Here is a 44807-nt window from a genome sequence, read left to right as displayed (position 1 = left end):
CTGCGTATGTATTGTACGCATAGTATCTCCGAGCAAAGAAAGAAATAAACAAAAAAAGATCGACTTTCCGAATGAGAAAGTCGATCCATCTCTTTCCGTCTATGCTGATGTTTTTCTTTCATACTCCACGACAGTTCCATCATGTAAAATGAGAAGCGGAGCTTTTTCACCGCGTACCGTTTGTGCCGTAATGACACACTTTTTCACATCTTCACGAGACGGTAATTCAAACATAACATCAAGCATGATGCCTTCAATAATTGAACGCAATCCGCGTGCCCCTGTTTTCCGTTCAATCGCGCGTTTGGCAATTTCACGAAGCGCTTCTTCTTCAAATTCAAGCTCAACATCGTCAAGCTCAAGCATTTTTTCATACTGCTTCACGAGCGCATTTTTCGGCTTCACTAAAATGTCGACAAGCGCGTCTTCATCGAGCGGCTGCAAGCTTGTAATCACCGGAAGACGACCAACAAACTCTGGAATTAACCCGAACTTTAATAAGTCTTCTGGCAACACTTTGGACAATAAATCTTTTTCTTCGACTTCAGCTTGTACATCAGAGCTAAAACCGATTACTTTTTTACCGAGTCGCCGCTTAATAATTGGCTCTAAACCGTCAAACGCTCCCCCGCAAATGAACAAAATGTTTGTCGTGTCAATTTGGATAAACTCTTGATGCGGATGCTTGCGCCCCCCTTGTGGCGGCACGCTCGCGATAGTACCTTCTAAAATTTTTAATAATGCTTGTTGTACACCTTCACCGGATACGTCACGCGTAATGGAAGGGTTTTCTGATTTTCGTGCAATTTTGTCAATTTCATCAATGTAAATAATTCCTTTTTCTGCTCGTTCAATATCATAATCTGCAGCTTGAATGAGCTTTAATAAAATATTTTCGACGTCTTCACCTACATATCCAGCTTCCGTAAGCGATGTTGCATCAGCGATCGCAAACGGCACATTTAAAATGCGTGCAAGCGTTTGAGCGAGCAACGTCTTTCCGCTTCCTGTCGGTCCAATCATTAAAATATTACTTTTTGCTAATTCGACGTCATCGATTTTGCTGTTTGAATTAATGCGTTTGTAATGGTTATACACCGCCACCGAGAGCGCCTTTTTCGCCTCATCTTGTCCGATAACGTACTCATCTAAAATTTCGCGAATTTCCTTCGGCTTCGGCACATCTTTAAACTCAACTTCTTCTTCCGATCCGAGCTCTTCTTGCACGATTTCTGTGCACAATTCAATGCATTCATCACATATGTATACACCTGGGCCAGCGACGAGCTTACGTACTTGTTCTTGCGTTTTACCGCAAAATGAGCATTTTAACTGCCCTTTTTCATCATTAAATTTAAACATGTTTTCACCCCTTATTCCTCTACGATCATATGTACATAAAAATGAAAAAACGTTATGTATTCGTCATTTTATCATAAATCTTTAAAAGTATGCCAATAAAAATGCAAATGTGCACGAAAAGTTAGAAAACTTTCATTACTGCAACTATATGTGGAAAGAACAAGGCACATGATGCACCTTGTTCTTTCTCTTCTCATTATGCAACAACTTTGCTGTTTTCAACAAGGAAATCGATTGCTTTGCGCATTTTTAAATCTTCTTTTAGGCCGTCTACTGTACCCAAAAGTTCTTTTAACTTATCTACTGATAGGTTATATAAGTTAGCCATTTCTTGCAATTCTTTTTCTACTTCTTCTTCTGTGACGTCAATGTTTTCCGCTTTTACGATCGCTTCAAGCGTCAACGTTACACGAACACGTTTTTCTGCTTCTTCTTTCATTTGCTCGCGAAGTGCCGCTTCATTTTGTCCAGAGAATTGATAGTATAAGTCAAGGTTTAACCCTTGCATTTGTAAACGTTGCTCAAACTCACGAATCATACGGTCTGTTTCGTTTTTCACCATCACTTCTGGGATGTCCATTTGCGCGTTTTCTGTTGCTTTTTGAACAACCGCATCACGAAGCGCCGCTTCGGCTTCCTCTTTTTTCTCTTTTGTTAAGCGGTCTTTAATTTTTTCTTTTAGGGCATCTAATGTTTCTACTTCTTCATCTGCATCTTTCGCAAATTCATCGTCAAGCGCTGGAAGTTGTTTTGTTTTCACTTCATGCAATTTGATTTTAAATACTGCTGGTTTGCCCGCCAATTGTCCCGCATGATATTCCTCTGGGAACGTCACTTCAATGTCTTTTTCTTCTCCAGCAGCCATGCCGATTAATTGTTCTTCAAATCCAGGAATGAATGTACCTGATCCGACGACGAGCGAATAGTTTTCTGCTTTTCCACCTTCAAACGGTTCACCATCAACGAATCCTTCGAAATCGATGACGACTGTATCCCCGTTTTCTACTGTTCCTTCTTCTTTCACAACAAGCTCAGCGTGGCGTTCTTGTAAACGTTTTAATTCTTGCTCCACATCTTCATCAGTTACCGTGTCGTCTAACTTTTCCACTTCAAGCCCTTTGTATTGACCAAGTGTTACTTCTGGCTTCACTGTCACTTTTGCAGTAAAAATTAAGCTTTTTCCTTTTTCCATTTGCTCGATGTCGATTTCTGGACGATCGACTGGCTCGATGCCTGTTTCTTCAACAGCTTTTGCGTATGCCTCTGGCAATAAAATATCTAACGCATCTGCGTATAATGATTCAACACCGAAACGCTTTTCAAATAAAGAGCGAGGAATTTTACCTTTACGGAATCCTGGAATTTGTACTTTTTTCACTACTTTTTTAAACGCTTCGTCTAATCCTTCGTTCACTTTTTCAGCGTCTACTTCAACTGTAAGAACGCCTTGGTTGCCTTCGAGTTTTTCCCATTTCGCCGACATGCTCATTTCCCTCCAACTTCAAAAATTCATGTAAATGAACTACATATATGTAGGCATACACGGTTTTATGTGTAATACAACCACTATATTATACCATACAATCATATACTTTCAACAGAAAGCCACAATTTTTCTACCTCATAAAGTTTGGCAACAAGCGGATGTGTACATATCATTTCGCCATTTTCGCATTGTTGAACATATATATGTAGGGCATCTGCCCATTGTTGTACCGGCTGCTCTGGTAGAAATGGATATATCATAAACATGTAGCGAATCCATATTTGCTTGCTCCACTCGTACATCGTCGGATTTTGCTTTGCCCACGTTTGATCGACGATGTGAAGCACTTGCTCTGAAAATTGTTCTTGTTTTCGCTCATCGAGATAAGCGGGAACAACGGTCATCGTTTGGCCAAATTTTTTAACGGTCATTTGCTCCGTCACTTGTTCTTTCCTTAATAAGTGTAATATCGTCGTTTTTACAGTCGGATGTTTCATTTCATCACACAAGTAGCGGGCAAATATTGGCACGAGATGCGGCACAACGTTTGCCTTAAGCTGCTGAAGGACGCGAAGCTGGGACGTCCATTGATCGCTTTGCAAAATCGCTTCATATTGTTTTTTCTGTTGTTCCCAATGCGAATGAATCATTTTTTCACTAAACTGCAAAAGCGGTAACAATGAGGTGCAGTCGATCCCTTTTTGTTGCAACGTCTGAATTGCTACGACAACTTCATCGTATTGTTGCAGATGGACAAGCATAGAAATGTATACTGTCCAATCCCCTACACCACGCGCTAACAGCTGTTCACATTTTTCTTTCGCCTCTTCTGCTCGCCCCATTTCAAACAAGCAAACAACAAGCGCCATTTCTACATCATCATCGTTCCGATTGAATTGTTGCAATTGTGTAAAATATGTATATGCTTCCTTGTACCGTTTTCCTTTTAACGCATTCATTCCTTCAGCCAACAACCGCTCTTTAATATATGGGTGCGGAATGACTTTTCGATTTTTCACTTGTACCCACCTTCATGTACATTTATTTTTCAGTTTAACAACGTTTGCCTATAAACTCAATAAAAAACGCCCTCGACGATTTGTCAAGAGCGTGATTGTTCATAAGCAACGATATGCGGCTCATACACGAACGTTAAGTCGATTTCATCCCAGCCTTTTAAAAGAAGTTGTTTCCGATACGGATCAATGTCAAACGTGCTTGTAAACCCTTCATCATCGAAGACGACTTGCTGTTCAAGCGAAATGGTGAGCTCATAGTCTGACCGTTGCGCCTGTTTCAATAAATACGCAACGTCTTCTTTCGATAGCTTAATAGGAAGTAAGCTATTTTTTAAACAGTTGTTGTAAAAAATATCTGCAAATGAAGGAGCAATAACAGCACGAAAGCCGTAATCAGCAAGCGCCCATGGGGCATGCTCACGAGATGAACCACAACCGAAATTTTCATTAGCGACTAAAATTGTCGCTCCTTCGTTTTCAGGACGATTTAATTCGAACTGTGGATTTGGCGTGCCATCTGGAAGATAACGCCAATCGTAAAAAAGAAATTTGCCAAATCCCGTTCGTTCAATTCGTTTTAAAAATTGCTTCGGGATGATTTGATCCGTATCGACATTGGCACGATCTAACCCCGCTACTTTTCCTTTATGAACGACGAATGGTTCCACTTTTCCTCCTCCTATCGTACCGTTTCTTTATATAGCGTACGCACATCGACAAAATGCCCGTAAATGGCAGCGGCCGCCGCCATCGCTGGACTTACTAAATGCGTACGCGCACCTTTTCCTTGCCGGCCCTCAAAATTTCGGTTTGACGTTGAAGCGCAATGCTCGCCTGCTGGTACAGTATCTGGATTCATTCCGAGACACATGCTACAGCCGGAATCACGCCATTCGAAGCCAGCATCAATAAAAATTTGAGCAATTCCTTCTTCCTCCGCCTGCTTTTTCACTTGCTGAGAACCTGGAACGACGAGTGCTCGAACACCTGGGGCAACTCTTTTTCCTTTTACAATTTGCGCCGCTTCCCGTAAATCGCTTAAGCGAGAGTTCGTACATGATCCGATAAATACATGCTGTACAGCAATATCTGTCATTTTTGTCCCCGGCTTTAATCCCATATATTGCAACGCTAACTGCACTGCTTTTTGCTCCGTTTCTGTCGCAAACTGTTCAGGATAAGGAACCGTCCCATCGATCGGAGCGCTCATCGCTGGTGTTGTGCCCCATGTGACCGTTGGGGCAATTTCACTTCCATCTATATGAATGACGCGGTCATACACCGCCCCTTCATCTGTACATAACTGTTTCCATCGTTCAACCGCTTGTTCAAACGCTTCCCCTTTTGGTGCGTATTTTCTTCCTCGCAAATAAGCAAACGTCACATCATCTGGCGCAATTAATCCCGCTCGTGCTCCCGCTTCGATCGACATATTGCAAATGGTCATTCGCTCTTCCATTGATAGACGACGAATGACGTCACCTGTAAATTCGAGTACATATCCTGTACCGAAATCAACACCGAACTTACCAATAATAGCTAAAATGACATCTTTCGCCGATACACCTGGTGCTAGCGTACCTGTAACATGAACTTGCATCGTTTTCGGACGGTGTTGCCATAGCGTTTGTGTCGCTAACACGTGCTCCACTTCGCTCGTTCCGATGCCAAACGCTAACGCCCCGAAGGCGCCATGTGTCGACGTATGACTGTCCCCACATACAATCGTTTTTCCCGGTTGTGTTAATCCAAGTTCCGGGCCAATGACGTGCACAATCCCTTGCTCCGGGCTGTTTAAATCGGCAAGCGGAATGCCGAACTCACGACAATTCCGCTCTAGTGCTGTCATTTGATTTTTCGCCACTTCATCTTCAACAACAAACCGGTTCACCGTCGGCACGTTATGATCCATCGTTGCAAATGTTAAATCTGGGCGGCGCACTTTTCTCCCTTTTTGCCGCAATCCTTCGAACGCTTGTGGGGACGTGACTTCATGAACGAGATGTAAGTCAATATATAATAAGTCCGGTTTTCCTTCTTCACGATACACAACGTGTTCATCCCAAATTTTTTCAATAATCGTCTTTGACGCCACCACAATCTCCTCCTACACATATACTTGCATAATTCGTTCGATCGCTACGTCGTCTAAAATCGCATCTTTTACTTTTTCAACCATTTCCGTCGTTGATAATACACAATCGCCGTGTTGAGCGATGTCTGCTGTTCGATACCCTGCGTCTAGCACTTGCTTGACCGCCTGTTCAATGATATGCGCCTCTTCTGTCAATCCAAAAGATAAACGAAGCATCATTGCCGCTGACAAAATAGTTGCGAGCGGGTTCGCTTTATTTTGTCCTGCAATATCTGGAGCAGAACCGTGAATCGGTTCGTATAATGCTGGCCCATCAACAGATAAGCTCGCTGAAGGAAGCATACCGAGAGAGCCTGTTAACATGGACGCTTCATCACTTAAAATATCACCAAACATATTTTCTGTTACGATCACGTCAAATTGTTTTGGAGAGCGAACGAGTTGCATCGCTGCATTATCCACGAGCATATGTTCAAGTTGAACATCTGGGAAACGTTTAGCCACTTGTTCAGCCACCTCTCGCCACATTCGGCTTGACTCTAGCACGTTCGCTTTATCAACGGACGTTACTTTCTTTTTCCGCTTTTGTGCCAGTGCAAAAGCAAACGTAATGATCCGTTCGATTTCTTCCCTTTTATAAAACAATGTATCAACGACCGCTTCCTTCCCTTTTTCGATCCGTCGTTCACTTGGCTTTCCAAAATATAAGCCCCCTGTTAATTCACGAACGATAACAAAATCCGCCCCTTCAATCACATGTGGTTTAAGCGGAGAAGCGCCAGATAAACTGTCATAAAACGTAACTGGTCGAACGTTTGCAAATAAATTCATTTCTTTTCGAATTTGCAACAATCCTTTTTCTGGACGGAGGTGTGGTGGATTTTTGTCCCATTTCGGTCCCCCGACCGCACCAAGCAATACCGCATCGCTCTGTTTACACATGTGAAGCGTTTGTTCTGGGAGAGGCGTTCCTTCACGGTCAATCGCTTCCCCGCCAATCAAGCCATATGAAAAATGAAACGTATGCCCAAAACGATCACCAATTGCTTGTAAAACATTGACCGCTCCCTTTGTCACTTCTTTTCCGATACCGTCTCCCGGCAAAACAGCGATACGATACATAAAACGCCCCCCTTTGTTATTGCGCCGCAAGCGCTTGTTCTTCTCGCATTTTTTCGATGACGAACATGCGATTTACCGCATGAATATATGCTTTTGCCGATGCTTCTAGCACATCTTGTGCTGTTCCGCGTCCGCTTGCTTCTTTCCCATCGAGCGACACTTTCACATATACTTGTGCTAAAGCATCCCTTCCGCTTCCTACAGATTCAATGCGATAATCAAGCAACGTAACAGGTAATTGCAGCGCTTTTTCTAATGCGTTATATAACGCCTCGACGCTGCCCGCCCCTGTCGCCGCTTCTTGAATGTCGCTTCCTTCTCCATCTTTTAATACGACCACTGCTGTCGGAATTTGATTGGTTCCGTATTGTACTTGAATGGAACATAATTGATAAAAGTTTTTATACGTATCTAACTTTTCATCTAAAATGAGTGCAATTAAATCATCATCCGTAATATCTTTCTTTTTATCTGCTAAATCTTTAAAACGGCCAAACAAACGATTGACCTCTTCATCTGTTAATGAATACCCAAGCTCTTGAATGCGTGTTCGAAACGCATGACGACCCGAATGCTTCCCAAGCACCATCGCATTCGATTGCACCCCAACAAGTTGCGGAGATATAATTTCGTACGTCGTTTTTTCTTTTAACACACCATCTTGATGAATACCAGATTCATGAGCAAAAGCGTTTTTACCGACGATCGCTTTATTTGGTGGGACAATCATTCCTGTCAACTTGCTTACTAAGTTGCTCGTACGTTTAATTTCTTGTAAGTTCAAGCGCGTCTCTGCTTGATAGTAATCTTTACGAATATAAAGCGCCACCGCAACTTCTTCAATCGCAGCGTTTCCGGCACGCTCACCGATCCCGTTCACCGTCCCTTCAATTTGCGTCGCCCCCGCCTCAATGGCCGCGAGCGAGTTAGCAACAGCCATTCCTAAATCATCGTGACAATGCGCAGATAAGCTAATTTTTTCAATATTCCGAACATTTTCTTTTAAAAAAGAGAATATGTCGCCATATTGTTTCGGAGTAATATAACCGACTGTATCTGGAATGTTAATGACGTTCGCCCCCGCTTCAATGACGCGTTCAACAATCGTCGCAAGGAACGGAAGATCGCTTCGACATGCGTCTTCTGCTGACCATTGTACAATCGGAAAATATTTTTTCGCGTAACGAACAGATTCCACAGCTGTTTCGATGACTTGCTCGGGTGTCATTCGCAACTTATATTGCATATGAATGGGCGACGTTGCGATAAATACGTGTAATCGCGGTTCTGCCCCGTCTTTTAAAGCCTCCCATGCCGCGTCAATGTCCGATTGAACAGAACGAGAAAGACCTGTTACTGAACAGTTGCGGACGGTTTGGGCGATCGCTTGAACGGCTTGGAAATCACCTTTCGATGCGGCAGGAAAGCCCGCCTCGATGATATCTACACCGAGGCGTTCTAACTGTCGAGCAATTTCGAGCTTTTCATGCAAGTTTAAATTGACGCCTGCAGACTGCTCGCCATCACGCAACGTCGTATCAAAAATATTAATTTTTCGCACCAACCGTCACCACGTCTTTCTGTTTAGCGTTGACAAACGGCATCATTTTACGTAACTCACGACCAACTACTTCAATTAAATGCTCATTTTCACGGCGATTGATCGCGTTAAACTCTGGGCGATTCGCTTCGTTTTCTAAAATCCACCCTTTCGCAAACTTACCCGTTTGAATGTCTTCAAGCACTTTTTTCATTTCGGCTTTCACTGCATCATTAATGATGCGTGGCCCTGTCACAAAGTCCCCCCATTGCGCTGTGTCAGAAATCGAATAGCGCATACCTGCTAAACCGCCTTCGTACATTAAATCAACGATAAGCTTTAATTCATGTAAACATTCAAAGTATGCAATTTCCGGCTGGTATCCAGCTTCTACAAGCGTCTCAAATCCAGCTTTGACAAGCGCTGTTAATCCCCCGCAAAGAACGGCCTGTTCACCGAATAAATCTGTCTCAGTTTCTTCTTTAAACGTCGTTTCAATCACGCCCGCTCGAGCTGAACCGATCGCTTTCGCATAAGCGAGCGCCGTTTCTTTCGCTTCACCGCTCACATCTTGATATACAGCGATCAATGCAGGTACACCTGCTCCTTCCGTATATGTGCGACGCACTAAATGACCAGGCCCTTTCGGTGCGACTAAAAACACATCCACATCGCTCGGTGGAACAATTTGATTGAAGTGAATGTTAAATCCGTGCGCAAACACGAGCGCGTTACCCGGCTGCAAGTTTGGCGCAATTTCTTCCTTATACACTTTCGGTTGACGTTCGTCTGGAAGTAAAACCATCACGATGTCGGCCTGTTTTGTTGCTTCTCCTACTGGCAAGACGACAAAGCCATCTTGCTCTGCTTTTTCCCACGACTTCCCCGGACGCAGTCCGATCGTTACATCGACGCCGCTATCGCGAAGGTTTTGTGCATGGGCATGACCTTGAGAACCGTATCCGATAATTGCTACTTTTTTCCCTTGAATATAAGCTTCGTTTGCATCGCCATTGTAATATACTTTTACCATAATAAAATCCTCTCCTTTAAATAATAAATAGTGATTTATTTGTTGATGATGCGCGTTGTGAGCCGCGCGGAAACGCTGTTGTTCCTGTTCTTGCAACTTCTTTTAGTCCATACGGCTTTAATAAGTCGATAAGTGCGTCAATTTTTTCTGGCTCGCCCGTTACTTGGACGACGAGACTATCGCGTGCTACATCGACGATGGACGCCCGAAACGGTTCGATGAGCGTATAAATTTCACCACGTGTCGCTGGTGTGACGGCTACCTTAATTAATGCTAACTCTCGAACGATAATCGCTTGATCTGTAATGTCTACAACTTTTAATACATCAATTTGCTTGTTTAATTGTTTCGTAATTTGTTCAGCAATGCGTTCATCTTCTACATTGACGACGAACGTCATGCGTGAAACACCTTCTGATTCGGTATGACCAACTGTAATGCTTTCAATGTTGTAATGCCGCTTTGTAAACAAACCTGTAATACGGTTTAATACGCCTGGACGATTGTTCACCGTCATTGTAATAATTCGTTTCACCATTTCACCCCCACCATTTCATGTAATCCTTTTCCTGGGGCAACCATCGGATATACGTTTTCACCTGGATGCACATGAAAATCAAGTAAAACTGGCGCATTCGTCGCAAACGCTTCTTTCAATACGTATTCCGCCTCTTCCTCCGTTGTCGCACGCATCGCTTTCATGCCGTATGCCTCGGCTAAACGCACGAAATCAGGCTGATTTGGAATAAGCGAATGAGAGTATCGTTTCTCGTAAAAAATTTCTTGCCATTGGCGAACCATGCCGAGCGCTTGATTGTTGACGATGACAATTTTAATCGGCAAATTCAACTCTTGAATGACTGACAACTCTTGTAATGTCATTTGAAATCCGCCGTCTCCAACGATCGCTACAACCGTTGCTTCCGGTTGCGCTAGTTGAGCGCCGATTGCCGCCGGCAAGCCGAATCCCATCGTACCTAGCCCGCCTGATGTAACCCAACGGTGCGGTCGTTTGAATTTATAATATTGAGCAACCCACATTTGATGTTGCCCTACATCTGTCGTTACAACCGCTTCGCCATTTGTATATTCATGAATGAGTTCAATAAGCCGTTGTGGTTTTAATACACCTGGTTCATGTTTGTACATAAGCGGATATTCTCGTTTCCATTCATTCAACTGTTTGAGCCATTCGGATACGTCTGGGCGCTTTCCGTTTTGCTCAATTAGTTGCATGAGCGCTTCTTTTGCATCACCGACAATCGGTATTTTTGTTGGTACATTTTTTCCGATTTCCGCTGGGTCGATATCGATATGAGCAACTGTCGCTTTCGGTGCAAAGTGCGCCAAATTTCCGGTCACCCGGTCATCAAATCGTGCACCTATATTGATGAGAAGGTCGCATTCATACAACGCCATGTTCGCTGTGTACGTTCCATGCATACCTGCCATTCCAAGAAATAGCGGGTGGTCGGCCGGAAAACCACCAAGTCCTAAAAGCGTATGGATAACCGGAATGTTTTGTTGTTCGGCATATTGTTTTAGCTGCTCATGCGCATTCGCGTGAAGAACACCAGCACCAGCTAAAATAACTGGGCGCTTCGCTTGGCTTACCGCCTCAACGAGCTTGCGAATTTGTAAATGATTTGGCTTTGTTGTCGGCTGATACCCTGGCAGCTGTACATCTTGTTCGTAATCAAACTCCGCTTCTGCGACAGACATATCTTTCGGAATATCAATTAACACAGGACCTGGTCGCCCAGTCGTTGCAATATGAAACGCTTCTTTAATAATTTTTGGCAGCTCTTGTACGTCGCGTACTTGGTAACTATGTTTTGTAATTGGCATTGTAATACCTAATACATCTGCTTCTTGAAAGGCATCAGATCCAATGACGCTAGAAGCTACTTGCCCTGTAAAAACGACGAGAGGGATAGAGTCCATCATCGCATCCGTTAAACCTGTTACAATATTCGTCGCACCCGGTCCCGATGTAGCGATGACGACGCCAGGCTTTCCTGAAATGCGAGCGTATCCTTCTGCCGCATGGATAGCCCCCTGTTCGTGACGTGTCAATACGTGAAATACTCCTGATTCGTACAACTTGTCATAAATCGGTAATACAGCACCTCCTGGATACCCGAAAATGACTTTCACGTTTTCTGCTTTGAGCGCTTCAATTAACATGAGCGCCCCACATAACGTTTGCTTTTTTGCTACTCTTTCTTTCACTTTCATATTCGCTGCCATTTTTTCACCCCTAAAAAAATGTGAAATAAGAAAAGCCTTCTCGCCCCTCCATCGGTCCATGTAGACCAAAGGGGCGAAAAGGCTTGCATCCTTTCCGCGGTACCACCCTTCTTCGTGGCAAAAGCCACCTCAGGAGCACGCGACTAACATCGCAGCGCTCGTTTTAATAACGAGTGACATGCACCCGTCCGCCCCTACTGAAATGAATTGTTCAGGACGGCGCTCCGAGGGGAGTTCACAAACGGAGACACCACCGGTTTTCAGCTTCCCCGGCTCTCTGTAGATGCCGAACCCGTTTGCTACTTATCCTCTTCAACGCTTTTTCTTTATTTAGTTATCATCCTGCGTTTACATTTTGGGGAGCATATACTTTTACCCCTTCAGCAACTACTCGTTTACGAAACTCTTCCAACAATCGCTTCGTATGTTCCCCTGGTACACCTTCGCCAATCACGCGGCCATCGACTTTCACCACCGCAATGACTTCCGCAGCTGTTCCTGTTAAAAACACTTCATCTGCCGTATATACGTCATGGCGCGTAAACGGCTCCTCTTTTACAACATAGCCGAGGTCTTTAGCGATGTCGATAATCGCATCGCGCGTAATGCCTTCAAGCGCCCCGACATATCCTGGCGGCGTATATAGCACGCCGTTTTTGACGATAAACACGTTGTCGGCTGAGCCTTCTGCCACGTATCCTTGATCGTTGAGCATAAGCGCTTCGCTCACGTTTGCTAAATGTGCTTCAATTCGCACTAATACGTTATTTAAATAATTTAATGATTTGACTTTCGGGCTTAATACATCTGGACGATTTCGTCTCGTCGCTACCGTAACGACTTCGATGCCCGTTTCATATAAATGTTTTGGAAAGATTGCTAACGGCTCAACGATGACAACAACTTGCGGCTTTTTGCATTTATATGGATCAAGGCCAAGGTCGCCGACGCCGCGTGACACAACAACACGAATATAAGCATCTTCAAATCCGTTTTTTTGCACCGTCTGGACGATAATATTTGTTAATTCTTCTTTTGTGTACGGAATGTTTAATAAAATGGATTTTGCTGAATTGTATAAACGGTCAATATGTTCTTTCATTCGAAACACGTTGCCGCTATACACGCGAATGCCTTCAAACACCCCATCCCCATAAAGAAAGCCGTGATCGTATACAGAGATTTTCGCATTTTCTTTCGTTACAAATTCATCGTTTAGAAAAATCCACTGTTCACTCAATGTTTTTCCCCTCTTCCCCTGTTCGCCGTCTCTTGCTTCTTATGTTTGTTACGACTTTTGTTAGATTTATTTGAAAATTATCATACGCTCATTTACTGAAACAGTCAATACCATTTCATCGAATTTTTTGATTATTTCGATTAGTTAAAATGTTTTGTATCCGCTTACATAATTGATATATCAAGGAAAAGAGTGAAAATAAAAAATTTGAACATTTTTTGACTAACTAAAAAAATCCCCTTGCCTGTGCAAGAGGATCGTTAACGTCCCAGGAGAGATTCGAACTCCCGACCGACGGCTTAGAAGGCTTTGTCGTCCCGCACTCCGTTTCGTTTACTCAAGATGCGGTTCGTGCGGTACGCTGATGTGTATTCAATGAGGTGCGCTCAAACGTGCTCTATCCAGCTGAGCCATGACATATAAAAAACGAAAATCCCCTTGCCTGTGCAAGAGGATCGTTAACGTCCCAGGAGAGATTCGAACTCCCGACCGACGGCTTAGAAGGCCGTTGCTCTATCCAGCTGAGCTACTGGGACATATCGTGGTTTGGACAATTGTTATTGTAATGATGTTTATGAAAAATGTCAATAGGGGCGGTGGAATTTTCTTGCCCCTATTGTATTTTATATGTGGTTGTTAAGTCATCTAGCAGTTGTCCGTCTATATTGTAAAAATATACAGTTGTCGTGTTGTTGTTGATATGAAGCATGGCGTATGTTTTTTCGCGACGCATGCGCGGTAAGAAAATGCTTCCTGGATTAATGAAAAGAACGTCATCGATTTGTTCGCACCCTGCAATATGAGAATGGCCGAAGCAAACGATGTGCGCCCCGACTTCTTTCGCTTTATAATACGCATTCATCATCGTCATTTTAACGTTATACAAGTGCCCATGTGTAATGAAAAAACGAACACCGTTTCGTTCTTCCACGAGATCGGTTGGGAAACGGCGTTCGTAATCGCAGTTTCCTCGCACAACAAGCATGCCTTGCAACGCCTCATGGTCGCTTGGTAACTCGGAATCACCGCAGTGAATAACAGCATCGACATGTTGTTTATGTCGCGAAACAATCGTTTGCAACTCGTTCGTTAATCCGTGACTGTCGCTTATGACCAATACGTTCACGGCTCATTCCCCCTCTTCAAACAGCTTGTCCCAAACAGTTAAAAGATGTCGTAACGCTTTAGCACGATGGCTTATTTCGTTTTTCTCCTCTTTTGTCAATTGAGCCATTGTACATTGTTTTTCAGGAACGAAAAAAATAGGATCGTATCCGAAACCGTTTTTACCGATCGGCTCTTCTGTAATATATCCTTCACATACGCCATCGACCGTCGTTGTTTCACCGTTCGGCTTTGCGACTGCTAGCGTACAATGAAAGCGCGCTGTGCGTTGTTCAAAAGGCACACCTTGTAACTTGTTCAGCACTTTTTCCATGTTTGCTTCGTCATTTTTTCCATCGCCAGCATAGCGAGCCGAGTATACACCCGGCTCGCCATGCAACGCATCAACGATTAACCCAGAATCGTCCGCAATGACCGGTTCTTGAAACATCTTCGCTATTGTCGTCGCTTTCAATATAGCGTTTTCTGCAAACGTCTTTCCTGTTTCCTCAACATCTGGCACGTCATCATAGTCAAGAAGCGAACGAATTTCGACTCCCTTTTTGGCAAACAGTTGCTGAAACTCAGCGATTTTCCCTTTGTTTTTTGTGGCGATAATCATTCGTTTCACTTCGTTTCTTCTCCTTCCGAACGGTTTTGCACAATTTGTTCAGCGAGCGAGCCGAGCGCTTCTTTTTGCAAGGCGATAAGTTCATAAATGCCCTTTTCAGCAACAGTTAGTAAATCGAGCAATTGTTCATATGAAAATGTTGCTTCTTCCCCTGTTCCTTGAATTTCAACAAAGCGACCCGATCCAGTCATGACAATATTCATATCGACATGCGCTTTCGAATCTTCCGTGTAGTTTAAATCTAAAATAATGCCATGTTCTTCATCAATGCCAACAGATGTGGCACCTAAAAAGTCTGTAATAGGGAGCATCGGCAACTTTTTGTCTTCGACCATTTTTCCGAGCGCTAACGCCATTGCAACGAATGCACCGGTTATTGAAGCGGTACGCGTTCCACCATCCGCTTGAATGACATCACAATCAATCCAAATCGTTTTTTCACCTAATTTTTGCAAATCGACAACCGAGCGAAGCACGCGACCAATTAATCGTTGAATTTCCATCGTTCTCCCAGATAGCTTTCCTTTACTTGCTTCGCGAATGTTTCGCTGTTCTGTCGCACGTGGAATCATCGCATACTCCGCAGTAATCCACCCTTTCCCGCCTCCGCGCATAAACGGCGGAACTTTATCTTCAATACTTGCTGTACAAATGACTTTCGTATCACCAATCGAAATAAGCACAGACCCTTCCGGATGTTTTAAATAGTTCGGTTCAATATGTACGGGACGAAGTTCGTCATTTGTTCTGCCATCTACTCTCACACAAAATCCTCCTCAATATATGATCACGAAAATAAGAGGCAGGAACACTGCCTCTCGACGATGAATCTTTATATAGTATAGCAAAAAATTGGTTTCAAAAACTACCTGTGTTCACATTTTGCGGTCTTGTTACCGGTTCTGATAACGGTTTTCCACTTTCATCAACTAATTCCGCTTTTCCGTTTACTGTAATCGCTACACTTTCTACCCCTGGTTGTTCAGTTAATGATAATACTAAACAATTGAGCACATGAGTCGACACAACATTTTTCTCCACGCTACCGTAAATCGCCTCGTTAAAGTTTAACGTCACTTTCCCGTTTTCATATTTTGGTGCTTCTAATAACTTCACATCCGCTTGCAAATCACTTAATAACCCAGAGCCGTAACTCGGCCCTTTAATTAGCTCATTCACAACAGCTGCTAACTCATCTTGCTCGCTATTTGGTACGCGGCGTGTAACGGGCACATAATACGTTTGTTTGCCGTCTTGCGCTAAAAAGTAGACGATGACCGGGTGCGTATTTGTAATATCAACAACACCGTTCGTTTCAATGTTAATTCCATCGTCTCTGCTCAGTTCGTCGCTAATTGGTGTTCCGTTGACCGGCATGACATGTTGATCATGGCCGTTCATGCGAATTTTTACACGTTTTACATTATCAAATTGTGTTACTGTCCACGTGATAGCCTGTAGAATGCGTTTTTCATCTTCTGGACGGTAATTCGCAAATTCTTTTGAAAAATCGACAACAAGCGTGCCATCTTGTTTTAAATTGACGCTTAATACTTGTGTGTCAGCTGGTAACACTGCACGAAATCCATTTGGAAGCAACTGTGAAATTGGACCGTTTTCTACTAAATATTCGAGCACTTGTTTAGCTGCGGCATTTGTTTTTGGCAAGGCAAATGTTTGTGGAACGACAAAACCATTTTTATCAATCAAGTATAATTCGCGCTGCACCGTCTCGGTCGCTTTTTCTTTTTCTGCTGTTTCTTGCTCTTGCAATGATTTCTCATCTTCTACGTATGTTACATCTTTTGGCGGATCAATTTCCTTTGTTGCTTTTTCACCTCCAAATAGCCCACATCCTGATAACATAAAGATAAACATTGTTACAATGACCCACGCACGGCGCATGGACTCCCCTCCTCACACGGTTTGTACTACTATGTATACGAGCCATCCAAAAAAATAGAACAAAAAAACCCTTCGCCATATGCGAAGGATTTTACGATAATTGAATCGTTTCGACATGTTCAATCGGATGACCAAACCATTTCGTTGCAATGTGTTGAAACGTTTCTTTCGGTCCGGTTGTTAAAAATATATGCTTTCGACGTTTATTTCCGGTATACAGCAAACCGCTATGATGCAAAATTGTGCTCACTTCACGTGCCGTTTCATCGCCAGAACAAATGAGTTTCACGTCATCTCCCATATATTGTTGAATAATTGGGCTGAGTAAAGGATAATGTGTACACCCCAAAATAAGTGTGTCGATTGGCCGATTTTTTAATGGTTCAAGCGATTGAGCAACAATTTGTTTTGCTTCCTCGCCTTCAAATTGTCCACTCTCAACTAAAGGAACAAATTTCGGGCACGCTAAACTCTCCACGTTTACATCGCTATTAATTGACTTTAATGCCTGTTCGTATGCTCCGCTCTGTACTGTCCCGATCGTACCAATGACACCGATATGATAGTTCTTCGTCATTTTTAACGCGGTGCGGGCCCCGGGATGAACAACGCCAATGACCGGGATATGAAGCGCGTCCCGAATTTCTTCAAGCACAACCGCTGTTGCTGTATTACAGGCGATCACAAGCATTTTAATGTCATAGCGAAGCAAATAATTTGTCATTTCCCACGTAAACTGTCGAATTTCTTCCCGCGGTCTTGGACCGTACGGACAACGTGCCGTATCTCCTAAATATACAATTTGTTCTTTTGGTAGCTGGCGCATGATTTCCCGTGCAACCGTTAATCCACCAACACCCGAATCAATCACTCCAATTGGTCTTTCCAATGTATTCGCCTCATTCTTTGTTGATGTATGACAAAACATCTTTCATTATAGCACACATCAAAGCAATAGAAAACCGGCTGCCTAAGACGAAAAGGCAAGCCGGTTCTCGTTATAGTTCAAGCTCCCCCATTCGAAGCAATTCGACAACAGCTTGCGAGCGCCCCTTTACTCCAAGCTTTTGCATCGCATTCGAAATGTGGTTGCGAACTGTTTTTTCGCTAATGAATAGTTCACTAGCAATTTCTTTCGTTGTTTTGTCTTGCAGCAACAGTTCAAATACTTCCCGTTCCCTTTTTGTGAGCAGCGGCTTCTGATTCAATTGGATAACCCTCCTTGCTTTTACCAGACCTAAACGGATGGGTATATATTTAGTCAACATATCGTATGCAAGAAAGGGTTGAACGGTTACATGTTTTCTATTAATCGCGCACGGGCGCTTTCGTCCCAAGGCACCCCTTTACCTGTCGTTTTTGACATTTGAACCATCGTCCCACGACCTGTAAATGCGATTGCTCCATTTTGTTTTTTCCCAACATAATGTAAATCAACAGAAGAATTCCCAATATGAGCAACCTTCACCCCAATTTTTAGCTGCTCACCAAAGTATACTTGTTGTAAAAAATCACATTGTAAGTTGGCGACGACTGGAATGGCATCTTGTTCTTTTCCAACCCAGTCCCCCATAAAACCGAGATGCTCAAAAAACGCGATGCGCGCTTCTTCAAAATATACGAAAGGCACTGTATTGTTTAAATGTCCAAACATATCCGTCTCAGAAAAACGGACGCGCACCGGATGAAAAAAGGAAAAGCGCTGCTCCCATGCTTTCATGTCATCGATATAAGATATTTTCAAATTTCTCCCCCCTATATATGAAACGTAAGGCCGACTCTGTAAGAGCCGACCTTGTATTTACACTTCATCGCTGCCGAAGAAATTGCGGAACATTTGAATCGTTGCCGCCCGGTTTAATGCCGCAATAGATGTTGTAAGCGGAATACCTTTCGGACAAGATTGCACACAGTTTTGTGAATTTCCGCAGTTCGCTAATCCACCATCTCCCATAATGGCTTCAAGACGCTCCGCTTTATGCATCGCTCCTGTCGGATGTGCGTTAAATAAGCGCACTTGCGAAAGCGGTGCTGGACCGATAAAGTTTGATTTGCTGTTGACGTTTGGACAAGCTTCTAAACATACTCCGCACGTCATACATTTGGACAATTCGTATGCCCATTGGCGTTTACGCTCTGGCATGCGCGGCCCTGGTCCTAAATCGTACGTTCCGTCAATCGGAATCCACGCTTTCACTTTTTTCAACGAATCAAACATGCGGCTGCGATCCACTTGCAAGTCGCGAATGACTGGGAACGTGCGCATCGGTTCTAAACGAATCGGCTGCTCAAGCTGATCAATAAGCGCTGTACACGACTGTCGCGGCTTCCCGTTAATCACCATCGAACACGCACCGCAAACCTCTTCTAAACAGTTCATTTCCCAAGCAACAGGTGTCGTTTTTTCACCTTTTGCATTGACCGAATTACGGCGAATTTCCATGAGCGCCGAAATGATGTTCATATTCGGACGATACGGAATAACAAATTCTTCTTCATAAGGGGCGGTATCCGGACGGTCTTGTCTTGTGACAATGATCCGAATCGTTTTATTTTCGCTCATGATTTCACTTCCCCTTTCTTTTTCGTATAATCGCGCTTGCGTGGTTTAATGAGTGACGTATCCACATCGCGATAATGGAACGATGGACCATCCGGCGTGAAACTTGCCATCGTTGTTTTTAACCATTCTTCGTCATTTCGCTCAGGAAACTCCGGCTTATAGTGCGCCCCGCGGCTTTCGTTGCGGTTGTACGCTCCAAGCGTAATGACGCGAGCTAGCTGCAACATGTTATAAAGCTGGCGCGTAAATGACGCCCCTTGGTTGCTCCATTTGGCTGTGTCGTTAATGTTAATGTTTTTATACCGCTCAAGCAGCTCTTGAATTTTCTCATCTGTTTTTAATAGCTTGTCGTTGTAACGAACGACCGTTACGTTATCTGTCATCCATTCGCCAAGTTCTTTATGCAAGACGTAGGCGTTTTCTGTTCCATCCATCGCCATAATTTGAGCCCATTTTTCTTCTTCTTGTTTTAAGTAACGATCGTATAAAGAAGAAGGCATCGCATCCGCTGACTTTTCAAGCCCCTTCATATATTCAACCGCTTTTGGCCCTGCGACCATACCGCCATAAATAGCGGAGAGCAACGAGTTGGCACCTAGACGGTTTGCTCCGTGCATGGAGAAGTCGCATTCACCCGCGGCAAATAGTCCTTTAATATTCGTCATTTGATCATAGTCAACCCATAATCCACCCATCGAATAGTGGACGGCAGGGAAAATTTTCATTGGAACTTTTCTTGGATCTTCACCCATAAACTTTTCATAAATTTCAATAATGCCGCCTAACTTAATATCGAGTTCTTTCGGATCTTTGTGCGACAAGTCTAAATAAACCATGTTTTCGCCATTAATACCGAGCTTTAAGTCGACGCACACATGGAAAATTTCACGCGTTGCAATATCGCGCGGTACGAGATTTCCGTAAGCCGGATATTTTTCTTCTAAGAAATACCAAGGTTTTCCGTCTTTATACGTCCAAACTCGTCCGCCTTCTCCACGTGCCGATTCACTCATTAAGCGGAGCTTATCATCGCCCGGAATCGCTGTCGGGTGAATTTGAATAAATTCCCCGTTTGCATAATACGCACCTTGTTGATAAACAATCGAAGCGGCTGATCCTGTATTAATGATCGAGTTTGTCGACTTTCCAAAAATGATCCCCGGACCACCTGTTGCCATAATGACTGCATCGGCAGGGAACGCTTTAATCTCCATCGTCGTCAAGTTTTGTGCGACGATACCGCGACAAACTTGTTCATCATCTAAAACTGCGCCTAAAAACTCCCAACCCTCATATTTTGTCACAAGCCCAGCGACTTCGTGACGACGCACTTGCTCATCGAGCGCATAAAGAAGCTGCTGTCCTGTCGTCGCCCCTGCATACGCCGTTCGGTGATGTTGCGTTCCGCCGAAGCGACGGAAATCAAGCAATCCTTCTGGCGTGCGGTTGAACATAACACCCATGCGATCAAGCAAATGGATAATGCCCGGTGCAGCTTCACACATCGCTTTCACCGGAGGCTGATCAGCTAAAAAGTCTCCCCCATACACCGTATCGTCAAAATGTTCCCACGGCGAGTCGCCTTCCCCTTTTGTGTTGACCGCACCGTTAATGCCACCTTGCGCACAAACAGAGTGAGATCGTTTAACGGGAACTAATGAAAACAAATCTACTTTCACGCCTGCTTCGGCAATTTTAATCGTTGCCATTAAGCCGGCAAGACCTCCACCAACAACAATAATTTTTCCTTTACTCATGTCTCCTCACTCCTCCAATGTTGTGGATTAAACGAATGCTAAAATCGCTCGTATACCGACGATCGAAAGCGCGACAAAAATCCCCATTGTCACGTATGTAGAGATTTGCTGTGAACGAGGAGTCACTGTAATGCCCCAGCTAACGAAAAACGACCATAGCCCGTTCGCAAAGTGAAATACTGCAGAAACAATTCCAACGATATAAAATGCAAGCATAAACGGGTTGGCAACGATGTTCGCCATCATGTCATAGTTTACTTCTGCACCAAATGCAGCTTGGACGCGCGTTTCCCATACGTGCCATACAACGAAAATAAGCGTAATAATCCCCGTTAAGCGTTGCAACATAAACATCCAGTTACGGAAATATCCGTAGCGACTTACATTGTTTTGTGCTGTAAATGCGATGTACAGCCCGTAGATGGCATGGAACAATAACGGAAGAAAAATAATGAAAATTTCCAAAAAATAACGAAACGGTAATTGCTCCATAAATGCTGCCGCTTTGTTGAACGCTTCTGCTCCTCTTGTTGCAAAATGGTTAACTACTAAATGCTGCGTTAAAAATAGCCCGACTGGAATGACCCCAAGCAACGAATGAAGTCGACGGTAAAAAAACTCTCGATTTTGTGCCATACATAACCCCCCTTAAAATGATCATCTTTCTTTTCTACGCGCTCCCATCCGCATTTACTAGACAATGATCAATAGAGGTGTAAACACTTCCATTTCCATTGATTATTGTCACATTCATTGTACTCCCACAATGTAGGAGCGTCAAGAAAAGGTGTTCACGAAATGTTCAATCATTTCAAATTTTAAAACAACTATAATTCTAGTGAAATTCGAAATGAAAAAAAGTCAATACTGTTTTTCACGTCATCATTCGATATAATGAAAGATAGAGAGGAGAATGATCGTGAGCGGATATGAACAATGGAAACAAACGAGCATTTCTGCTTTTAGCGACTTTTTATTTCGTCAACAATTACTGCCAAATTTATTTGGAAAAGAAACCCCATTTATTTTGTATTGGGCTGGAAAAGATTTAGCAAGGAAGTATCCGCTAGCTACAATGGATGACGTCATCGCCTTTTTTGAACATGCCGGTTGGGGAAACCTATCGCTGCTTGAGGAGAAAAAGGATAGCTGTGAGTTTCAATTAGATGGGTCGCTTGTCGCCATGCGTTTCGACTACGGTGGAGAATGCACGTTTCAACTCGAGGCTGGCTTTCTTGCTCAACAGTTTGAACAACAAAAAGGATGTGTGACAGAAGCATTCGAACAACAAAAGCGGCGCACAAAAACCGTTTTGTTTACTGTAAAATGGGATCGAAAAGATAAAAGCTGACCGATGATGGTCAGCTTTCATACGTTTGAAGCGTTTCGTAAATTTTTTGAGCAACATGTTTCGGAATGTTTGCTTCTTGCAATTGCTCCACCGTTGCTTCTTTCATTTTTTTGATCGATCCAAAATGTTGCAGCAACGCTTGTTTTCTTTTTGTTCCGACACCCGGAATTTGATCGAGAATCGAATAAAAGGCAGATTTCGATCGCACTTGACGATGAAATGTAATAGCGAAACGATGTACCTCTTCTTGAATACGTTGCAATAAATAAAATTCTTGGCTATTTTTCTCTAGCGAAACAACGCCCGGCGGATCGCCAAATAACAAATGAGATGTTCGATGTTTCTCATCTTTCACTAAACCAGCAACAGGGATCGATAGTCCGAGTTCACACTCGAGCACTTCTTTTGCCGCTTGTATTTGCCCTTTCCCGCCATCGACAATGATTAATTGAGGAAGTGGCAACTGCTCGCGCAACACGCGGATGTACCGTCGGCGAATGACTTCGCGCATTGACTCATAATCATCAGCACCTTGCACGGTTTTTATTTTATATTTCCGATATTCTTTTTTTTCTGGCTTTCCGTCAATAAATGTGACCATGGCCGCTACAGCGTCTGTTCCTTGAATATTTGAGTTGTCAAACGCCTCGATTCGTTGCGGTGTTTGAATGCCTAGCACCTCACCTAAACGCTCAACCGCTCGAATCGTTCGTTGTTCATCCCGCTCAATTAAAAAGAACTTCTCTTGTAGCGCCATTTGTGCATTTTTACATGCTAAATCGACAAGCTCTTTCTTTTTTCCACTCTTCGGTTGCACGACATGCACATGAAGCAAATTCATCGCCATCTCGCCATCAATTTCCCGCGGCAACACAACTTCACGCGGTTTTAAATGGTAATCTTTACTGTAAAACTGTCCTAAAAACGTTAAAAATTCTTCCTCAGCCTCTTGGTATAACGGAAACATCGAAACATTTCGCTCAATCAGCTTTCCTTGGCGCACGAAAAATACTTGTACACACATCCATCCTTTATCGTACGCATATCCAAAAATATCGCGGTCAACAAAATCGTGTAAAATCATTTTTTGTTTTTCCATTAACGATTCAATATACGCAATTTGATCGCGGTATTCTTTTGCTCGTTCGAACTGTAGCTGTTCTGCTGCCTCCATCATCTTTTCCGTCAATTGCTCTTTCACTTCTTTATATCCGCCATTTAAAAAGCGAGTGATCTGCTCGACGATTCGTTTATTTTCTTCGTCTGACACTTCATACTCACATGGCCCTAAACATTGCCCCATGTGATAATATAAACAAACTTTTTTCGGTATTTTTTCGCATTTTCGCAACGGATATAAACGATCGAGCAGTTTTTTCGTTTCGTGTGCCGCATGGGCGTTCGGATACGGACCAAAATATTTTCCTTTATCTTTTTTCACCGTACGCGTAATGATGAGGCGCGGATGTTTCTCCCCTGTAATTTTAATAAACGGGTAGCTTTTGTCATCTTTTAACATGACGTTATATTTCGGATCGTATTTTTTAATTAAATTCATTTCTAAAATGAGCGCCTCTAAATCGGAGGACGTCACGATATATTCGAAATCAGCAATTTCGTTCACTAAACGGAGCGTCTTTCCGTCATGCGTACCGGTAAAATACGAGCGAACACGGTTTTTCAACACTTTTGCCTTCCCGACATAAATAACCGTTCCGTGAACATCTTTCATTAAATAACATCCTGGTTGATCAGGTAAAATCGCTAACTTTTCTTTCAAACGCTCATTCACGTTTTTCCTCCTCTCTCCATTCATATACAGTAATGCGCCCGTACACCGGATCAGATAATATGCTTGATTGATACGTTCGAACTGGACGAATGTATGGACGAACGTCTATTCCTTGCGCTTGAAACCCCTTGACGACATGATTAGTTACATACACTTTCGCATGCGGAAACATCGCTTTCTCCCTTTGGAAAACGTCGAATGAAAAGACGCGTTCATGCGGAAAGGACACACGTAAATATTCGAGCACGCGCGTTTCTTCCCACGTAAACAAAATGAAACGCTCTTCTTTCTGCTCAAAATCATACGCTAACTGATACGTCGCTGGCAACTGCGTCGCTTGGCTCTTGACAGCTTGCACACCTATCACCGTTTGGGAAAAAAGCAAAATGAGCATCATTGTAAGCCTCAAACGGGATAAGGATTGAAGCGTACTCACAAACAAAAAAAATGACATGATGACGACAAGCGGTAATATATGTCTCGGCTTTTCAATATTTTGCGCAAACAGTGCCCAAAGAAAATAAATAAATAAAAGCAAGCGATACAAAGGTGGAACAACTATGCCCTTCCACGTCATAAAAAAGAAAACAATAAAACAGCCTAGTAACCATAACGACTGTTTAGCCATCCCTGTCCATATGATGTTATAAAAAATAAGCGTCATCACTCGCCGCCAAAGCGGCGCTTCGTCCGTTGAGACCGTTCCCCCCCATTGTGTAAAATGACCTGTCGTAAACGAAAGAGCGAGCTGCCAAAATCCAGCTCCTTCCGTTACAGCAACGGCAACGATCCAAACGAATTGAAACATCAATGCCGCCAAACTATATAGCAAGATTTGTTTAAATCGATACTTACGCTTCCACCAAACATACAATATGCCGACAGCAAACGGAATGTATGATAGACGCATGCCGAGCATGACGCTAAATAACAATAGCGGCAAAAGTTGTACACGAATGTGATCCGAGCGAAGTGCGCGTTCTAAACTCCAAACGTACCACCATAAAACAGCGAGCGCACTTCCTTCAGACATCGGTTGCGACACCATGAGCATCACATAACTGAGCGAATGGACAAGGGCAGTAACAACGAGCGCATATGCTTCTTTTCCGTATGTTTTAGCAAGCAAGTAAATCGGAATGGTCGCACTCATCATGAGCAACCCGTTCCAAATCGCAAGTGCTTGGGCGGCATTATCAACGAACAAATGAATAAGCATGCCGCCGAAAATAAAGTACGGATATCCCGGAAAATGCGGTTGCATCGCAAACAAGTCGTATCGATCAAGCGCCAGCGCAAAGTCGACCTCGTCCCATGTTGCAGCAAACGGACTAGCATATACAATATACGTCATATACACAGCAAACAACATCCCCATTGAAACGATTCGCACAATCAGCCCCCCCCCTAAGCAAAAAAGTACAAGGCTCTCCCCTTGTACTTTACATCACTTGTTGTTCAAGCACCTTCTCATTTTTTTCGTTTTTTTCTTCTTTTGTGCCATAACGCGTTTTCACAAGTAAGTAAATAACAACAAAATACCCGATGTATGCTAACACTTCTTCTAACGAAGGCATAGAGGAATAACCAAATAGCGCTTTAAGGAAAATGCCAACATCACCAGAAAGAATAGGTTCTTGACCTGTATCACGCACGAAATGCTCATGGTCGATCGGATGCTCTGGCATAAACCATGTAATATCATAAACGTGCGGCATGACGCTGCCAATAATTTTTAAATCTTGCAACATGGAAATGCCTTGCACAAGCAACCCAGCAGCAATCAAAATAATAAATGCGCCTGTGACTTTGAAAAATGTTTTCAACGGTACGCGCATCGTTCCTTTAAAGAACATATAGCTCACAATTGCGGCTATCGTTAAGCCCGTCACTGCTCCCCATCCCTGAACGACAGCTCCGATGTTACCACCTGTGATAGCAGCGAAGAAAAAGACAGTCTCAACCCCTTCGCGCAACACAACTAAAAACGAATGCATGACCATGCCAAACACGTCGCCTTTTGACACGTATTTGCTCATTTTTCCTTCCATGCTGCTTTTTATATCTTTACTATGCTCCGCCATCCAAAACACCATTTGCGTTAGCAAGATGGAAGAGATGAAAATAATGCCCACTTTTAAATACATTTCACTAGCCATCGTTGAGAAACCGGTAAGCACGACTTGAAACAATAAAGCAACGAGCGCGCTAGCAAAAACGGCTAACCCAGCGCCCAACCAAACATATTTCACATAGCGCGATTGATCAATACGCTTTAAATACGATGTAATAATCCCAACAATTAATAAAGCTTCTAACGCCTCGCGAAACGTAATGAGCAGTGCTTGAACTTCCAACGCGTCCGTCCCCTTTCTTTACTTCCGTTTTCTCATAGCATACAGCACAACAGCTACAATGAAGCCGGCAATAACAAGAAGTGGAATCCAGTTTTTCACATCAGACAAATCCGTCCATTCTCTCTTTTTTGCCGCAGCTAATCGATCTAAGTCTTCTTCCGTAAAATGCCCTGTCTCTACGCTCTCTAATTCAAACTGATCTTGAAGAGCCTGTAAAATCGTTTGCTTACTTTCTTTAAATTGATCGATATTAGACTCCTTTTTCCCGACTCCAAACAACCCCGGATTTCCGAGTGATTGAAGGGCGAGATCAAACTGTTGTTTTAATTTTTCGTCCAGTTGTGCATCTTTTTGTTGTACAATTGGAGAAAGTGCTTTATATGTAGCAAAAGCTTTCGCCAACAAACGTTTGCTTGTATCGTAGTTATCAAAGTTTTTTTCGACGTTTTGTAAACGGCGGGCAACGTTTAACACAAGCACTTTTTGCATTGCCGAAACAATGGTGTCAGCATCTTCGTTCTCGATCGCTTCTAAAATGAGCGCTGACGGCTCTGGTCCCATGTGCATATCAATTTCTTTTTGGACCGTTTCATAAATCGCTTTCACTTCATCAAACTTGTTCTCTTGCACTTTCGCTACCATCTCTTTATACGCTTCCGCTACTGCTTCTTCGTTCGGGTCACCGTACGAATAAGCGAATGAGGATGTAGGTGCTAAAGTAAAAATGAATACGATGCATAAACAGAAAAGTAATATTTTTTTCAATCCGATCTCCTCCTCCGATGATAATGATAATAATTATCATATTGATTGTCAAGAAAAAATGCTAGAGATCGTTCTCTAGCGGTGTTGAGCGGAACGAATGTACTTTCGTTTCACAGGCCGGCGCATTTCTTTTACGATCGCAGGGAGAACGTGTTTCATATACGCCGTAAATTTAATAAACGATTGTCCTGTCGTCCTCACTTGATATACAATGGGCACTTCTTTTAATCGAAATCCTTTGCGAACTAAATTTAACGTTAACACTTGCGCATAATTATAATCGTGAATAATTTCTGCTTCCTCCATCGCTTGTCGAGAAAATGCTCGCATTCCTGATTGTCCGTCATAAATCCATGTTTTTAATAATAGCGATTGGATGAGCGTAAACATATAATTTCCCATTCGGCGATGCCATTTCATTCCATGAATCGTCCCTAAAAAGCGCGATCCCATCGTATAATCAGCTTCCCCACGTAAAATAGGCATGACAAGATCCGGTATTTGCTCTGGTGGATATTCATTATCTGCATCAATCATCACGCCAATATCCGCCCCAAGTTCAACGCATTGTTGCAAGCCGGTGCGTACAGCTGCACCTAACCCTCGGTTTCGCTCATGTCGATAGATGAAATCCGCCCCAGCTTCCTTTGCGACGTAAGCTGTACGATCGGTTGATCCGTCATCAACAACAAGTACGTATACGTCGATATTCGGCTCAATATGCCTCGGGATGCGACGGATAACTTCTCCGACCGCTTCCTCCTCATTGTGTGCTGGCAAAAATACAATTACCTTCATTTTCTCCCTTCTTTCTTTATCGCTTCGGTTAATACTGGTCCGCGGCTATGACTTGGATATGGCGCTCCTAACAAATAAGCGATCGTCGGCGCAAGGGAAACGAGGCTATGTTTATCATCAATCCGTTTTCCTTTTTCAATAACCGGGCCATACATGAAAAACGGCACGTATCGTTCCCCTTCATCTAAGTGGCCGTGGCCACCAATTCCGTCTGCTTGTCCATGATCAGCGCAAACGATGAGCGTCGTATTCTCCATTTTCCCTTGTTTTTGTAGCCACTCAACGTATTCCCGAATAAGCGCATCAGCTTCCTCGATTTTTTGTACGTATTCATCGTAATGCACACCACGGCTATGTCCTGTTTGATCTGTTCCAATGAGCTGAATGACAAATAAGTGTAAATCTTGTTCGGTCATGATTTGTTTTGCCCGCTCTATAATGTTGCGATCTGCCACATCATTATGCATGACAGCTGTTACTGTTTCGACATCATTTCCTAGGGAATCGACAAGATGAGCGATGCCGAGTACTTTTCCTTTTTTCCCGACCTTTCGAAGTGAGTCAAAAATACTTTCAACGCGTATACCTAGCTTCCATACCATATTTGAGCGAATGCCGTGCTCAAACGGATACGTTCCTGTGAGCATCGACGTGAAGCAGACGACCGTTCGGGCTGGGTATACTGTTTCCATCTGTGTAAAATCTGTTCCGCTTGCACGCATTGACTTTAAAAATGGAGCGTTCGCTTGTTCAAAACGATCTTTTCTCATCCCATCAATAACGATAACAATGACACGATCACTTAACGGTTCGTGATTTGGCGGCACATTGTTCGTATAGTGATCGATGACTTTCGGTTTCCAATCAAATAAATATCGGTGCAACAGAAATGACCATGCGAAAACAAACATATAAAACACACTAAGTGACGGTACATGTACGCTATGCTGCACGCCATATTCCCATACAGAAAGAAGCAACAACACTTTCGGCAACTGCTCTTGCGCATTTCCGCTCGTCGAATCGCTGTTTTTTAACACTAATTTCCAGAAACGAGTAAAATTCAACCATGTCGTTCCAATTCGTAAATGGTAATACAACGTTCCCCAAAAGAAAACGGTGAAAAAGAAATAAAGACTAACCGCAAGCAAAAGTAAGCTTGTCGGAACGAACGACCAAACGACTAAAAAAAGCACATAAGGAACCCATAAATAATTACGTAAAAATAACGGATAGTCATATACGTAGTATAGTACAAAAAGAGGAACAGTAAGTAAAAAACTACTGAACCATCGCTTCGTTTCCCCTAACGTGACGCCGTCAGACAAATGGAAAATAAGCATCGTTCCTACGACAAAAATCGGAGTAAACGGTTTCCCTTCATTCAACAAATTCCAACATCTTGCGGCGATCTTTTCAATTTTCGACGCTTTTTTCACGCTTCCCTCTCCTTTCGAACGAATGACCATAACGTCGGGATACGCCACCACACATATACCCCAACGACGTAAGAAAATAAAAATTTAAACAAATGGGTTACTAACGCAAGTGCATAAGCTTGTTCCCAATTGGAGTGAATGCGCGTTAACGCAAATGCCATCACCGCTTCATACGTTGCTAATCCCCCTGGTGTCATTTGAAATACTTGTCCACCAACCGCCATGCTATTAACCCACAGCGCTTCCGCAAACGAAAGAGGAAAAGCAACCATTTTGGCCATTTCAAACAGCACAACAGCTTCACATACCCAACTCAATACGACAGAAACGAAAATAGGTACGAAGCGTCGGCTATGATATACCATGTTCCAATGTTGCTTATGTTCTTGAAGCCATGACGGGAACATGCGTATAAGCACAACGAACACGACGGACGCACCGCCAACGATAAGGGGAAAAATAAGAAACGAGCTTGTCATCGTATGCATATAAACAATTGCTCCAAATGAAGCAAACAAAAACAAAACGAGCAAATCAAGGAGACGCAACACAACGACAGATTGAGCGACAATAGGGAATGGCATGCGCTCTTTTGTTGCACACACCCCTATGCGCGCAACGTCCCCAATTTTTATCGGGGAAATGTGATTCATAAATAAACTTGCAAATAAGCCGTCTAGGCACGTTTGAAAACGAGCATAGGGCAAATACCAACGCCATGCTAGCGCTCGAAAAACGAAAGCAAGTCCATACATCGTTACCATATAACCCGTACGCCACGGCTGCGCAACAAGCTTGTGCATAAGACTAAACAACAGTTCGGTATCAAAATGTTGAATAGTCATCCATATAAATGCCGCAATAAATAAAAGACTAATGAGCCGTATCACTATTTTCAGTTTTTTATTTTTCATATTGCTTCGCCCATTCGATCGTTTTCGCTAATCCTTCACGGAACGATGTGCGCGGCATATATCCAATTTCTTCTTTTGCCTTTGTGATGTCCGCCCACGTTGCTACGACATCACCAAGCCGCGGCGTTTCATAATGAACACGCATATACGGAAAATGTGTACATAGCTCAGCAAGCAGTTGTTTCATCGTGATCGGTTGGCCAGCACCGAGATTAAACACATCGCTGTTTCCTTTTCGTTCTAACGCCCGAATCATTCCGTCTACAATGTCATCAATAAACGTATAATCGCGGGCTGTATGATCGCCATATACTGTAATCGGTTCATCTCGCAACAATTTCCGAATAAATGTGCTAATCGCCATATCCGGTCGTCCCCATGGGCCGTATACAGTGAAGTAGCGAAAAATCGTCACCATATAGCCGTATATATGTGCATAGGCATAGCAAAACGACTCTGCGCTATATTTCGCCGCGGCATAAGGGGAAATGACGTGCCCGTTTGCCATATTTTCTTTTAGCGGCTGACATGATTGATTGCCATATACAGAAGAAGAAGAAGCAAACAATACGTGCTGTACCCCCACTTCTCCAGCTGCTTGCAATACGTTTACCGTTCCTTTTACATCGTAATCAATATATGTGAGCGGATCCGTTAACGATGGCTGTACGCCGGGTAGCGCAGCCAAATGAAAGACAACATCCGGTTGGTGCTCGAAAAAAATGTGTTTCAACGCATCAAGCTGAAGAATATCTACGTTATAAAAATGAAAAAAACCGACATCTTTCATTTGTTGAAGCTGTCGTTGTTTCCGACACGTTGAATAGTATGGATGAAAATTGTCGATGACGATCAGCTCATGTCCAAGCTCAAGCAATCTCTTCCCTAAATGACTACCGATGAATCCTGCTCCACCTGTAATACATGTTTTTTTCATTTATTTAACTCCCTTATCGTTTATGCGCTACTATTGTATCACAACAAAAAAGCCGCGTGTTATGCGCGGCCTTTTTACTTTATTGAACAATAGCACTTACAGCGTCAAGCACAGCTTTACTATGCTGAGCAGCTTCGTCCTTTTTGTTTTCTGCGATCGCGTTATACCATTTTTCTGCTGTCGCAAACACTTCCGCTGCCTTCTGCTCACCTAATTTTGCTTTGACATCTAACTCGATCGCCTTTAAAAACATATTTCCTTCTAATGCTTTCACTTTCGCTTCCACAATATTGTTTTCATCTAATTGCGCTGGTGCTTTCTCATGATAGCCTTTCATTTTGCCAAACAATGCTTTCGCATATAATGCACTTACTTCACTTGCTTGAATATTTTTGTAGTCGTTATTTAATGACAAAATTTCATCTAAACGTGCTGCAGCGGCTTCATCCCCTTCAGATAAAGAGCCTTTGATCGCTTGGAAAAAGCCCCACGCTTCTGCCTGCTGACCTTTTAGTTCATCTTCCGGCTTGCCTTCTTTTACACCCGCTTCAATTTTCTCAGCGTATGATTTAGATGCCAAGTAGTAACTACGATAAATTGATTTGTCCGTCAACTGAATGTACACTTTAAAATCGTCTACGTTGTTTGCTTTTAATGCTTCTTCTTGAGCTGCTAAACCAGCGTTAATGCTTTGCTCAAGGCTAGATTCTCCCGTCAATTGATAATATTCATCACGCTTCATTGCTGTTGGAACGAAAACTTCTGCCGCGAGCAACTTAATTTGTTCAAACAACGTTGTTGCTTTTTGCTGATCGCCAGCTTCAAGTGCAGCGACAACGTCTTTTTGTAGTTTCTTTTGTAATTGGTAAAAATATGATTGCGTCACTTTATCTACAATTTGACGTGCTGGATGAACGTTTAACTCCCCGCTTTTTCCGCCTTGAATGGCTGCTTCAACCGTTTGAGCAAACGTCCCATCTAGTTCGTTCATCGGTTTTTGCAACTGCTCTGTATATGTTTTTTCTACAATGCTCCAGTCGACAGGCTGTCCTTCCTTCGCCTTGTCTGTTTCTGTTTTCATTGCTTTGTAAGCATCAAGGAGAGCTTGAACGTTTACTTGCTCTTCCGCTTGCTCCGCTTCAGCAGGCTGTTGCTCCTCTTTTTGCTCTTCTACTTTCGTTTCTTCTTTCTTCTCCGTCGTCTCTGTCTTCTCCTGACCGCAACCAGCAAGCACACCTCCTGCTAATAAAAACATAGCAAATACAGCTTTTAGTTGACGTTTTTTCATTGCGTATGTATCCCCCTTTTTGATAACGATTATCATTAACCGTTATCATTATAGAGGAGAACGATTTTCAATGTCAATGATTTTTTTAAAAAAAAGACCTCGGCATATGATCCGAGGTCGATAAATTATAAATGTTTGCTTAGAAGACCGACAAGCGATTCTTTCGGTTGGAAACCGACTGTTTTATCAACGACTTCACCGTTTTTAAAAACAAATAGTGTTGGAATGCTCATCACACCGTATTTTCCTGCAGTTTCAGGGTTATCATCAACGTTTACTTTTACAATTTTTACTTTGTCACCGAGCTCACGATCTACTTCTTCTAATACAGGTGCAATCATTTTGCAAGGTCCGCACCATGGAGCCCAAAAATCTACGAGCACAACACCATCTTTTACCTCATTTACAAAAGTTGAGTCTGTTGCATTTACAATTGCCATTTGTTCATTCCTCCTCACATATTTCAATGCCATGCACATAGTATACCATTGAACGTATTCATCACGCCAATGATTTGCTTCGCTTCTACTATTTCCATCCCACGAAAAAATATGCCGCAAAGAAAAGGCAAAGCATGATGCTCTGCCTTATGCATGTACTTTTATTTTTTTAAATTCTTCAATTAAAAGCGGAACGACTTCGAATAAATCACCGACAATTCCGTAGTCTGCCACTTTAAAAATGTTAGCTTCTGGGTCTTTATTAATCGCTACAATGACTTTTGAGTTCGACATTCCTGCTAAATGTTGAATAGCTCCTGAAATGCCGCATGCGATATATAAATCTGGCGTAACGACTTTTCCTGTTTGACCAATTTGAAGCGAATAATCACAATATCCTGCATCACAAGCCCCACGTGATGCTCCGACTGCACCACCAAGCACACGCGCTAACTCTTTTAACGGTTCAAATCCTTCGGCACTTTTCACGCCTCGACCGCCTGCAACAATGACTTTCGCTTCAGATAAATCGACGCCTTCAGCTGTTTTACGTACAACTTCACGGACGATCGTACGCAAATCTTTAATTTCTACATGAACAGCGCCGACATCACCTGTACGACTTTCGTCTTTTTCAAGCGGAGCGATGTTGTTCGGACGAACGGTAACAAACATTAAACCGTCTGTAACAATTTTCTTTTCAAATGCTTTACCAGAATAAATAGGTCTTGTAAAGACGATATTCCCCCCTGTTTCTTCGACAGCGACGACATCAGAAACGAGCCCAGATTGCCATTTAGCCGCAAGTTTCGGAGATAAATCTTTGCCGAGTGCAGTATGTCCAAATACAATTCCTTCTGGCTTCTCTTGCTCGACAACAGCTTGCAGCGCCTGGGCATAGCCATCTGGCGTATATGTCGCTAACTTTTCATGTTCAACGACAACAACACGATCTGCGCCGTAAGCAATGAGTTCGTTAGCTAACGAGCGAACGCTCGCTCCGACAACGACAGCAACAACTTCTCCACCTTCAGCGATCGTCTTTGCAGCTGCAATCGCTTCAAATGATACGTTACGCAACGCTCCATCGCGCACTTCTGCTAATGTTAATACTTTTCTTGCCATAATCCTCATCCCCCTATTAAATGACTTTCGCTTCTGTATGAAGCAGTGAAACGAGTTCTTTTACTTGGTCGGCCATATCTCCTTGCAAAATTTTTCCCGCTTCTTTTTTCGGTGGTAAAAAGATTTCAATCGTTTTCGTTTTCGCCTCTACATCGTCTTCTTCCAAATCTAAATCATCGAGCTCTAACTCTTCAAGCGGCTTCTTTTTCGCCTTCATAATGCCCGGTAATGACGGATAACGCGGCTCATTTAAACCTTGTTGTGCCGTCACTAATAGCGGTAACGATGCTTCAATAACTTCCTCGTCCCCTTCAACATCGCGCACGACCTTTACATTCGTTCCATCAATTTCTAACTTCGTAATGGTCGTCACATATGGGATGCCTAACAATTCAGCAACACGCGGACCAACTTGACCAGAGCCACCGTCAATCGCTACATTCCCGGCTAAAATTAAATCAGCTTCTTTATCTTTTAAATATTGTGCAAGCACTTTTGCTGTTGTATATTGATCACGATGTTCTACGTCGTCTTCAATGTTAATGAGCACTGCCTTATCTGCCCCCATCGCAAGCGCAGTACGAAGCTCTTTTTCCGCATCTTCGTTGCCAATTGTGACAACTGTTACTTCTCCACCGTGTTGGTCACGTACTTGAATGGCTTCTTCAATCGCATATTCATCGTACGGATTAATAATAAACTCCGCTCCTTCTTCATTTACTTTTCCGTTTTGAATGACAATTTTCTCTTCCGTATCAAACGTACGTTTCATTAATACGAAAATGTTCATGCTTCTCTCCCCCTTTTATTTTCCTCGAAACTGTGGTGTTCGTTTTTCGATAAATGCTGTAACGCCTTCTTTTGCATCATCAGTCACAAACACTTGCCCAAAGAGTTGCGCCTCTTTTTCCACACATTCATGGAACGACTTTGTTCGCGCTTCATTCACAAGTTGCAACACCGCTTGGACGGAAATCGGGCTCTTTTGGGCAATTTTTTGTGCGATTTGTTTCGCTGTATCGAGCAACTGTTCTTCTGGCACTGCTTTGTTCGCTAATCCCCATTGTACAGCTTCAACCCCTGTGATCGGCTCGCTTGTCCACATCATTTCGAGCGCCTTCGCCATACCGACGTGACGCAATAAGCGTTGCGTTCCAGCAAATCCCGGTATAATACCAAGCTGCAACTCTGGCAAACCGAGTTTGGCGTTTTCCGCTACAATACGTAGATGGCAACTCATAACCAACTCGAGTCCTCCACCGAGGGCAGCACCGTGAATCGCTGCAATAATTGGTTTCGGAAATTGTTCAACTTTTTCCATTACTTGTTGGCCGGCACGAGCAAGTTCCGCTGCTTGTTCACTCGCTTCAATCGCTGTAAACTCTTTAATATCCGCACCAGCTGAGAAAAATCTTCCTTCCCCATGAAGAATAATGACACGTACTTGATCGTCTTCTTTTAGAGTATCAAGTCGTTCTGAAAGCTCTTTCAAAACAGAAGATGCCAATGCATTCGCTGGCGGTCGGTGAAGTGTCAACACCGCGACATGCCCCTCTTGTTGAACGGAAAACATGATTCCCCCTCCTTCATGTATGTCGGAAGGTTGTTGCGCTTTATGCACAACAACCTTTCGTTAACAGTTGATGAACCGGCTTCGCTAAGGCGACGAGATCGTATTTTTGCTCATTCATTACCCATGTCGTCACCATTTCGTCAATCGTCCCAAAAATCATTTGGCGTGCAAGCCTCACATTTAGATCTGAACGAAATTCCCCTTTATCAATGCCCTCTTGCACGATGTAATCAACGACTTTTAAATACCGTTTCAAAATTTCATTAATTTTCAGACGTAGTGATTTATTCGACTGGCGAAGCTCTAGTTGAGTAACAATGGCTAGATGTGGATCTGCCGCTAGCATTTCAAAATGCTTTTGAATCAACAAGAACAATTTCTCCGATGGGCTCGAAATTCCTTCTATTTCTTCTTCAATTTTTTCAATAAAGTAGCCCATTTTTTCTTGGAACAATGAGATTAAAATATCTTCTTTATTTTTAAAATACAAGTAAATTGTACCATCAGCTACACCTGCTTGCTTTGCGATTTTCGATACTTGCGCTTGATGGTAGCCGTTTTCAGCAATGACAATCACAGCTGCATCAATAATTTGTTTAAACTTTGGTTTGTCACGTTTCAACTTTGCATTCTCCCTTTCAAAAATATGAATGAACAATCATTCATATTTTTATTTTAAAGAGAGGTAAAAAGCGTGTCAAGAAAAAACGTCCGAACGTTATTTTTGCTTTTCTTTTTCTTCTTCGACGAGCGCACGTCGCAATATTTTTCCTACAGCTGTTTTTGGCAGCTCTTTTCTAAACTCATAAATGCGCGGCACTTTATACGCTGCCAATTTACTTCTCATAAATTGGTCAAGCTCTTCTTCGGTGCATGTCTCTCCTTCCTTGAGCACAACAAACGCTTTTACCGTCTCGCCACGATAAGCATCTGGCACACCGATGACGACAGCTTCTTGCACTTTTGGATGCTCATATAATACTTCTTCTACTTCACGCGGATATACGTTGTAGCCACTGGCAATAATCATATCTTTTTTTCGATCTACAACAAAGAAATACCCTTCTTCGTTCATATAACCTAGGTCTCCTGTATATAACCAACCGTCACGAAGCGTAGCGGCAGTTTCTTCCGGACGATTCCAATACCCTTTCATGATTTGTGGTCCGCGAACGACAATTTCACCAATTTCATTCACATTGGCTCGTTCTCCTGTCTCTAATGACACGATCATCGCCTCTGTATCTGGCCAAGGCACCCCAATACTTCCTTTAATTCGTTTTCCATCCCAAATGAAATTAGAATGCGTCACGGGAGAGGCTTCAGTTAGACCGTATCCTTCAATAATTTTTCCACCTGTCACGGCTTCAAATTGCTCTTGTACCTCAACCGGAAGAGGGGCTGAACCGCTAATGCATATTTTAATGGACGATAAATTATATTTCTTTAAATTTGGATGATTCAATAGCGCGATATAGATGGTCGGCGCCCCAGGGAATAATGTCGGTTTTTGCTTTTCGATCGTTTTTAACGTCGTTTCCACATCAAACTTCGGCAATAAAATCATTTTATATCCTTCCATAATGGATAAGTTCATGACAGCTGTCATCCCATATACGTGGAAAAATGGGAGCACACCGAGAATCGATTCGTTACCACGCTCGCATTTGTACATCCATTTCGTACACATAAACGTGTTTGCTGTTAAGTTGTAATGTGTTAACATAGCAGCTTTCGGAAAACCGGTCGTTCCGCCAGTATATTGGAGGAGGGCAACATCTTCCACCGGGTTCACGTCTGTCTCTATCACTTCACCAGTTGCAAGAGACAATGCCTTCGTAAATAAGTGGCAGCCCCCTTCATGTTTGACGCGTACAATCATCCCTGTTTGCTTCTTTTGAACGAGTGGATACAATACATTTTTCGGAAAAGGTAAATAATCTTTTATGCTCGTTATGATCATATGTTTCATTTTTGTATGCGCTTTCACTTTCATGATGCGCGGATAGAGCAAATCGAGAGCAATAATGATTTTTGCACCACTGTCATTTAACTGATATTCTAACTCTCGCTCCGTGTATAACGGGTTCGTTTGAACAACGATGCCACCAGCAAACAAAACAGCATAATAGCTGATGACCGCCTGCGGGCAATTCGGCAACATAATGGACACGCGATCCCCTTTTTGTAACCCGAGCTGTTGCAAATATGAGGCTAGCTTGATCGCCTGCTCATATATTTCTTTATATGTCAGCTCCTTCCCTAAAAAGTGAATAGCCGTTTTGTGCGGAAACTGTTCCGCCGCTTCCCTCAAAAATTGTTGCAACGGCTTGCGCGGATAATCAATGGAATGAGGAACTTGTTGAGGATATAACGCTAGCCATGGCTTCTCCATATCGTTTCCCCCTTTGTTATAAGATTATTTATATTTTATAATATTTTCAGAAATTTTTGTATCAAAAAATAAGGAAAGGATGTCTCTTGACACCCTTTTATGCGAAAAACATCAAGTATATGATACCAACAAGCAAAAATACACCGCACAATACGAGCAATACTTTCGCTAGTGTTTCCATTTTTTTCTCCTCTCAACGTATACTTGCCCCGATTACAAACGATAAACCGATCGAGATGATCATAGAAATAAATCCTACCGCTCGGTTGTCGTTAGCAATTTCATCATCAATGTTAAACTTCGGCGTTAAAAATTCGTAAATGAAATAGCCAATAAGTAGTAAAACAAAACCATAAACTCCCCATCCGATCATCGTTAAAAGCGAATCGTGATGGTCAATCGCGTAACGGAAAATGTTTGCAATGCCAAATATTTTCCCCCCGGTCGCCATCGCTACTGCCATATTTCCTTTTTTAATTTCTTCCCAATTTTTATATTTCGTCACAAGTTCAAAAATAGCTAAAAATAAAACTAAACATAAAATAACAACGCTAAAATTCGCAGCAATATGAATCATTTCATTTTCCCAAAAAGCGCCCATAGTTCCTCCTGTTATTTTAATTCGACGATGGTGACGCCTGTTCCCCCTTCAGTCGCCTCACCAAAACGAATGCTTTTTACTGAGCGATGGTTTTGTAAATATTGTTGTACCCCTTTCCGAAGCGCGCCTGTTCCCTTTCCGTGAATAATAGAGACGCGTGGATACCCAGCAAGAACCGCATCATCAATATACTTTTCGACACGTAAGAGCGCATCTTCATACCGCTCGCCTCGCAAATCCAACTCCAACGGAACGTAATGATCTCGTCCTTTAATTGTCGCCACCGGCTTCGTTTCGATCGGCGTCGGACTGCTTACGTACTGCAAGTTCTCTTCGTCCACTTTCATTTTTAAAATGCCGATTTGAACGATCCATTCTTTATCCGATACTTTTTCAATAAGCTGTCCTTTTTGATTTAGGTGAATGACTTTCACTTCATCACCTGGATGTAAAGGATGGTTAAGTTTTTGTACAGTTTTTTTCTTTTTTGTGTTCAGTTGTGGAATCGCTTCTTCTAACTTTTTACGTGCATGAATAAGTTCGTGTTCTTTTAAGACAGCCGCTTGTTGTTTTTGCATATCGCGCAAATGTTGAATGACTTCGTCCGCTGTTTTCATCGCTTTTTTTACAATTTCTTCAGCTTGCTCTTTCGCTTTTTCCAACAAGCGATCGCGCTGTTCATTCAGCTCGTTCCACTGCCTTTCTAGCTCGTTTCTCAATTGCTCTGCTTCGTGACGGAGCCGTTCAGCCTTCTCCCATTCTTCCTCAGCCCGCTTCTTGCTCTGTTCTAGGGAAGCAATCATATTTTCAACTTCATTGCTTTCCGCGCTAATGTACGTGCGGGCACGCGCAATAATATGCTCATCTAATCCGAGGCGACGAGAAATGTCGAGCGCATTGCTTCGTCCTGGAATGCCGATCAATAGTTTATACGTTGGACTTAACGTTTCGATGTCAAATTCGACACTTGCATTCATCACACCTCGGCGATTGTAACCGTATGCTTTTAATTCCGGATAGTGCGTTGTCGCTACGACGCGCGCTCCCAAGTTGTGCACTTCGTCTAAAATGGCAATCGCTAACGCAGCACCTTCTTGCGGATCTGTTCCTGCTCCGAGCTCGTCAAACAAAACGAGGCTATGCTCGTCCACTTGTTTTAAAATGTCAACGATATTGACCATATGTGACGAAAACGTACTTAAACTTTGTTCAATCGACTGTTCGTCTCCAATGTCAGCATATACGGCACGGAATACAGATAGTTCTGACCCGTCCAGCGCCGGAACTTGTAGACCTGCTTGCGCCATAATCGTAAATAAGCCAATCGTTTTTAAAGTGACCGTTTTTCCCCCTGTATTCGGTCCTGTAATGACCATCGTCGTGTAATCGCTTCCTAATTCAATATCATTTGGGACAACTTGATCGGGCGCAATGAGCGGATGGCGTGCTTGAATGAGACGAATATATCCACGCTCGTTCATTATCGGTTTTGTTGCTTTAATCGCCTTTGCATATTTTGCTTTCGCAAACAAAAAGTCAAGCTGCGCAAGCACTTCAACGTTTTCCATAATTGTTGACGCCGACTCGCCAACAAAAGCAGACAATTCGCTTAAAATGCGCTCCATTTCTTGCTTTTCTTTCATGCGCAATTGTTGCAGTTCATTGTTTAATTCAACAACGGACTGCGGTTCAATGAACAACGTTGCGCCAGATGATGATTGATCATGTACAATGCCGCCGTACGTATGGCGATATTCTTGCTTTACTGGAATGACGTAGCGATCGTTGCGAATAGTGATAATCGCATCCGATAATGTTTTTTGCGCAGATGATGAGCGAATAATGCTCTCTAGCTTATCGCGCACTCTCCCTTCAATCGCACGCAACTGTTGGCGCAACGAACGAAGGCGGTCGCTTGCCTCGTCAAGTATTTCTCCGCCTTCATCAATACAGCGGTATATATGTTGCTCAAGTTCAATTAGAGGAACGATTTGCTCGGCATATGCCATCATATACGTAAGTTCTGCCTCTGTTCCTTCTAAAAACTTTTTTAATTGTCTTGCCGCCCGCATCGTGCTTGCAACATCAAGCAGTTCATGTGGGCTTAGCACCCCTCCGATACGTGCGCGCTTCGTTTGCGGCCGCACATCAAATATGCCGCCGAGCGGCACGTGACCACGTAAACGGAGAACGGTCGCCGCTTCGTCCGTTTCTTCTTGCCACCGCACTACTTCTTCAAAGCGTGATGATGGCTTAAGCGCTTCGACTTTCTCCTTTCCTAATAAGGATGATACATATGAAGCAAGCTGTGCTTTCACTTTATCAAACTCAACAATGTGTAACGTTTTTAAATGCACTGTCAACCCTCCAGCTGTTCATTTTCGCAAAAAAGACTTCAACTGTTCAATATCCCACGTATTAATAACTGTTTCTTTTCGAATCCAACCTTTGCGCGCAAATGCAACCCCGAGCTTCATATCATCGAGCATACGAACGTTGTGCGCATCCGTATTAATGGCGATTTTCACACCAAGCTGTTGCGCCTTTTGTAAATAGGCATACGTTAAATCGAGACGGCGTGGATTCGCATTCAGTTCTAGCACCGTATTTGTTTCTTTCGCAAGCTGAAGCAATTCGTCTATATTTACATCGTATCCGCTTCGTTCACCAATTAATCGTCCAGTCGGATGAGCAATCATATGCACATACGGATTCAAAAGCGCTTCTTTTAATCGTTTCATGATCGTTTCTTGCGGCTGCGAAAAAGCAGAATGAATGGATGCGATAACAAAGTCTACCGTTTGTAGTACATCATCTGAAAAATCTAACGTACCGTCCGGTAAAATATCCATTTCAATACCAGATAAAATAACAAAGTCATCATATGTTTCGTTCAAGCGTGCAATTTCTTCTTGTTGCCGCTTCAGTCGTTCAACCGTTAACCCATTCGCAACTTTCAAAAACTGCGAATGATCCGTAACCGCCATATAGCGATACCCTTTTTGGCGGCATGCTTCCGCCATTTGTTGAATCGAAAACGCCCCATCGCTCCACGTCGTATGCACATGCAAATCGCCACGTATATCGGATAAAGAAATGAGCGGTGTTCCGTCGTACGCATCGACTTCTTTCCCACTCTCCCGCATTTCCGGTGGAATAAACGGCAAATGAAAGTAAGCAAAAAATTGCTTTTCCGTTTCAAACGTTTTCACTTCGCCTGTTTGCACGTTTTCTACGCCATACTCGCTAATTTTTTCCCCCCGCTCTTTTGCCAACTGGCGCATGCGAACGTTATGATCTTTCGAACCAGTAAAATGATGAAGTGTCGTCGCAAAATGTTTGGGGGAAACGAGGCGGAAATCAACATTGACGATGTAATCGTATTGCAGCTGTAGCGATACTTTCGTTTCACCGTTTGCGACAACGTCATGAATGCGTTCTAGCTGCAACAGTTGCGTCCGAACGAGAACATCATCTGTCGTGGCGATAATAAAGTCTAAATCTTTTATCGTCTCACATACACGCCGCAAGCTCCCTGCCCTTGAAAAGCGCTCAATGCCGTTCATGTTCTCAAGCTGTCGTTCGATATCGGCGGCCACTTCAAGCATAAAAGCAATCGGTAACCGTTCAGGGCGCGCGTCCATATGAGCGAGCGCAGCTAAAATGTTTTTCTCTGTTTTTGCACCAAAACCACTTAACTGCCGCACACGCTGGGCTAAACAAGCTTCTTTTAACGTTTCTATATCGGTCACGCCTAGCTCATGATACAGTTTGGCAATTTTTTTGCCGCCCAGTCCCGGCAATTTTAAAAGTGGAAATAGCCCTTCTGGAATTTCTTTTTTCAACTGTTCAAGTACATCGCTCGTTCCCGCCTGTAACCATTGTTGCAACACAGTAGCCGTTCCTTTTCCGATACCAGCAATGGACGTAAAATCACCAATGTCGGTCAAAGCACGTTCATCACGTTCTAGCGCTGAAGCTGCTTTACGAAAAGCTGACACTTTAAATGGATTTTCTCCTTTTATTTCCATGTATAAAGCGATCGTTTCAAGCAAACGAATCGCTTCTTTTTTGCTTTTTTCCATTTGATCCCCTTCCTTTTGACGAAAAAACTTCTCGCAAACGGAGAAGTTTTACGCCATGTATTGCACGAGCATCTGTTTGACGAAACTCGACAAAATCGGTGTATGTTTGACGATCAAACTTGCGATGAATGAGTCGCGAAGCGGTTGTTGAATCGCAGAAACAGGAACGAGCGCACTGACATATAAAAGCACGAATACAAGCAAATATACTTCAACAAAGCCAAGCGCTCCGCCAGCCCAACGGTTTACACTTTTTAAAAGCGGCAACTGAGCAACAAAATCTAGCATGGAACCGATGATTTGCATCACTATTTTCGTCACCAAAAACAACATCGCGAACGCAATCGCACGATAGTATGCTTCATCTAAGTTAGTGCTTTCGATGAGCAATTTCATCGTCTCACCGTCTCCAAAGCTTGGATATGGCACCCATAACTTCAGCCTTGGAGCTAGTTCGGCATAATATTTATATGCAACGATAAACGCAATCAAAAAGCCTGTCATATGAATGAACTGCAAAATAAATCCTCGTTTCAACCCGATCATTAGCCCCATAAGAAGGATGAAACAAATGAGCAAATCAATCATCGCTGTCATCATCCTTTTCTTTATTCATTTTTCTCAAAAGACGTTCGTATTCATCTTTTAGTTTAATATATTCATGAACGATATTCACAGCCGTTAGTACAGCAAGCTTGCTCGTATCAAGCGTTGGATTTTTTGCGCTAATTTCACGCATTTTATCGTCGACAATTGACGCAACGAGACGAATATGGCTTGAGCTTTCGGTGCCAACGATCGAATATTGTTGTCCGTATATATCTACGACCACACGTGTTTTTTTTTGATCCGTCAAACGAGTTCCCCCATTCAGCCGATCTCCCATTTCGGCAAAATTCTACCTTTTATCTTACCACGAGTTGCCGATCACTGAAAAGAGATATGAAATAAGAGCGGGCATGACCCCGCTCTTATTTATAGCCATTTCTTTAATTGTTTGATCGTTCCGTCTTTTTCAGCTACATGCTCCATATATGTGAAATGCAATCGCTCTTTATGAAGAAGAAACATCCTTCTTGCCCATTCACAATCGGAGCTTGATTTCCAATGTACGCAAGCTCGCAAACGGTCTAGTATAATATCTTCAATTCCAATGACATAAACAGACAACCCATCTTCTAGCATCAACTCAATCACTTTATCATCATCAGCATCTTCCAACATATCATTTGGAATTTCAACACTAACAAACAATTCATCATGATACCAATGTCTTCCCGATGGAGTAAAACCAAGTTGAGTGAGCAATTGTCCTGCTTTCTCACGATCACTAACAATTAAGTCAATATCTACGGTCGTATAATCGCCGCGCGTATATATTTCCACAGCAAGCCCCCCAACAATAATCGGGCGTATACGGTACGGCTCTAACAGCTTAGTTAAAATGGCTGTAACTTGAACCATTTTTTCAAAAGATGTTTTCGTTCGAAGGAATTGTAGCTTTTCTTTCGCCTCTTTAATCGAATTCATAATACCACACTCGTTCGCCCAAATATCGAATTTTTCCTTCTTGTTCAGCTTTTTTCCATCGTTTTATACATAGTTCATCTAATATACGCATTTCTTCTTTGTCGCGTGGGCGCAAACGCACACGTTGTTTTCTTCCGGCTGCTAATATTTCTCGCTCGACGCTTCCTTTGCGGGAAAAAATCCATTCATTTAGTTGTGACATCATCATTTTTTCCATTTTATTTCACTCCAACGACTATTTTTTTACATTATATCACCCGTGGTGCTAGTTGAGCGCTAGCGCTCAACTAGCCCGAGTGTGACAAGCGAA

General features: G+C 42.9%; 44 protein-coding genes, 1 tRNA gene and 1 other annotated feature. Of the genes, 1 reads left to right on the top strand and 44 read right to left on the bottom strand.

From position 1 onward, the window contains the following. Positions 1 to 99 precede the first annotated feature (99 nt). The 22 genes from clpX to V7Z64_RS01255 all read right to left on the bottom strand — a co-directional run bounded on the left by clpX (position 100) and on the right by V7Z64_RS01255 (position 21743). On the bottom strand, positions 100 to 1362 hold the full coding sequence (gene clpX, locus V7Z64_RS01360) for an ATP-dependent protease ATP-binding subunit ClpX (protein ID WP_297987516.1): 1263 nt from the start codon (positions 1360 to 1362) through the stop codon (positions 100 to 102). A 196-nt stretch (positions 1363 to 1558) separates the two neighbouring features. Next, positions 1559 to 2845: a trigger factor gene (gene tig, locus V7Z64_RS01355; RefSeq protein ID WP_297987518.1), complete on the bottom strand. Its 1287-nt coding sequence runs from the start codon at positions 2843 to 2845 to the stop codon at positions 1559 to 1561. A 101-nt stretch (positions 2846 to 2946) separates the two neighbouring features. Beyond that, positions 2947 to 3867: a DUF3196 family protein gene (locus V7Z64_RS01350; protein ID WP_297987520.1), complete on the bottom strand. Its 921-nt coding sequence runs from the start codon at positions 3865 to 3867 to the stop codon at positions 2947 to 2949. Positions 3868 to 3950: 83 nt separating this feature from the next. After that, positions 3951 to 4535: a 3-isopropylmalate dehydratase small subunit gene (leuD, locus tag V7Z64_RS01345; RefSeq protein WP_297987522.1), complete on the bottom strand. Its 585-nt coding sequence runs from the start codon at positions 4533 to 4535 to the stop codon at positions 3951 to 3953. Positions 4536 to 4546: 11 nt separating this feature from the next. Beyond that, positions 4547 to 5962, bottom strand: coding sequence for a 3-isopropylmalate dehydratase large subunit (gene leuC, locus V7Z64_RS01340; RefSeq protein ID WP_297987524.1), 1416 nt, complete (start codon positions 5960 to 5962; stop codon positions 4547 to 4549). Positions 5963 to 5974: 12 nt separating this feature from the next. After that, a complete protein-coding gene (gene leuB / locus V7Z64_RS01335; RefSeq protein ID WP_297987525.1) occupies positions 5975 to 7084 on the bottom strand; it encodes a 3-isopropylmalate dehydrogenase in 1110 nt (369 codons plus the stop codon). Between the two features lie 16 nt (positions 7085 to 7100). Beyond that, entirely contained in the window at positions 7101 to 8645 is a 1545-nt protein-coding gene (locus tag V7Z64_RS01330) for a 2-isopropylmalate synthase (protein ID WP_297987527.1), read from the bottom strand. Further along, on the bottom strand, positions 8632 to 9657 hold the full coding sequence (gene ilvC, locus V7Z64_RS01325) for a ketol-acid reductoisomerase (protein ID WP_219985647.1): 1026 nt from the start codon (positions 9655 to 9657) through the stop codon (positions 8632 to 8634). Before ilvC ends, V7Z64_RS01330 begins: the two co-directional genes overlap by 14 nt. A 16-nt stretch (positions 9658 to 9673) precedes the next feature. Next, a complete protein-coding gene (gene ilvN / locus V7Z64_RS01320) occupies positions 9674 to 10192 on the bottom strand; it encodes an acetolactate synthase small subunit (protein WP_297987531.1) in 519 nt (172 codons plus the stop codon). Beyond that, complete coding sequence (gene ilvB, locus V7Z64_RS01315; protein ID WP_003396438.1) at positions 10189 to 11907, bottom strand: acetolactate synthase large subunit; 1719 nt, start codon at positions 11905 to 11907, stop codon at positions 10189 to 10191. The genes ilvN and ilvB overlap by 4 nt, the downstream gene beginning before the upstream one ends. A gap of 66 nt (positions 11908 to 11973) precedes the next feature. Continuing rightward, positions 11974 to 12232 (bottom strand) — a binding site (T-box leader). Between the two features lie 12 nt (positions 12233 to 12244). Then, the gene (ilvE, locus tag V7Z64_RS01310) at positions 12245 to 13147 is read right to left on the bottom strand and encodes a branched-chain-amino-acid transaminase (RefSeq protein ID WP_003396440.1); all 903 of its coding nucleotides are present in this window, start codon (positions 13145 to 13147) and stop codon (positions 12245 to 12247) included. 462 nt (positions 13148 to 13609) lie between these two features. Continuing rightward, positions 13610 to 13683, bottom strand: a tRNA-Arg gene (locus tag V7Z64_RS01305). A gap of 77 nt (positions 13684 to 13760) precedes the next feature. Then, positions 13761 to 14273 carry a metallophosphoesterase family protein gene (locus tag V7Z64_RS01300; RefSeq protein WP_297987535.1) on the bottom strand — a complete coding sequence of 171 codons (513 nt, stop codon included), beginning with the start codon at positions 14271 to 14273 and terminating at the stop codon, positions 13761 to 13763. Positions 14274 to 14276: 3 nt separating this feature from the next. Continuing rightward, the gene (locus V7Z64_RS01295; protein WP_297987537.1) at positions 14277 to 14882 is read right to left on the bottom strand and encodes an XTP/dITP diphosphatase; all 606 of its coding nucleotides are present in this window, start codon (positions 14880 to 14882) and stop codon (positions 14277 to 14279) included. Next, positions 14879 to 15646, bottom strand: a complete 768-nt coding sequence (rph, locus tag V7Z64_RS01290) for a ribonuclease PH (RefSeq protein WP_297987539.1) — start codon at positions 15644 to 15646, stop codon at positions 14879 to 14881. The genes V7Z64_RS01295 and rph overlap by 4 nt, the downstream gene beginning before the upstream one ends. Before the next feature lie 94 nt (positions 15647 to 15740). After that, positions 15741 to 16787 (bottom strand): GerMN domain-containing protein, encoded by a 1047-nt coding sequence (locus tag V7Z64_RS01285; protein ID WP_297987541.1) that lies wholly within the window; start codon positions 16785 to 16787, stop codon positions 15741 to 15743. 91 nt (positions 16788 to 16878) lie between these two features. Further along, positions 16879 to 17676 (bottom strand): glutamate racemase, encoded by a 798-nt coding sequence (racE, locus tag V7Z64_RS01280; protein WP_297987542.1) that lies wholly within the window; start codon positions 17674 to 17676, stop codon positions 16879 to 16881. A gap of 109 nt (positions 17677 to 17785) precedes the next feature. Further along, a complete protein-coding gene (locus tag V7Z64_RS01275) occupies positions 17786 to 18001 on the bottom strand; it encodes a helix-turn-helix domain-containing protein (RefSeq protein WP_035044920.1) in 216 nt (71 codons plus the stop codon). 80 nt (positions 18002 to 18081) lie between these two features. Continuing rightward, positions 18082 to 18531, bottom strand: a complete 450-nt coding sequence (locus tag V7Z64_RS01270; RefSeq protein ID WP_297987556.1) for an acyl-CoA thioesterase — start codon at positions 18529 to 18531, stop codon at positions 18082 to 18084. Positions 18532 to 18588: 57 nt separating this feature from the next. After that, positions 18589 to 19350, bottom strand: a complete 762-nt coding sequence (sdhB, locus tag V7Z64_RS01265) for a succinate dehydrogenase iron-sulfur subunit (RefSeq protein WP_297987559.1) — start codon at positions 19348 to 19350, stop codon at positions 18589 to 18591. Continuing rightward, the gene (gene sdhA, locus V7Z64_RS01260) at positions 19347 to 21107 is read right to left on the bottom strand and encodes a succinate dehydrogenase flavoprotein subunit (RefSeq protein ID WP_003396478.1); all 1761 of its coding nucleotides are present in this window, start codon (positions 21105 to 21107) and stop codon (positions 19347 to 19349) included. Before sdhA ends, sdhB begins: the two co-directional genes overlap by 4 nt. 27 nt (positions 21108 to 21134) lie before the next feature. Further along, positions 21135 to 21743, bottom strand: coding sequence for a succinate dehydrogenase cytochrome b558 subunit (locus tag V7Z64_RS01255; RefSeq protein ID WP_091701412.1), 609 nt, complete (start codon positions 21741 to 21743; stop codon positions 21135 to 21137). A 283-nt stretch (positions 21744 to 22026) separates the two neighbouring features. On the opposite strand from V7Z64_RS01255, the gene V7Z64_RS01250 reads away from it, so the two are divergent. Beyond that, positions 22027 to 22458: a YslB family protein gene (locus V7Z64_RS01250; RefSeq protein ID WP_003396482.1), complete on the top strand. Its 432-nt coding sequence runs from the start codon at positions 22027 to 22029 to the stop codon at positions 22456 to 22458. A gap of 10 nt (positions 22459 to 22468) precedes the next feature. Here V7Z64_RS01250 and uvrC read toward each other — a convergent pair whose 3' ends face one another. The 22 genes from uvrC to V7Z64_RS01140 form a co-directional block, all read right to left on the bottom strand. Then, a complete protein-coding gene (uvrC, locus tag V7Z64_RS01245) occupies positions 22469 to 24250 on the bottom strand; it encodes an excinuclease ABC subunit UvrC (RefSeq protein ID WP_297987563.1) in 1782 nt (593 codons plus the stop codon). Continuing rightward, the gene (locus V7Z64_RS01240) at positions 24243 to 25643 is read right to left on the bottom strand and encodes a nucleoporin-interacting protein (protein ID WP_297987566.1); all 1401 of its coding nucleotides are present in this window, start codon (positions 25641 to 25643) and stop codon (positions 24243 to 24245) included. Before V7Z64_RS01240 ends, uvrC begins: the two co-directional genes overlap by 8 nt. Positions 25644 to 25692: 49 nt before the next feature. Beyond that, positions 25693 to 26607, bottom strand: a complete 915-nt coding sequence (locus V7Z64_RS01235) for an FTR1 family iron permease (RefSeq protein WP_297987570.1) — start codon at positions 26605 to 26607, stop codon at positions 25693 to 25695. Between the two features lie 18 nt (positions 26608 to 26625). Continuing rightward, positions 26626 to 27372: a hypothetical protein gene (locus V7Z64_RS01230; RefSeq protein WP_297987573.1), complete on the bottom strand. Its 747-nt coding sequence runs from the start codon at positions 27370 to 27372 to the stop codon at positions 26626 to 26628. 75 nt (positions 27373 to 27447) lie between these two features. Beyond that, positions 27448 to 28170 carry a glycosyltransferase family 2 protein gene (locus tag V7Z64_RS01225; protein ID WP_297987575.1) on the bottom strand — a complete coding sequence of 241 codons (723 nt, stop codon included), beginning with the start codon at positions 28168 to 28170 and terminating at the stop codon, positions 27448 to 27450. Next, positions 28167 to 29609 carry an alkaline phosphatase family protein gene (locus tag V7Z64_RS01220; protein ID WP_297987578.1) on the bottom strand — a complete coding sequence of 481 codons (1443 nt, stop codon included), beginning with the start codon at positions 29607 to 29609 and terminating at the stop codon, positions 28167 to 28169. The genes V7Z64_RS01225 and V7Z64_RS01220 overlap by 4 nt, the downstream gene beginning before the upstream one ends. Next, positions 29606 to 30523 carry a lysylphosphatidylglycerol synthase transmembrane domain-containing protein gene (locus V7Z64_RS01215; protein ID WP_297987580.1) on the bottom strand — a complete coding sequence of 306 codons (918 nt, stop codon included), beginning with the start codon at positions 30521 to 30523 and terminating at the stop codon, positions 29606 to 29608. The genes V7Z64_RS01220 and V7Z64_RS01215 overlap by 4 nt, the downstream gene beginning before the upstream one ends. After that, positions 30513 to 31460, bottom strand: a complete 948-nt coding sequence (locus tag V7Z64_RS01210; RefSeq protein WP_297987582.1) for an NAD-dependent epimerase/dehydratase family protein — start codon at positions 31458 to 31460, stop codon at positions 30513 to 30515. Before V7Z64_RS01210 ends, V7Z64_RS01215 begins: the two co-directional genes overlap by 11 nt. Before the next feature lie 79 nt (positions 31461 to 31539). Next, positions 31540 to 32748, bottom strand: coding sequence for a hypothetical protein (locus tag V7Z64_RS01205; protein ID WP_297987584.1), 1209 nt, complete (start codon positions 32746 to 32748; stop codon positions 31540 to 31542). Positions 32749 to 32873: 125 nt separating this feature from the next. Then, entirely contained in the window at positions 32874 to 33308 is a 435-nt protein-coding gene (gene trxA / locus V7Z64_RS01200; RefSeq protein WP_297987586.1) for a thioredoxin, read from the bottom strand. Between the two features lie 27 nt (positions 33309 to 33335). Continuing rightward, a complete protein-coding gene (locus tag V7Z64_RS01195; protein WP_297987588.1) occupies positions 33336 to 34313 on the bottom strand; it encodes an electron transfer flavoprotein subunit alpha/FixB family protein in 978 nt (325 codons plus the stop codon). A 16-nt stretch (positions 34314 to 34329) separates the two neighbouring features. Beyond that, positions 34330 to 35103, bottom strand: a complete 774-nt coding sequence (locus V7Z64_RS01190; protein ID WP_297987592.1) for an electron transfer flavoprotein subunit beta/FixA family protein — start codon at positions 35101 to 35103, stop codon at positions 34330 to 34332. Between the two features lie 15 nt (positions 35104 to 35118). After that, complete coding sequence (locus tag V7Z64_RS01185) at positions 35119 to 35886, bottom strand: enoyl-CoA hydratase (RefSeq protein WP_297987594.1); 768 nt, start codon at positions 35884 to 35886, stop codon at positions 35119 to 35121. Positions 35887 to 35926: 40 nt separating this feature from the next. After that, positions 35927 to 36508: a TetR/AcrR family transcriptional regulator gene (locus V7Z64_RS01180; protein ID WP_297987596.1), complete on the bottom strand. Its 582-nt coding sequence runs from the start codon at positions 36506 to 36508 to the stop codon at positions 35927 to 35929. 96 nt (positions 36509 to 36604) lie between these two features. Beyond that, positions 36605 to 38281, bottom strand: coding sequence for a long-chain-fatty-acid--CoA ligase (locus V7Z64_RS01175; protein ID WP_297987598.1), 1677 nt, complete (start codon positions 38279 to 38281; stop codon positions 36605 to 36607). A gap of 193 nt (positions 38282 to 38474) precedes the next feature. After that, the gene (locus V7Z64_RS01170) at positions 38475 to 38882 is read right to left on the bottom strand and encodes a DUF350 domain-containing protein (protein ID WP_003396520.1); all 408 of its coding nucleotides are present in this window, start codon (positions 38880 to 38882) and stop codon (positions 38475 to 38477) included. 11 nt (positions 38883 to 38893) lie between these two features. Next, on the bottom strand, positions 38894 to 41239 hold the full coding sequence (locus tag V7Z64_RS01165; protein ID WP_297987601.1) for an endonuclease MutS2: 2346 nt from the start codon (positions 41237 to 41239) through the stop codon (positions 38894 to 38896). Positions 41240 to 41257: 18 nt separating this feature from the next. Next, positions 41258 to 42967: a DNA polymerase/3'-5' exonuclease PolX gene (gene polX, locus V7Z64_RS01160; RefSeq protein ID WP_297987603.1), complete on the bottom strand. Its 1710-nt coding sequence runs from the start codon at positions 42965 to 42967 to the stop codon at positions 41258 to 41260. Positions 42968 to 43015: 48 nt separating this feature from the next. Further along, positions 43016 to 43555, bottom strand: a complete 540-nt coding sequence (locus V7Z64_RS01155) for a CvpA family protein (RefSeq protein WP_297987609.1) — start codon at positions 43553 to 43555, stop codon at positions 43016 to 43018. Next, positions 43548 to 43823, bottom strand: a complete 276-nt coding sequence (gene zapA, locus V7Z64_RS01150; RefSeq protein WP_297987604.1) for a cell division protein ZapA — start codon at positions 43821 to 43823, stop codon at positions 43548 to 43550. Before zapA ends, V7Z64_RS01155 begins: the two co-directional genes overlap by 8 nt. 119 nt (positions 43824 to 43942) lie before the next feature. Continuing rightward, the gene (locus V7Z64_RS01145) at positions 43943 to 44497 is read right to left on the bottom strand and encodes a DUF6036 family nucleotidyltransferase (protein ID WP_297987606.1); all 555 of its coding nucleotides are present in this window, start codon (positions 44495 to 44497) and stop codon (positions 43943 to 43945) included. Next, the gene (locus V7Z64_RS01140) at positions 44484 to 44714 is read right to left on the bottom strand and encodes a hypothetical protein (protein WP_297987608.1); all 231 of its coding nucleotides are present in this window, start codon (positions 44712 to 44714) and stop codon (positions 44484 to 44486) included. The genes V7Z64_RS01145 and V7Z64_RS01140 overlap by 14 nt, the downstream gene beginning before the upstream one ends. Between the last annotated feature and the right edge of the window lie 93 nt (positions 44715 to 44807).

It is taken from the genome of Anoxybacillus sp., assembly GCF_036834105.1.
Classification (GTDB): domain Bacteria; phylum Bacillota; class Bacilli; order Bacillales; family Anoxybacillaceae; genus Anoxybacillus.
Note: the sequence above shows the minus strand (reverse complement) of the source record. Positions and strands in the feature narration are given on the sequence as shown.

Excerpts from the sequence above, each read along its gene's own strand:
- polX (WP_297987603.1), bottom strand. The coding sequence starts at position 42,967 with ATGGAAAAAAGCAAAAAAGAAGCGATTCGTTTGCTTGAAACGATCGCT.
- sdhB (WP_297987559.1), bottom strand. The coding sequence starts at position 19,350 with ATGAGCGAAAATAAAACGATTCGGATCATTGTCACAAGACAAGACCGT.
- V7Z64_RS01215 (WP_297987580.1), bottom strand. The coding sequence starts at position 30,523 with ATGAAAAATAAAAAACTGAAAATAGTGATACGGCTCATTAGTCTTTTA.
- V7Z64_RS01175 (WP_297987598.1), bottom strand. The coding sequence starts at position 38,281 with ATGGAGAAGCCATGGCTAGCGTTATATCCTCAACAAGTTCCTCATTCC.
- V7Z64_RS01255 (WP_091701412.1), bottom strand. The coding sequence starts at position 21,743 with ATGGCACAAAATCGAGAGTTTTTTTACCGTCGACTTCATTCGTTGCTT.
- V7Z64_RS01210 (WP_297987582.1), bottom strand. The coding sequence starts at position 31,460 with ATGAAAAAAACATGTATTACAGGTGGAGCAGGATTCATCGGTAGTCAT.
- ilvB (WP_003396438.1), bottom strand. The coding sequence starts at position 11,907 with ATGGCAGCGAATATGAAAGTGAAAGAAAGAGTAGCAAAAAAGCAAACG.
- V7Z64_RS01140 (WP_297987608.1), bottom strand. The coding sequence starts at position 44,714 with ATGGAAAAAATGATGATGTCACAACTAAATGAATGGATTTTTTCCCGC.
- V7Z64_RS01225 (WP_297987575.1), bottom strand. The coding sequence starts at position 28,170 with ATGAAGGTAATTGTATTTTTGCCAGCACACAATGAGGAGGAAGCGGTC.
- V7Z64_RS01195 (WP_297987588.1), bottom strand. The coding sequence starts at position 34,313 with ATGGCAAGAAAAGTATTAACATTAGCAGAAGTGCGCGATGGAGCGTTG.
- V7Z64_RS01190 (WP_297987592.1), bottom strand. The coding sequence starts at position 35,103 with ATGAACATTTTCGTATTAATGAAACGTACGTTTGATACGGAAGAGAAA.
- V7Z64_RS01205 (WP_297987584.1), bottom strand. The coding sequence starts at position 32,748 with ATGAAAAAACGTCAACTAAAAGCTGTATTTGCTATGTTTTTATTAGCA.
- ilvC (WP_219985647.1), bottom strand. The coding sequence starts at position 9,657 with ATGGTAAAAGTATATTACAATGGCGATGCAAACGAAGCTTATATTCAA.
- V7Z64_RS01155 (WP_297987609.1), bottom strand. The coding sequence starts at position 43,555 with ATGATTGATTTGCTCATTTGTTTCATCCTTCTTATGGGGCTAATGATC.
- V7Z64_RS01185 (WP_297987594.1), bottom strand. The coding sequence starts at position 35,886 with ATGTTTTCCGTTCAACAAGAGGGGCATGTCGCGGTGTTGACACTTCAC.
- tig (WP_297987518.1), bottom strand. The coding sequence starts at position 2,845 with ATGTCGGCGAAATGGGAAAAACTCGAAGGCAACCAAGGCGTTCTTACA.
- leuB (WP_297987525.1), bottom strand. The coding sequence starts at position 7,084 with ATGTATCGTATCGCTGTTTTGCCGGGAGACGGTATCGGAAAAGAAGTG.
- clpX (WP_297987516.1), bottom strand. The coding sequence starts at position 1,362 with ATGTTTAAATTTAATGATGAAAAAGGGCAGTTAAAATGCTCATTTTGC.
- V7Z64_RS01145 (WP_297987606.1), bottom strand. The coding sequence starts at position 44,497 with ATGAATTCGATTAAAGAGGCGAAAGAAAAGCTACAATTCCTTCGAACG.
- sdhA (WP_003396478.1), bottom strand. The coding sequence starts at position 21,107 with ATGAGTAAAGGAAAAATTATTGTTGTTGGTGGAGGTCTTGCCGGCTTA.
- V7Z64_RS01170 (WP_003396520.1), bottom strand. The coding sequence starts at position 38,882 with ATGGGCGCTTTTTGGGAAAATGAAATGATTCATATTGCTGCGAATTTT.
- V7Z64_RS01285 (WP_297987541.1), bottom strand. The coding sequence starts at position 16,787 with ATGCGCCGTGCGTGGGTCATTGTAACAATGTTTATCTTTATGTTATCA.